Origin of the sequence: Escherichia sp. MOD1-EC7003 (assembly GCF_002965065.1) — a bacterium.
Taxonomy (GTDB): Bacteria; Pseudomonadota; Gammaproteobacteria; order Enterobacterales; family Enterobacteriaceae; genus Escherichia.
Map to the genome: position 1 here is coordinate 1 of NZ_PTRE01000098.1, position 42692 is coordinate 42692.

General features: G+C 50.9%; 37 protein-coding genes and 2 pseudogenes. 17 read left to right on the plus strand and 22 right to left on the minus strand.

The annotated features are described in order from the left end of the window. Positions 1-437: 437 nt before the first annotated feature. A complete protein-coding gene (gene pbpG / locus A7090_RS17705; RefSeq protein WP_105275007.1) occupies positions 438-1352 on the minus strand; it encodes a D-alanyl-D-alanine endopeptidase in 915 nt (304 codons plus the stop codon). Positions 1353-1525: 173 nt separating this feature from the next. Next, positions 1526-2113, minus strand: coding sequence for a Yip1 family protein (locus tag A7090_RS17710; RefSeq protein ID WP_105275008.1), 588 nt, complete (start codon positions 2111-2113; stop codon positions 1526-1528). Positions 2114-2282: 169 nt separating this feature from the next. Here A7090_RS17710 and A7090_RS17715 point away from each other — a divergent pair, with 169 nt between their 5' ends. Further along, positions 2283-2861: a DedA family protein gene (locus A7090_RS17715; RefSeq protein WP_105275009.1), complete on the plus strand. Its 579-nt coding sequence runs from the start codon at positions 2283-2285 to the stop codon at positions 2859-2861. Between the two features lie 126 nt (positions 2862-2987). On the opposite strand, the gene A7090_RS17720 is transcribed toward A7090_RS17715, so the two are convergent. Both A7090_RS17720 and mdtQ read right to left on the minus strand, forming a co-directional pair. Then, positions 2988-3749, minus strand: coding sequence for an SDR family oxidoreductase (locus tag A7090_RS17720; protein ID WP_105275010.1), 762 nt, complete (start codon positions 3747-3749; stop codon positions 2988-2990). A gap of 52 nt (positions 3750-3801) precedes the next feature. After that, positions 3802-5238, minus strand: coding sequence for a multidrug resistance outer membrane protein MdtQ (gene mdtQ, locus A7090_RS17725; protein ID WP_105275011.1), 1437 nt, complete (start codon positions 5236-5238; stop codon positions 3802-3804). A 223-nt stretch (positions 5239-5461) separates the two neighbouring features. Here mdtQ and yohP point away from each other — a divergent pair, with 223 nt between their 5' ends. Next, on the plus strand, positions 5462-5545 hold the full coding sequence (yohP, locus tag A7090_RS17735; protein ID WP_000691708.1) for a small membrane protein YohP: 84 nt from the start codon (positions 5462-5464) through the stop codon (positions 5543-5545). A gap of 346 nt (positions 5546-5891) precedes the next feature. Here yohP and dusC read toward each other — a convergent pair whose 3' ends face one another. Beyond that, positions 5892-6839 carry a tRNA dihydrouridine(16) synthase DusC gene (gene dusC, locus A7090_RS17740; protein WP_105275012.1) on the minus strand — a complete coding sequence of 316 codons (948 nt, stop codon included), beginning with the start codon at positions 6837-6839 and terminating at the stop codon, positions 5892-5894. 238 nt (positions 6840-7077) lie between these two features. Here dusC and A7090_RS17745 point away from each other — a divergent pair, with 238 nt between their 5' ends. The 7 genes from A7090_RS17745 (at position 7078) to preA (ending at position 13966) form a co-directional block, all read left to right on the plus strand. Beyond that, positions 7078-7476, plus strand: a complete 399-nt coding sequence (locus A7090_RS17745; protein WP_105275013.1) for a CidA/LrgA family protein — start codon at positions 7078-7080, stop codon at positions 7474-7476. Next, positions 7473-8168 (plus strand): CidB/LrgB family autolysis modulator, encoded by a 696-nt coding sequence (locus tag A7090_RS17750; RefSeq protein ID WP_105275014.1) that lies wholly within the window; start codon positions 7473-7475, stop codon positions 8166-8168. The genes A7090_RS17745 and A7090_RS17750 overlap by 4 nt, the downstream gene beginning before the upstream one ends. A 129-nt stretch (positions 8169-8297) precedes the next feature. Then, the gene (gene cdd, locus A7090_RS17755; protein WP_105275015.1) at positions 8298-9182 is read left to right on the plus strand and encodes a cytidine deaminase; all 885 of its coding nucleotides are present in this window, start codon (positions 8298-8300) and stop codon (positions 9180-9182) included. 990 nt (positions 9183-10172) lie between these two features. Then, positions 10173-10892, plus strand: a complete 720-nt coding sequence (gene sanA / locus A7090_RS17760) for an outer membrane permeability protein SanA (protein ID WP_105275016.1) — start codon at positions 10173-10175, stop codon at positions 10890-10892. 2 nt (positions 10893-10894) lie between these two features. Next, the gene (locus A7090_RS17765) at positions 10895-11134 is read left to right on the plus strand and encodes a DUF2542 family protein (protein ID WP_105275017.1); all 240 of its coding nucleotides are present in this window, start codon (positions 10895-10897) and stop codon (positions 11132-11134) included. A 364-nt stretch (positions 11135-11498) separates the two neighbouring features. Continuing rightward, positions 11499-12737, plus strand: coding sequence for an NAD-dependent dihydropyrimidine dehydrogenase subunit PreT (gene preT, locus A7090_RS17770; protein ID WP_105275018.1), 1239 nt, complete (start codon positions 11499-11501; stop codon positions 12735-12737). Then, positions 12731-13966, plus strand: coding sequence for an NAD-dependent dihydropyrimidine dehydrogenase subunit PreA (gene preA / locus A7090_RS17775; RefSeq protein WP_105275019.1), 1236 nt, complete (start codon positions 12731-12733; stop codon positions 13964-13966). Before preT ends, preA begins: the two co-directional genes overlap by 7 nt. Before the next feature lie 112 nt (positions 13967-14078). Here preA and mglC read toward each other — a convergent pair whose 3' ends face one another. The 6 genes from mglC to folE all read right to left on the minus strand — a co-directional run bounded on the left by mglC (position 14079) and on the right by folE (position 20989). Beyond that, the gene (gene mglC, locus A7090_RS17780) at positions 14079-15089 is read right to left on the minus strand and encodes a galactose/methyl galactoside ABC transporter permease MglC (RefSeq protein WP_105275020.1); all 1011 of its coding nucleotides are present in this window, start codon (positions 15087-15089) and stop codon (positions 14079-14081) included. Between the two features lie 15 nt (positions 15090-15104). Next, positions 15105-16625: a galactose/methyl galactoside ABC transporter ATP-binding protein MglA gene (gene mglA / locus A7090_RS17785; protein ID WP_105275021.1), complete on the minus strand. Its 1521-nt coding sequence runs from the start codon at positions 16623-16625 to the stop codon at positions 15105-15107. A gap of 61 nt (positions 16626-16686) precedes the next feature. Then, on the minus strand, positions 16687-17685 hold the full coding sequence (mglB, locus tag A7090_RS17790; RefSeq protein WP_105275022.1) for a galactose/glucose ABC transporter substrate-binding protein MglB: 999 nt from the start codon (positions 17683-17685) through the stop codon (positions 16687-16689). Between the two features lie 279 nt (positions 17686-17964). After that, positions 17965-19005, minus strand: coding sequence for an HTH-type transcriptional regulator GalS (gene galS, locus A7090_RS17795; RefSeq protein ID WP_105275023.1), 1041 nt, complete (start codon positions 19003-19005; stop codon positions 17965-17967). Positions 19006-19146: 141 nt separating this feature from the next. Further along, positions 19147-20304: a DUF418 domain-containing protein YeiB gene (gene yeiB / locus A7090_RS17805; RefSeq protein ID WP_105275024.1), complete on the minus strand. Its 1158-nt coding sequence runs from the start codon at positions 20302-20304 to the stop codon at positions 19147-19149. Positions 20305-20320: 16 nt separating this feature from the next. After that, positions 20321-20989 carry a GTP cyclohydrolase I FolE gene (gene folE, locus A7090_RS17810; RefSeq protein WP_001139613.1) on the minus strand — a complete coding sequence of 223 codons (669 nt, stop codon included), beginning with the start codon at positions 20987-20989 and terminating at the stop codon, positions 20321-20323. Between the two features lie 257 nt (positions 20990-21246). Between folE and yeiG the strand changes: the two genes are divergently transcribed. Beyond that, positions 21247-22083: an S-formylglutathione hydrolase gene (gene yeiG / locus A7090_RS17825; protein ID WP_105275027.1), complete on the plus strand. Its 837-nt coding sequence runs from the start codon at positions 21247-21249 to the stop codon at positions 22081-22083. 31 nt (positions 22084-22114) lie between these two features. Here the strand turns inward: yeiG and cirA are convergent, their stop codons facing one another. The 3 genes from cirA to yieE all read right to left on the minus strand — a co-directional run bounded on the left by cirA (position 22115) and on the right by yieE (position 26934). After that, positions 22115-24094, minus strand: coding sequence for a catecholate siderophore receptor CirA (gene cirA, locus A7090_RS17830; protein WP_105275028.1), 1980 nt, complete (start codon positions 24092-24094; stop codon positions 22115-22117). Between the two features lie 292 nt (positions 24095-24386). Further along, positions 24387-25856: a lysine-specific permease gene (gene lysP / locus A7090_RS17840; protein WP_000253273.1), complete on the minus strand. Its 1470-nt coding sequence runs from the start codon at positions 25854-25856 to the stop codon at positions 24387-24389. Positions 25857-26061: 205 nt separating this feature from the next. After that, positions 26062-26934, minus strand: a complete 873-nt coding sequence (yieE, locus tag A7090_RS17850) for a DNA-binding transcriptional regulator YeiE (RefSeq protein WP_105275031.1) — start codon at positions 26932-26934, stop codon at positions 26062-26064. A gap of 98 nt (positions 26935-27032) precedes the next feature. Here yieE and A7090_RS17855 point away from each other — a divergent pair, with 98 nt between their 5' ends. The 3 genes from A7090_RS17855 to A7090_RS17865 all read left to right on the plus strand — a co-directional run bounded on the left by A7090_RS17855 (position 27033) and on the right by A7090_RS17865 (position 30104). After that, complete coding sequence (locus A7090_RS17855; protein ID WP_105275032.1) at positions 27033-28082, plus strand: YeiH family protein; 1050 nt, start codon at positions 27033-27035, stop codon at positions 28080-28082. 73 nt (positions 28083-28155) lie between these two features. Continuing rightward, the gene (gene nfo, locus A7090_RS17860) at positions 28156-29013 is read left to right on the plus strand and encodes a deoxyribonuclease IV (protein ID WP_105275033.1); all 858 of its coding nucleotides are present in this window, start codon (positions 28156-28158) and stop codon (positions 29011-29013) included. A 2-nt stretch (positions 29014-29015) separates the two neighbouring features. Continuing rightward, positions 29016-30104, plus strand: a complete 1089-nt coding sequence (locus tag A7090_RS17865; RefSeq protein WP_105275034.1) for a sugar kinase — start codon at positions 29016-29018, stop codon at positions 30102-30104. 54 nt (positions 30105-30158) lie between these two features. On the opposite strand, the gene A7090_RS17870 is transcribed toward A7090_RS17865, so the two are convergent. Beyond that, entirely contained in the window at positions 30159-31409 is a 1251-nt protein-coding gene (locus A7090_RS17870) for a NupC/NupG family nucleoside CNT transporter (RefSeq protein WP_000382942.1), read from the minus strand. A 99-nt stretch (positions 31410-31508) separates the two neighbouring features. Beyond that, positions 31509-32450: a ribosylpyrimidine nucleosidase gene (rihB, locus tag A7090_RS17875; protein WP_105275035.1), complete on the minus strand. Its 942-nt coding sequence runs from the start codon at positions 32448-32450 to the stop codon at positions 31509-31511. 128 nt (positions 32451-32578) lie between these two features. Between rihB and A7090_RS17880 the strand changes: the two genes are divergently transcribed. Next, complete coding sequence (locus A7090_RS17880; RefSeq protein WP_105275036.1) at positions 32579-33277, plus strand: transcriptional regulator YeiL; 699 nt, start codon at positions 32579-32581, stop codon at positions 33275-33277. 70 nt (positions 33278-33347) lie between these two features. Here A7090_RS17880 and A7090_RS17885 read toward each other — a convergent pair. The 5 genes and pseudogenes from A7090_RS17885 to fruB all read right to left on the minus strand — a co-directional run. Next, positions 33348-33554, minus strand: a pseudogene (locus tag A7090_RS17885) (nucleoside transporter C-terminal domain-containing protein); the annotation flags it as partial. A 109-nt stretch (positions 33555-33663) separates the two neighbouring features. Beyond that, positions 33664-34479 (minus strand): annotated as a pseudogene (psuG, locus tag A7090_RS17890) (pseudouridine-5'-phosphate glycosidase); the annotation flags it as partial. A gap of 121 nt (positions 34480-34600) precedes the next feature. Next, positions 34601-36292 carry a PTS fructose transporter subunit IIBC gene (gene fruA / locus A7090_RS17895; RefSeq protein ID WP_105275038.1) on the minus strand — a complete coding sequence of 564 codons (1692 nt, stop codon included), beginning with the start codon at positions 36290-36292 and terminating at the stop codon, positions 34601-34603. A gap of 16 nt (positions 36293-36308) precedes the next feature. Continuing rightward, positions 36309-37247, minus strand: coding sequence for a 1-phosphofructokinase (gene fruK / locus A7090_RS17900; protein ID WP_000091263.1), 939 nt, complete (start codon positions 37245-37247; stop codon positions 36309-36311). Continuing rightward, positions 37247-38377: a fused PTS fructose transporter subunit IIA/HPr protein gene (fruB, locus tag A7090_RS17905; protein ID WP_105275039.1), complete on the minus strand. Its 1131-nt coding sequence runs from the start codon at positions 38375-38377 to the stop codon at positions 37247-37249. The genes fruK and fruB overlap by 1 nt, the downstream gene beginning before the upstream one ends. A gap of 367 nt (positions 38378-38744) precedes the next feature. On the opposite strand from fruB, the gene setB reads away from it, so the two are divergent. Then, on the plus strand, positions 38745-39926 hold the full coding sequence (setB, locus tag A7090_RS17910; protein WP_105275040.1) for a sugar efflux transporter SetB: 1182 nt from the start codon (positions 38745-38747) through the stop codon (positions 39924-39926). Here the strand turns inward: setB and A7090_RS17915 are convergent. Next, positions 39923-40177, minus strand: a complete 255-nt coding sequence (locus tag A7090_RS17915; RefSeq protein ID WP_024198565.1) for a YkgJ family cysteine cluster protein — start codon at positions 40175-40177, stop codon at positions 39923-39925. The genes setB and A7090_RS17915 overlap by 4 nt on opposite strands. 154 nt (positions 40178-40331) lie before the next feature. On the opposite strand from A7090_RS17915, the gene yeiP reads away from it, so the two are divergent. Together yeiP and A7090_RS17925 are read left to right on the plus strand one after the other, a co-directional pair. Continuing rightward, entirely contained in the window at positions 40332-40904 is a 573-nt protein-coding gene (gene yeiP, locus A7090_RS17920; protein WP_001136827.1) for an elongation factor P-like protein YeiP, read from the plus strand. 222 nt (positions 40905-41126) lie between these two features. Further along, the gene (locus tag A7090_RS17925; RefSeq protein WP_105275041.1) at positions 41127-42593 is read left to right on the plus strand and encodes a mannitol dehydrogenase family protein; all 1467 of its coding nucleotides are present in this window, start codon (positions 41127-41129) and stop codon (positions 42591-42593) included. Positions 42594-42692 lie beyond the last annotated feature (99 nt).

Here is a 42692-nt window from a genome sequence, read left to right on the forward strand (position 1 = left end):
GCACCTGATGCCGGATGCGGCGTGAACGCCTTATCCGGCCTACGGACGCGTCACGTTTGTAGGCCTGATAAGATGCGCAAGCATCGCATCAGGCTCGGGCACCTGATGCCGGATGCGGCGTGAACGCCTTATCCGGCCTACGGACGCGTCACGTTTGTAGGCCTGATAAGATGCGCAAGCATCGCATCAGGCTCGGGCACCTGATGCCGGATGCGGCGTGAACGCCTTATCCGGCCTACGGGCGCGTCACGTTTGTAGGCCTGATAAGATGCGCAAGCATCGCATCAGGCACGGGCATCTGATGCCGGATGCGGCGTGAACGCCTTATCCGGCCTACGGACGCGTCACGCTTGTAGGCCTGATAAGATGCGCAAGCATCGCGTCAGGCTCGGGCACCTGATGCCGGATGCGGCGTGAACGCCTTATCCGGCCTACCCTTAATCGTTCGCCGCCATCTGTGCGGCTTTTTGCTTTTTATAGCTCAACGCTGCTGCCGGAACAGGCATCACTTTACCGGTCTCAATCCAGGTACGCAGGCGGCTGGCATCGGCAAAATGGGTATATTTGCCAAATGCGTCCATCACTACCAGCGCCACCGGTTTATTATTGATAACTGTACGCATCACCAGACAATGGCCCGCCGCATTGGTAAAGCCGGTTTTAGTTAACTGAATATTCCAGTTATCGCGATACACCAGATGGTTAGTATTGCGGAACGGCAACGTATACGTCGGATTAGAGAAGGTGGCCATATCTTCCCGGGTGGTACTTAACTGCCCGATCAACGGATATTGTTTGCTGGCGATTAGCAGTTTAGTTAAGTCACGGGCCGTTGAAACGTTATGCACCGAGAGTCCGGTCGGTTCAACGAAGCGCGTATTGTTCATTCCGAGCGATTTAGCTTTCGCATTCATCGCCTTAATAAAGGCTTTGTAGCCACCGGGATAATGGTGCGCCAGGCTTGCCGCCGCGCGGTTTTCTGAAGACATCAGCGCCAGCAACAGCATATCTTTACGACTGATTTCGCTGTTCAGTCGTACGCGCGAATAGACTCCTTTCATCTCCGGCGTCTGGCTGATATCCACTTTCAGTTTTTCATCCAGCGGCAGTCGTGCATCCAGCACAACCATCGCGGTCATTAATTTGCTTATAGACGCAATCGGACGCACCAGATCCGGGTGATTAGAATAGATAACTTTGTTGGTATTCAGATCAACAATCATCGCGCTACCGGAGGCAATTTCCGGCTGCGAAGCGGTGGTAGCGGCAGCCGTTTTCGCAACGGCCTGCGGTGCAAAAGGCACAGCCAGCATCAGGGCCAGGCTAAATAAAGAAACTCGAAATTTCGGCATGATGAGCATTCAGATAGTGGTTCACGCGCACGGGTTGCGCACCGCCGGAGTAAGGGTTTACTGAGGCTGGCAAAGCCATCATAACGAGCAAAAAGTGCGATCGTCAAAGGAGAATCGTGAGGAAATGCTGCATTGCTGACATTTACGCCAGCAATGCAACGTCAAAAAACTCTCTAAAACAGACGATACCCGTACCCCCACAAAATGACGGTAATAGCAAGCAGCACTTCCAGTACCAGCACGCCGATCGCCAGCGTCGAACTGGAGAAGCTAAGGCCTTCCTCTTTGTTGATATTCAGGAAGCTTGGAATACCGAGATAAAGCAGGTAGCCGGTGTAAAACAGCGCCACCGTGCCGACCAGCGCACACAACCAGACCAGCGGGTAAAGCGCCACCAGACCGCTTAAAAACAGCGGAGTTGCAACGTAGCCCGCAAAGACCATACAGTGCGCAAGTGACGGACGCTGCGGATAACTGCGCGCCATCCACCAGATGACCCGCCCCATTACCGCGACCCCAGCCAGCATAACGCCATAAAACAAGACAGCCAGCGCCAGTCCGGTAAACCAGGATAACTTCAGGATAGTGCCATCGCCAAAATTCCAGCCAATCTGTGTAGTGCCAATGAAGGCGCAAATCACCGGAATCGCCGCCATCAGCAAAACGTGGTGGGTGTAGTGATGAGAAATCGTTTCGTTTTCGCGATTAATCACCTGCATTTCACGATCGGGGTGGGAAAACAGTCCCCAGACATGGCTCATACCGCCCCCTTGTTGTGAGTTCATGAACCTGACAGTTCAAGTATAAGTCAGCCTGTGATTATTTTTTGTTCACCTATGTAATTTACACTGTCTGGTGAACATCCTTTTTCAGCGTGAATGATTCACAGGGTGTATGCTTACAGGCAACCAAAGGGAGACAGACTGCTCTATGGATCTCAATACACTCATCTCACAATATGGTTATGCCGCGCTGGTACTCGGCAGTCTGGCAGAGGGTGAAACCGTGACGTTGCTTGGAGGCGTTGCAGCACATCAGGGGTTATTAACGTTCCCGCTAGTAGTACTTTCTGTGGCGCTTGGCGGCATGATTGGCGACCAGGTGCTTTATCTGTGCGGGCGGCGGTTTGGTGGCAAGCTGTTACGCCGTTTCTCTAAACATCAGGATAAAATTGAGCGAGCGCAGACGCTGATCCAGTGCCATCCGTATTTGTTTGTTATTGGTACGCGCTTTATGTATGGCTTTCGGGTGATTGGCCCGACGCTGATTGGTGCCAGCCAGCTGCCGCCGAAAATCTTTCTGCCGCTGAATATTCTCGGCGCATTAGCCTGGGCGTTGATTTTTACCACTATCGGTTACGCTGGTGGTCAGGTGATTGCGCCATGGTTGCACAATCTCGAGCAACATTTGAAGTACTGGGTCTGGTTGATTCTGGTCGTGGTTCTGGTGGTAGGCGTGCGCTGGTGGTTAAAACGGCGCAGGAAGAAAAAGTCGGATCATCAGGCGTAAAACCATTGCCTCGGATAAGGCGTTCACGCCGCATCCAACATCAGGTACACCATGCCTGATGCGACGCTTGCACGTCTTATCATCTACAAAATATTACCTATTGAAGTCGCCACTCACCTCATTGCACTACTCCGGCTTAAACTGCGGATTCGCCAGCATAAAGCCGCCATCCACTATCAACGACTGCCCGGTGGTGTAATTTGCGCCCTCCGAGCATAGCCACACCACCAGGCTGGCAATCTCATGCGTTGCGCCAAAACGCCGCAGGGGAATCGAAGGCTCCGCGTCGGGCTTCACGTCGCCATCATCCATGCCGTTCATTGGCGTGGCGATTGCCCCAGGCGCGACTGCATTCACCAAAATCTTATGCCTGACCAGCTCCAGCGCCATCGCTTTGGTTAGCCCACCGAGCGCATGTTTAGCGGCGGTGTAGGCGCTGGCGTCCGGCAGCGGCGTATGCTCATGTACCGACGTAATGTTGATGATGCGACCGCCCTGCCCTTGTTTCACCATCTGACGAGCCGCAATTTGCGAGCATAAAAATGCGCCATCGACATCAATGGTAAAAATCTTGCGCCACTCATCAAAAGCCATATCAAGAAACGGCGCTTTGGTCATTGCGCCCGCATTATTCACCAGCACATCGATACGCCCCAGCCGTTGAATAAGTTTCTCCAGCGCCTGCGCACCTTCTGGTAGATTGCCGAGATCCAGTTGCACGATCTCCGCACGTACGCCGTGGCTAACCACCTTACGCGCGGTATCTTTTGCCCCTTCTTCATCTGAGTGCCAGGTAATGCCAATATCAAACCCCTGCTGCGCCAGTAATAACGCGCACTCTTTGCCGATCCCCGAATCGGAGGCGGTAATTATCGCGACCTGTGCCATCGAGTTCTCCACTTAACGCTCAACAAACGTTAAGTATAGAAGGCGCATATCATCAGCGTTTGTAACCCCCGCCCAGCGCACCGGTGAGTTGAATGGAGGCATCCAGCCACTGCCCTTGCAATAACAGGCCATTGGCCCGCTCACGCAGCGCCGGGATTCTGGCTTCGCTGACCCGGGAACCGGCAATGATGCCCGCGTTAAAGCGGGCCTGCGCAAGACCTACCACACGCAATGCATCGCGCTCAATCTGCGCCTGATGCTGGTTTTTCTCCGCTAATGTCTGAACCTGACTGGCTGCCCGCGCCACGTCATTCACCGCTTCAACCACCGCTTTGTTGTAGCTGGCGATAGACAAGTTGCTTTCGGCTTTCGCGATATCGAGGTTGGCATTAAGACGACCACTATCGAAAATAGGTAGCGTAAGGCCTGCCGTAACACCCATTTGCTGCGCGGAATGACGGAACAGATCGCTTAAGTGCAACGCATCCTGTTGCAGGAAGGCCATCAGGTTGATGTCAGGATAAAATGCCGCTTTTGCCGCATCAATAGTGCTTAACGATGACTCAACGTACCAGTGCGCCGCCTGCAAATCTGCCCGCCGCGCCAGTAAGGAGTACCCCAGTTCATCAGGAAGCTGGCTTGCCACTTTCGGCAACGCGACCGGTTTAAGCTTCAGTGACTTTGTCTGGTGATTTGTGAGAGCGCTTAACCGCGCCTCTATAATTTTCATTTTCCCCGCGACATCGTTGAGCTGCTGCCGGGTTTTGCTGGCATTAATATCGGTTTCCACACCTTCAACTGAAGAAGTAATCCCGTTCTGATATAGCTGGCGATCGGTCGCGATAATGGTGTTCTGCTCTTTTTCGATTTGCTGCAAAACAGTGTTTAACGCCGCCTGGGTTTGCCACTCCCAGTACAGGCGGGCTACGCTGCCAGCCAGCAATTGGCGGGTTTGCTCACGCTCTGCCGCTCGTGCTTTAACCGTACCCAGGCGAGCAGTAACCTCTGCCCGATTCTTTCCCCAGATATCAAGATGCCAGCCCGCCGTTAAGCCAAAAGTACCGTTGGTGTACCACGGGCCAGTCGTACCTGCGGCAGGATCGTTCAGAGCAAACGGTCCCATTAACCCTTCTGCCGACATTTTTTGCCGCTCCATATCCGCAGAAAAATCGATCTGCGGGCCATCCTGGGCTGCGACTGCCTTCGCCTGGGCTTCAGCCAGCTGAATGCGCTGTTCAGCCACCTGCATATCCGGTGCATTCTGTAATGCATTGTTAATTAACGAAGTGAGTTGATTATCGTGATACTCAAACCACCATTGGCTGTCTGGCCAACCATTTTTCAGCGCCGTGGGTAATGTAGTGTCAACTTGTGCTGCGGGCGTTTGCTGGCTTAACGCCTGGCGGGTTTCGTGCACAGGCGCACACCCGGCCAGCATCAGTAACAGCGGAAAACAGGCGATGGCAGGATAAAAGGAATCACGAGTCATGGGGGAATAATCAGGTAAGAAAAGGTGCGAGGAGATTACCGTGTGTTGCGATATATTTTTTAGTTTCGCGTGGCAATACATCAGTGGCAATAAAACGACATATCCAGAAAAATATACAGTAAGTGAATGATATCCTGCGATTTATCTTAATTATTTATGGATAACGGCAAACGGCTTCATTTTTTCCTATACTTATTCAGCACTCACAAATAAAGGACCGCCAATGAAAATTATACTCTGGGCTGTATTGATTATTTTCCTGATTGGGCTACTGGTGGTGACTGGCGTATTTAAGATGATATTTTAAAATTAATTAATGTCATCAGGTCCGAAAATAACGAGAATAGTTCAGTCTCTCATCCTGTTGCGCTCCTGTCATGTGCATTGCTTCATATAATCACTGGCGCAAGGAGCGCGCAGGGGGCGGCCAATCGCCGCCGCCCCCTGCACCCCCGGCTCTGGCGAACAAAATCGCCGCTGCGCGGTGCCCTCGGCTTATCCCTTACGGCTACCGGGTCGGGCGCGAGGTAACATCCCTGTAAAACGCGCCCTCAGCCTTCAGGGAACGCCTCGGCGATTTTGACGCCACCAAACAACCGTGCGGCCTATTGATAAAGAGCTAACACATTGTCAAAAAACATCACTATGGTTTCTTAGAGTTTCTCGATATCAATTGCCTGAATAGCCCTTGCAATATCAGGGGAATTATTCAACACCCGAACATGCTGAAATAATTCCGTTGCTTCATCATATTCTTTACGCAAATAACTCAACCACTGTTTAATCCGCGCGACGTGATATAACCCGGTATCGCCCTGCTTTTCCAGACGGGTATATTTTTGCAGCAAAGCAACCACCTCCGGCCACGGCATTCGCGGTTCGTTATATTTTACCACCCGGCTCAGGTTGGGAATATTGAGCGCCCCGCGACCAATCATCACTGCGTCGCAACCGCTGATCGCCATGCATTGTTGCGCGCTCTGCCAGTCCCAGATTTCACCGTTGGCAATCACCGGAATAGTCAGCCGCTGGCGAATCTCGCCAATCGCCTGCCAGTCAATATGCTCCGCGCGGTAACCCTGCTCTTTTGTCCGCCCATGCACCACCAGTTCCGTAGCGCCAGCCTGTTGAACCGCATCAGCGATTTCAAATTTCTTCTCACCGCTGTCCCAGCCCAGACGCACTTTCACACTGACGGGCAAATGCGCCGGTACAGCTTCGCGCATCGCTTTCGCGCCCTGGAAGATAAGTTCAGGATCTTTGAGTAACGTCGCCCCGCCGCCGCTACCGTTAACTGTTTTAGACGGGCAGCCGCAATTGAGATCCACGCCCCAGGAACCTAATTCCACCGCGCGGGCGGCGTTCTCTGCCAGCCATTGTGGAAACTGCCCCAACAGTTGCACACGCACCAGAGTACCGGATGGTGTCCGGCTGGCGTTTTCTAGCTCAGGGCAAATGCGATGAAAAACTTTTACCGGCAGCAGTTGATCCACCACGCGGACAAACTCAGTGATGCACAGATCGTAGTCGTTAACTTCGGTCAGCAATTCACGCACCAGAGAGTCAAGCACACCTTCCATCGGCGCCAGTAACACACGCATATCATCACCCGCAAAAAAATGAGGCGCTATGTTAGCGCCTCTGGTCAGCGGATTAAAGGTCTGCAGAGAGGGATTGCTGCAAACTGCAATCCCTTTCTATGCTTGATGTATGCCTGAGTTCGCTGCTCACAGCGTAATGCCGGGGAGCGAAAAAATAAGCACTGATTTCTTAATGTGATCGGTAGCACGTTTTACGAATTAATTGTATGATGAATCAATCTCATCTGGGGTGTTGATTATGAGTAAGACACTGAACATTATCTGGCAATATTTACGCGCTTTCGTCCTGATTTATGCCTGCCTGTATGCAGGCATTTTCATTGCTTCCCTGCTACCGGTAACTATTCCGGGCAGCATCATCGGGATGCTGATCCTGTTCGTCCTGCTGGCCTTGCAAATTCTTCCGGCGAAGTGGGTCAATCCGGGGTGCTACGTACTGATTCGCTATATGGCGCTATTGTTTGTGCCGATTGGCGTAGGCGTCATGCAATATTTTGATTTGCTCCGCGCACAGTTTGGTCCGGTAGTGGTTTCCTGTGTCATTAGTACGCTGGTGGTTTTTCTGGTGGTGAGCTGGAGTTCGCACCTGGTGCACGGTGAACGTAAAGTCGTAGGTCAGAAAGGATCAGAAGAATGATGGCGAATATCTGGTGGTCATTGCCGCTAACGTTGATTGTTTTTTTTGCCGCCCGCAAACTGGCGGCACGGTATAAGTTTCCCTTGCTTAACCCGTTGCTGGTAGCAATGGTGGTGATCATTCCTTTTTTAATGCTGACCGGCATCTCTTACGACAGCTACTTCAAAGGTAGTGAAGTGCTAAACGCTCTGCTGCAACCGGCAGTCGTCGCGCTGGCCTATCCTTTATATGAGCAGCTGCACCAGATCCGCGCGCGCTGGAAATCGATCATCACCATCTGTTTTATCGGCAGCGTGGTCGCAATGGTGACAGGAACGTCTGTGGCATTGCTGATGGGTGCTTCACCGGAAATCGCCGCGTCAATCCTGCCGAAATCAGTCACCACGCCTATTGCAATGGCGGTTGGCGGCAGTATTGGTGGTATTCCGGCAATCAGCGCAGTTTGCGTGATTTTCGTCGGCATCCTCGGCGCGGTGTTTGGCCATACATTGCTTAATGCGATGCGTATTCGTACCAAAGCTGCGCGCGGTCTGGCGATGGGGACAGCCTCACACGCCCTCGGTACGGCGCGCTGCGCCGAGCTGGATTATCAGGAAGGTGCATTTAGTTCGCTGGCGCTGGTGTTATGCGGAATTATTACTTCGCTGATCGCACCGTTCCTTTTCCCGATTATTCTGGCAGTAATGGGCTAAAATTTGCGATGAGTTGCGCATTTTTGATGTAAGTTTCACGCGTTGCATAATTAATGAGATTCAGATCACATATAAAGCCATAACGGGTTCGTAAACTGTTATCCCATTACATGATTATGAGGCAACGCCATGCATCCACGTTTTCAAACCGCTTTTGCCCAACTTACGGATAACTTGCAATCTGCACTGGAACCTATTCTGGCAGACAAGTACTTCCCTGCTTTGTTGACCGGGGAGCAAGTCTCATCGCTGAAGAGCGCAACGGGGCTGGACGAAGACGCGCTGGCATTCGCACTACTTCCGCTGGCGGCGGCCTGTGCGCGTACGCCATTGTCGAATTTTAATGTTGGCGCAATTGCGCGCGGTGTGAGCGGAACCTGGTATTTCGGTGCCAATATGGAATTTATTGGTGCGACAATGCAGCAAACCGTTCATGCTGAACAAAGCGCGATCAGCCACGCCTGGTTAAGTGGTGAAAAAGCGCTCGTAGCCATCACCGTTAACTACACGCCTTGTGGTCACTGCCGTCAGTTTATGAATGAACTGAACAGCGGTCTGGATCTGCGTATTCATCTGCCGGGCCGCGAGGCACACGCGCTTCGTGACTATCTGCCGGATGCCTTTGGGCCGAAAGATCTGGAGATTAAAACGCTGCTGATGGACGAGCAGGATCACGGCTATGCGCTGACTGGTGATGCGCTTTCTCAGGCGGCGATTGCAGCGGCAAACCGTTCACATATGCCTTACAGTAAGTCGCCAGGCGGTGTGGCGCTGGAATGTAAAGACGGTCGTATTTTCAGCGGCAGCTACGCTGAAAACGCCGCATTCAACCCGACTCTGCCACCGTTGCAGGGAGCATTAATTCTGTTGAATCTCAAGGGCTATGATTACCCGGATATCCAGCGCGCGGTTCTGGCAGAAAAAGCTGATGCACCGTTGATTCAGTGGGATGCAACCTCCGCAACGCTGAAAGCTCTTGGTTGTCACAATATCGACCGCGTTCTTCTCGCTTAAGTCTGATGCCGGATGCGGCGTGAACGCCTTATCCGGCCTACAAAAGCATGTAATTTCAATATATTGCAGAGATTGTGTAGGCCTGATAAGCGTAGCGCATCAGGCTATTTGGCGTTGTCCTTGCCGGATGCGGCGTGAACGCCTTATCCGGCCTACAAAATCATGCAAATTCAATATATTGCAGAAACGATGTAGGCCTGATAAGCGTAGCGCATCAGGCAATTTGGCGTTGTTCTTGCCGGATGCGGCGTGAACGCCTTATCCGGCCTACAAAATCATGCAAATTCAATATATTGCAGAAACGATGTAGGCCTGATAAGCGTAGCGCATCAGGCAATTTGGCGTTGTTCTTGCCGGATGCGGCGTGAACGCCTTATCCGGCCTACAAAATCATGTAATTTCAATATATTGCAGAGATTGTGTAGGCCTGATAAGCGTAGCGCATCAGGCTATTTGGCGTTGTCCTTGCCGGATGCGGCGTGAACGCCTTATCCGGCCTACAAAATCATGCAAATTCAATATATTGCAGAAACGATGTAGGCCTGATAAGCGTAGCGCATCAGGCAATTTTGCGTTGTCCTTGCCGGATGCGGCGTGAACGCCTTATCCGGCCTACAAAATCATGCAAATTCAATATATTGCAGAAACGATGTAGGCCTGATAAGCGTAGCGCATCAGGCAATTTTGCGTTGTTCATGCCGGATGCGGCGTGAACGCCTTATCCGGCCTACAAAACCATGCAAATTCAATATATTGCAGAGATTGTGTAGGCCTGATAAGCGTAGCGCATCAGGCAATTTGGCGTTGTTCTTGCCGGATGCGGCGTGAACGCCTTATCCGGCCTACAGGTCTGGCACACTGATAAGCGTCGCATCATGCTTGCCAACGTCTTTTGGTGTCGAAAATCCCGGCAAACAGTTTGCCGTTTCTTGCGCAAAACTAGCGGGTAAAGTAGCCTGATGGAAATTTTCCTTAGATCGAGTTCCCTGCATGTTAAAGCGTGTGTTCTACAGCCTGTTAGTCCTGATCGGCTTGCTGCTGTTGACTGTGCTCGGCCTCGATCGCTGGATGAGTTGGAAAACCGCGCCTTATATCTACGACGAATTGCAGGATCTCCCCTACCGCCAGGTCGGTGTGGTGCTTGGTACAGCAAAATATTATCGTACCGGCGTAATTAATCAGTATTATCGCTACCGCATTCAAGGAGCGATTAATGCCTATAACAGCGGTAAGGTGAATTACCTATTACTGAGCGGCGATAACGCATTGCAAAGTTATAATGAGCCGATGACCATGCGCAAAGATTTAATTGCCGCAGGCGTCGACCCATCAGATATTGTCCTCGATTACGCAGGCTTTCGTACGCTGGATTCCATCGTACGGACACGCAAAGTTTTCGATACTAATGATTTCATTATCATCACCCAACGTTTCCACTGTGAGCGAGCATTATTTATTGCGCTGCATATGGGGATTCAGGCCCAGTGTTATGCCGTACCGTCACCGAAAGATATGCTGTCAGTACGTATTCGCGAATTTGCAGCCCGTTTCGGTGCGCTGGCTGATCTTTATATTTTTAAGCGTGAACCGCGTTTTTTAGGGCCGCTGGTCCCCATTCCGGCAATGCATCAAGTGCCGGAAGATGCGCAGGGGTATCCCGCAGTCACGCCCGAACAGTTACTTGAATTACAAAAGAAGCAAGGAAAGTAGTTATGGATGTACAGCAGTTTTTTGTCGTTGCCGTTTTTTTCCTTATCCCGATATTTTGTTTTCGCGAAGCATGGAAAGGCTGGCGTGCAGGCGCGATTGATAAACGGGTTAAAAATGCGCCGGAACCGGTGTATGTCTGGCGAGCAAAAAATCCAGGACTTTTCTTCGCGTATATAGTGGCATATAGTGGCTTCGGAATTTTATCTATCGGCATGATTGTTTATCTTATTTTCTATCGTTAATATTTTCCCTTTTCTGTTAATCATTGAGAATAATTATTACTTCACTCAATAAGCTGCGGATATAACATTCTGAACCGCAGCTATTTGTGAATCCTTTCACAGTTTAAATCTCCCCACACGCTTAGCCTTAATATCAGCACGCAATATTTATACTCTAAATAATTCGAGTTGCAGGAAGGCGACAAGTGACTGGGGTGAGCGACAAATCCGCATGGAGCGGATTTGAACGCTGCCTGCAGCGGCCCCATAAGGGGTGAGGCCCATGGATGGGCCGAATAACCCGCAGACGCAGCACATGCAACTTGAAGTATGACGAGTATATTTAGCGTTCGCCTTAATTACTCATAGCATTAAGGAAGATCACATGTTGCAACAAAATTATCTGGATGAACTCACTCCGGCTTTTACGCCGTTACTGGCGATTAAAGAAGCCTCTCGCTGTTTATTATGTCACGATGCTCCCTGTAGTCAGGCTTGCCCGGCGCAGACCGATCCGGGGAAATTTATTCGCTCAATCTACTTTCGTAATTTTAAAGGCGCTGCCGAGACAATTCGCGAAAATAATGCCCTCGGTGCCGTTTGTGCCAGGGTATGCCCGACGGAGAAATTATGCCAAAGCGGTTGTACCCGTGCCGGTGTTGATGTTCCCATTGATATCGGGCGCTTACAGCGTTTTGTTACTGATTTTGAACAACAAACTGGAATGGAAATTTATCAGCCGGGTACTAAAACGCTCGGCAAAGTCGCCATTATTGGCGCAGGTCCTGCCGGATTGCAGGCCAGCGTGACGCTGACAAATCTGGGCTATGACGTCACGATTTATGAGAAAGAATCACAGCCTGGTGGCTGGTTGCGTAACGGCATTCCGCAATTTCGTTTACCGCAATCCGTGCTGGATGCAGAAATCGCCCGTATTGAAAAAATGGGCGTGACAATTAAGTGCAATAACGAAATCGGTAAAACACTCACCCTGGAGCAACTGAAAGCGGAAAACCGCGCGGTACTGGTCACCGTAGGGTTGTCGAGCGGTTCCGGGCTACCGCTGTTTGAGCATTGCGACGTCGAGATAGCCGTCGACTTCTTGCAACGCGCACGCCTGGCGCAAGGCGATATCAGCATTCCACAAAGCGCATTAATTATCGGCGGTGGCGATGTCGCGATGGACGTTGCCAGCACGCTGAAAGTTCTCGGCTGTCAGGCGGTAACTTGCGTAGCGCGTGAAGAGTTAGATGCGTTTCCGGCAAGCGAAAAAGAGTTTGCCAGCGCACGGGAGCTGGGCGTTTCGATCATCGATGGCTTCACGCCAGTGGCCGTGGAAGGCAATAAAGTCACGTTTAAGCATGTACGGTTACCGGGCGAACTGACGATGGCGGCAGATAAAATTATTCTCGCCGTCGGTCAGCATGCCAGACTGGATGCCTTTGCGGAGTTAGAGCCGCAGCGTAACACTATCAAAACACAAAATTACCAGACCCGCGATCCGCAAGTCTTTGCTGCTGGCGATATTGTTGAGGGTGACAAAATCGTGGTTTATGCCGTGAAAACCGGGAAAGAAGCCGCCGAGGCGATTCATCACTATTTAGAGGGAGCTTGCTCATGTTAACGAAAGATCTTTCTATTACCTTTTGCGGCGTGAAGTTTGTCAACCCGTTCTGCCTCTCTTCTTCGCCAGTAGGCAATTGCTATGAGATGTGCGCCAAAGCCTATGACACTGGCTGGGGCGGCGTGGTGTTCAAAACGATCGGTTTTTTTATCGCCAACGAAGTCTCGCCGCGTTTTGATCATCTGGTGAAAGAAGACACTGGCTTTATTGGCTTCAAAAATATGGAGCAGATTGCCGAGCATCCCCTGGAGGAGAATCTGGCCGCTCTGCGTCGGTTGAAAGAAGATTACCCGGACAAAGTATTGATCGCCTCGATCATGGGGGAAAATGAGCAACAGTGGGAAGATCTGGCGCGGCTGGTGCAAGAAGCTGGCGCCGATATGATCGAATGTAACTTCTCCTGCCCGCAAATGACGTCTCATGCGATGGGGAGCGATGTCGGGCAAAGCCCGGAACTGGTAGAAAAATATTGCCGGGCGGTGAAACGCGGCTCCACGCTACCGATGCTGGCTAAGATGACGCCGAATATCGGTGATATGTGCGAAGTGGCGCTGGCGGCGAAACGCGGCGGTGCAGATGGCATTGCGGCAATTAACACCGTTAAGTCCATCACCAATATCGATCTTAATCAGAAAATTGGCATGCCGATCGTTAACGGTAAATCGAGTATTTCCGGATATTCCGGTAAAGCGGTAAAACCGATCGCCCTGCGCTTTATTCAGCAAATGCGCACCCATCCAGAACTGCACGATTTTCCGATCAGCGGTATCGGCGGTATTGAAACCTGGGAAGATGCAGCTGAGTTTTTATTGCTCGGCGCAGCGACGTTGCAGGTGACCACCGGCATTATGCAGTACGGCTATCGCATTGTAGAAGATATGGCGAGCGGGTTGTCACATTATCTTGCCGATCAAGGGTTTGATTCGTTGCAGGAGATGGTAGGTCTGGCGAATCACAATATTGTCCCGGCAGAAGATTTAGACCGCAGTTATATTGTCTATCCCCATATCAATCTTGATAAATGTGTTGGCTGTGGACGCTGTTATATTTCCTGTTACGACGGCGGTCACCAGGCGATGGAATGGAGCGAAAAAAGCCGCACGCCGCATTGTAATACCGAAAAATGCGTTGGTTGTCTGCTTTGCGGTCACGTCTGCCCAGTGGGTTGTATTGATCTCGGTGAAGTGAAGTTTAAGAAAGGAGAGAACGAACACCCGGTAACGTTGTAAAACCAGAGATGCATCCGGCATCTGGCTCCTGTCGCCGGATGCGGCGTGAACGCCTTATCCGGCCTACAAAACCATATAAATCAGCATGTTATATGCATGGACCACATTCATATCACTTCTTGCGTGCGTATTTCAGTGAATCCAGCGCCACGGCGAAGATAATAATCGCCCCTTTGATGATGTACTGCCAGTACGGGTTTACGCCGATGTACGTCAGGCCATAGTTAATGACGGTAAAAATAATTACCCCGGTCACCACGCCAATCACCGTCCCTACACCACCGCTGAACGATACGCCGCCCACCACACACGCCGCGATAGCATCCAGCTCATACATAAAGCCGAGGTTATTGGTGGCAGAGCCGATACGTCCGGCTTCTAACATCCCGCCGAAGGCATAGAACACACCAGACAACGCGTAGATCATCAGCAGGTTCAGACCGACGTTGACACCCGATACTTTCGCCGCTTCCGGGTTACCACCAATGGCAAAAATGTTCTTACCAAAGCGGGTTTTGTTCCACAACACCCAAACGAACGCCACCGCAATCAGCGCGTAGAAGGTGATGTAAGAGAGACGGAAATTCCCCAGCGCGACAAAGCCCTGAGCAAAGGTAGAGAAGCCACTGTCAAAACCAGAAATTGGCGACGCCCCAACAAAGTCGTAATAGAGCGAGTTGATGCCGTAAACAATAATCATCGTGCCAAGCGTGGTAATGAATGGCGTCACGTTGAGATAAGCGATAATCAGGCCGTTGATCAAACCGATCACCGCGCCAATGGCACAGACAATCAGAATAACCAACGCAATCGGCATCGTCGCCATTTCCGGGAATACTTTGTTAGCGTTATCCATCGACTGCAACAAAGTGGCTGCCACCACAGCGGCCAGCCCTACCTGACGCCCCGCAGAAAGGTCGGTCCCTTGGGTAACAATTAATCCTGCCACACCAAGCGCGATAATAATACGCACCGATGACTGAGTGAGAATATTACTTAAGTTCAACAGACTTAAAAATGTTGGATCCTGGAAAATAATAATCGCCAGCAAAACTAAAAGAACGACGTAAATACCGCCCTCTTTCAGGTAAGTAAAAAAACTTTTCTTATTTAACGCACTCATGGGAAGCCCCTAATCTTAAAGGTGCAAAGACGCAAGACGCAGAATTTCGTTTTGCGTTGTTGTTTTTGTATCGACAATTCCAGAAACGAGACCATTGCTCATGACAAGAATACGGTCTGTTATCCCTAACAACTCAGGCATTTCGGAGGAGATAATAATAATCCCCTTACCTTTCTTCGCCAGTTCGGCAATTAACTGATAAATCTCAAACTTCGCCCCAACATCGATACCGCGCGTCGGTTCATCGAGCATTAATATTTCTGGTTGCGTTAACAGCCAGCGACCAATAATCACTTTTTGCTGATTACCACCTGAGAGCGAACCAATTTGTGTACGATGGCCAGGCGTTTTTACCCGCATCGAATCAATCACCCACTGGGTATCGCTTTTCATTCGTGAGTTATCCAGTAAACCCACTTTGTTTTTGTAGTTGCGAATATTGGAAATTAACGAGTTAAAACCGATATCAAGATAGGCATAAATTCCCGTTGAACGGCGCTCTTCAGTTACCAGTGCAAATCCGTGGTTTATGGCTTCGTTGGCATTATGGTTATTGATCTTTTTGCCGTGCAACGTAATGGTGCCAGCCGATTTCTCGCGAATACCAAATAACGTCTCAACAATATCGGTACGTTTCGCACCCACCAGACCGGCAATACCGAGGATCTCCCCTTTATGCAGATCAAACGAGACATCGCGAATCGACGGCTGGCGCAGTGACGTTAGATTACGCACCTCGAGGATGACTTCGCCCGGCGTGTTTTCTTTGTCAGGGAAACGCTGGTTAAGAGAACGCCCAACCATCATGGCGATGATCTTGTCCATCGTCAGCCCTGCCAGCGGTTCGGTTGCGATCCACTGCCCGTCGCGCAATACAGTGACTTCATCACATAACTGGAATATTTCTTCCATTTTATGCGAGATATAAACAATACCGCAGCCGCGCTCTTTTAATTTACGAATAATAGTGAACAGATGATTGACCTCTTTTTCGGTTAATGAAGAAGTCGGTTCATCCATAATCACAATTTTCGCGTTATAGGAAAACGCTTTGGCGATTTCGATCATCTGCATTTGCGAAACGGATAATGTGCCGACACGCGCACGCGGATCGATATCAATATCCAGTTCATCAAAAATCGCTTTGGTTTCGCGGTACATTTTGTCTTGATCGACAAACATGCCTTTGGTGGGATATCGCCCCAGCCACATGTTGTCCATCACCGAACGTTGCAATACCAGGTTTAACTCCTGGTGTACCATCGAAATACCATTTTCCAGTGCTTCTTTGGCAGAATGAAAATCGATCTCTTTACCCTGGAATAAAATGGTGCCGGAGTCTTTTTGATAAATGCCAAACAGGCATTTTAATAATGTTGATTTTCCTGCACCGTTTTCCCCCATTAATGCATGGATAGAATGTGGCCGGACTTTAAAATTAACGTTATCAAGTGCCTTGACACCAGGAAAAGACTTGTTGATACCGCTCATTTCCAACAAGTATTCCCCGGAAGACGGAGTCGTTGAGCTGACCATATCATTTTACCTTGTTGGCCAATACAATAAGGGCGCAGTAAACGACTGCGCCCAATCAGTCTTATTTCTTGCTGAATTCAGCCAGGTTGTCTTTATCTACGCCAACATAAGGTACGCGGACTACTTTGTTGTCGATTTTCCAGTTGGTGCCATCAGCCGCACCTTTGCCATCGGCCAGGTTTTTCGCCAGATCAAAGGTTGCTTTCGCCTGGTTGTTAGCATCATTCAATACCGTGCCCGCCAGTGCACCGGATTTTACCAGCGCCAGCGCTTCTGGCAGCGCATCGACGCCAAACACCGGAATGCTGGATTTGTTGTGGGCTTTCAGCGCTTCTACCGCCCCCATTGCCATCGCATCGTTGTTGGCGATAACCACTTCGATTTTGTTGGCGTTCGGACCAGACAGCCAGGCGTCCATCTTATCTTTCGCCTGAGCGGTATCCCACATAGCGGTATCTAACTGTAACTGTTCAGTTTTGATGCCTTTGCCGTTCAATTCTTTAATTACGTAAGTGGTGCGTGCTTCTGCATCCGGATGACCCGGTTCACCTTTCAGCAGTACGAATTGAATCTGACCGTCTTTGTTCAGATCCCACCCCTGATTCGCCGCCCAGTGTTTAGCAATCAAATCGCCCTGAATAATGCCGGATTCTTTGGAGTCGGTGCCAACGTAGTAGGCTTTCTCGTAGCTATCCAGCGCCTTACGAGACGGTTCTTTGTTAAAGAAAACCACCGGCACGTTTTGCCCACGCGCTTTCTCAATCACCGTACCCGCAGCTGCCGGGTCAACCAGGTTGATCGCCAGTGCCTTCACCCCTTTCGCCAACAGCACGTCAATCTGATCGTTCTGCTTGGACTGGTCATTCTGAGAATCATTCATCAACAGCTGAACATCTGGTGCGGCTTTCGCATCCTGCTCAATAGCCTTGCGCACAACAGACATAAAGTTATCGTCATACTTATAGATTGTTACACCAATGCGGGTATCAGCAGCGTGTGCAGTGGCACCGAATAACATGCTGGCCATCACAGCAGACAGGGTTAACACCTTCTTATTCATGATATCTCCGGTTTTTCTTATGCAGGGTAGTGCTTGAGATAAATGCTCGGCGGGGCAGTAGCGTTAATGAAATGTTGCTGAACGCCGAAGCTCACTTTTTAAAATTCGTTCTTCCATGCCCGGTAACGCTCCAGAAAACGGCTTTAATTGTTGTTATGACGCTATTACCTCGGTAAAAGTGATTATTAACTGTTACATACAGGTTACAGCGTTAAAACGGTGCAATCATAGCTATCGTATTGTTACGATACTGTGAAATCACTCACAGATTGAAAGCGGTTACATCGCCTGATTTGTTGAGTTAGTGATCGCCGCCGCATTCTGGCGCGTTGCGACAGAATGGCGACGCACCAACGTCGGCATAAAACAGTGGCTGGCGCGAGGATCAAGGTTACCTGCTGCCCCCTGCAAGGCCAGTTCGGTGGCTAATTTTGCCATCGAAGCAATGGGATAACGTACGGTCGTTAATTGCGGGTCAGTGTAACGAGCGATGGGAATATCATCGAAACCGATGATTGAGAGATGTAACGGAATCGCAATGCCATTATCTTTTAATGCTGTCAGTGCGCCAGCAGCCATATTGTCGTTATAAGCCAACACAGCGGTAAGTTGTAGATTGCGCCCCAGCAGTTCAACCATCGCCGCCTCACCACCTGACATGTCCGGCGTGCCGATGCCAATCCAGCTTTCCGGTGGAACAATATCCTGCTCTTTCAACGCACTCATCCAGCCTGCTTTACGCATGACGTCATCTTCAATGCCGTGGCTGGAAGAAAGATAACCAATACGTTGATGCCCGTTATTCAGCAACATGCGCGTCGCCATTCGGGCACCGCTGAGATTATCCAGGCAAACGCAACGATGGGCGTAACCCGGTACAACGCGGTTGATTAACACCATACCAGGAATGTTATCCATAAACTGTGCCAGTTCATCGTCACTTAACGCTTTTGAATGAACAATCAACGCGTTACAACGCTGGCGAATTAACACCTCAATGGCGTGACGCTCTTTTTCCGCTTCATGATAGCTATTGCCTATCAGCACGTATTTCTGGTGCTGCTGGGCAACGAGATCCACCGCTTTTACCAGTGCGCCGAAAAACGCATCAGAAACGTCCATCACCACCAGGCCAATGGTATCGCTCACCTGAGTTGCCAGCGCCTGGGCATTGGCATTTGGTCGATAATCCAGCTCGCTCACTGCTTTCATTACGGCTTCACGCGTGTCGGCACTGACCAGCGTGCTGTTATTGAGCACCCGGGAAACCGTTGCCACAGAGACGCCAGCCTGACGCGCTACATCACGAATGGTGATCATATCCACTACCTGTTATGAGATTGCAGTAAATGACAGCTTGCTGGCGGCTATTTTGTCAGCACTGAATACAGGACTTCGTGAATCGAGTCACAGCAATGGAAACGGTTACAGCCGTTTTGTTAACGAATGTGATCCTGATCGTTATCTTGATGTTTTAGATAATGCCGGTCCGGCGGCGCGCAAAGTTAACTGACGCCAGAGCCATTCCACCGGCCCCTGACGGAAGTAACGCAGCCAGATAACGGAGAAAAGCAGGTTTACCAACCATACCGGAATAACAAACGCCAGCAGCTCCAGGCGGTTAAACTGCATAAACAAACCCAGGTGGTAAAAAATCGTGGTACAAATCAGCGTTTGCATTAGATAGTTGGTTAGCGCCATCCGTCCGACGCAGGCGATCGCCAGCACCAGCTTAAAACGGCTTAATTGCGGCCAGAAGCCATAAAACAGCGACGCATAGCCAATCGCCTGAAACGGCGCACTCAATTCCCGCGGCATCTGAAGTAAGAAGGCGCACCAGCGATACGCCCAGTCCAGCCGCCACTGCAGGGCGATGGCAAGAAGGTTAATGATCATCCCAATCGCCACCAGCACAAAACCGGTACGACGATAGTGACGTAAGCTGAACTGCCCTTTCAGCCAGCCACTGCGCATCAGCGCCGCGCCAATTAACATCATCCCAGCCAGTTGCCAGCCATACTGTGCGCCCAGCGCCAGTAAACTGTTGCCTACGCCATCGGCGCGGTTACTGATCGCTTCAACGCCGCCGTGAAGTTTCCAGTATTTTTCATACAAAATAGCCGACGCATCCGGCGTCCAGGCGCGGCTGGTCTGGCCGTCGGAAATCACCCCCAACAACAGCAAAACGCCAAGCCCCACCAGATAAAGCATGACGCCAGTATTAAACAGGCTTTTTACTGATGGCGCATCGCGCACCAGTCGCCAGCAGATTAAGCCCACCAGCCCGTAAGCCAGCAGAATATCGCCGTCCCAGAACAACAATCCGTGAATAAAGCCCAACAAGACTAACAGCGTTAACCGCGACTGGATCCAGCGTCTGCCACGGGGCAGCAACATTTGCAGTCCCGCACCAAACAGCAGCGCAAAAAGTGTGAGGAATTTCACCTGGCCAATGAGATCAAGAAATGCCCAGGTCCATGCATCCTGCGGCGTAATAGCACCGTACCATGCAGGATTGAGATAAGCCGCCTTTGGTAGCCCAAAGGCGCTGATGTTTAATAACAGGATCCCCAGAATGGCGACGCCGCGAACAAAATCGAGCGTGACGTTGCGCTCCATGATTCCTGCCTTTTAATCAGTTGTGATGACGCACAGCACGCAGAAACTCGTGGCGCGTATTTTGACTGGATTTAAACAATCCACCAAGAGAGGTCGTTGTCGTGGCACTGGTTGCATCGCGGATGCCACGCGCTTTCACGCAGTAATGCACCGCGTCGATAGAGACAGCGACGTTATTGGTGCCCAGCAACGTTTGTAGCGCAATGAGAATTTGCTGAGTCAGTCGTTCCTGCACCTGCGGACGCTGGGCAAAAAACTGCACAATGCGGTTAATTTTTGACAATCCGATCACCGAATCTTTCGGGATATAGGCCACCGTCGCTTTGCCATCAATGGTAACAAAATGGTGTTCACAGGTGCTGGTCAGGGTGATATCGCGCACGGTAACCATTTCATCGACTTTCATTTTGTTTTCAATGAGGGTGATTTTCGGGAAGTTAGCGTAATCCAGACCGGAGAAAATTTCATCGACATACATTTTAGCGATGCGATGCGGCGTTTCCATCAAACTGTCATCAGCCAGGTCGAGATTCAGCAACTGCATGATTTCGGTCATATGACCAGCAATAAGGCTTTTGCGCGTTTCGTTGTCCATTTCATGCACGGGCGGGCGCAGCGGTGTTTCCAGTCCTCGCGCAACTAACGCTTCATGAACCAGGGCCGCTTCTTTACTGAGTGATGGCATTTATGTTTTCTCCTGCAGGTGTGACGCCTCTGCCCTGCGTGGGGGCAAAGTTATTAAGCTGATTTACAGCCTGATTATTGTGCGTGAGGCGGCGCACATAATCCAGTATTCACAGCGATAATTATTGTAATTGCCGCTGCCTTTCATCAGCAGATGTTAAAACATCGTTATGCATATACGGAAGTGAAAGTTACTCACAGCACATTGAATAAACGGTATGATGAAGAAATTGCAAACAACACAACAAGGAGCCACGCATGGAAATGCTCGAAGAGCACCGCTGCTTTGAAGGCTGGCAACAACGCTGGCGGCACGACTCCAGTACCTTAAATTGCCTGATGACGTTCAGCATTTTTCTTCCACCACCTCGTGATCACACCCCGCCGCCAGTGCTGTACTGGCTCTCCGGATTAACCTGCAATGACGAGAACTTCACGACTAAAGCGGGCGCCCAGCGCGTAGCGGCAGAACTGGGGATTGTGTTGGTGATGCCAGACACCAGCCCGCGCGGCGAACAGGTTGCCAACGACGACGGCTACGATTTAGGCCAGGGCGCGGGGTTTTATCTCAACGCCATACAAACACCGTGGGCGACGCATTACAGGATGTATGATTATCTGCGCGATGAATTACCGACTCTCATTCAGTCGCAATTTAACGTCAGCGATCGCTGCGCTATTAGCGGCCATTCGATGGGTGGTCATGGCGCATTAATTATGGCGCTGAAAAACCCGGGCAAATACACCAGTGTTTCTGCCTTTGCGCCGATAGTGAATCCGTGCAGCGTCCCGTGGGGAATCAAAGCATTTAGCGCCTACCTGGGCGAGGATAAAAATGCCTGGGAGGAATGGGACAGTTGCGCACTGATGTATGCCAGTAATGCGCAGGATACAATCCCGACGCTTATCGATCAGGGTGATAATGATCAGTTTCTTGCCGACCAGCTGCAACCCGCCGTTCTGGCAGAAGCCGCGCGTCAGAAAGCGTGGCCGATGACGCTACGTATTCAGCCGGGATATGATCACAGTTACTACTTCATCGCCTCTTTTATAGAGGATCACCTGCGCTTCCATGCGCAGTATTTACTGAAGTGAAAGTCTGCCCGGTTCGCCGGGCATCTTCTCATCAGAAGCGATAATCCACTGCCATAAAGTAACGACGTCCGTCTTCGTTATAGCTGTAGTCATCACGGCTGAGATCCTTGTCGCCCAGGTTCAGCACGCCCGCACGCAGTTTGACGTCTTTGGTCACCTGCCAGGCCGCGCCGGTATTCCAGATAGTATAACCGCCCGGTGTTTTAGCCGTCGCACTGTCGGCGCGTTTCTGCCCGGTATAGTGACCAGAAACATAGAATGACCAGTCTTCCAGTGCCAGCGGTTTCCAGTCCAGCGTACCGTTAGCGGTATGGAACGGCAGATCGGATAGCGGTTTGTTTTCGCCGTTACTGACATCACGACCATCGTTGTAGGTGTAATTGATCGACAGTTTCCATTCATCGTTGAACGGAATTTTCAGCTCGGTTTCCACACCCTGAATACGTGCTTTGTTAACGTTGTAGTAGCTGAATACCGGCACACCGTCCGCTGTAAAACCGACAAAATTTTGATAGCCCGGTGCCGCGTTGACGTCAGACGTACGGCTGATGCTGATACGATCTTTCACATCGTTACGGAAAACGGTAACGCTGGATTCAACCCCTTCCAGCCAACCTTCTTCACCCATGTAGTAAAGTCCCAGCTCCCAACTTTCGCTGGTTTCTGGTTTCAGATCCGGGCTACCCACAATCTTACATGCACCACGGCAGGAATTACTCGTCCAGTCAGGACTAAGTTGCAACAGAGAAGGGGCTTTAAAAGCCGTTGCCCAGCCCCCTTTCAGCGTTACGGTGTCGGTGGCGTTATAAACCAGGTAAGCACGCGGACTCCAGTGCTCACCGTAGGTTTCGTGATCGTCCATACGCACGCCGGTCGTCAGCGCCAGCGGCTCGAAAATCCGCCATTCATCTTCCACAAATAGCGCGTACTGGCTGGCAGAGGTTTTGGAACTGGTGCCGCCGGTCAGGTTTACCGCATCGCTAAGTTTGTCGTGACGCCATTCACCGCCAAACGTGAGAAACTGATTAATCGCCGTCAGCGGCAGCGTGTATTTGCCGTCGACCGTATTGCTTTCGGAAGTAATCGGGCTACTGTTGCCAGGGTTTTTGTTCTCGACTTTCTCACCGTAATATTTCAGTTCGCTGGTACCGTAATCCCAACGTCCATTATGGCTGACGGAGTAGTTCTGACGTTCCAGGCGGTTTTTGTCCAGCGAGTCGGAATCACGATCCTGACGATCAAAACCGTATCCGGCGGTAAAATCGTGATTTTGATTCGGTGTCCAGGCAAATTCGACATTGCCATCGCGGCTGGAGAATCCTTCAATACGCGGCGTTTCTCCGGTATCGGTGGTGGTTGAGTTTTGCGGGTCATCCTTTTCACGTTTTGCCAGGCTGCCGTAGGCTTTCATTCCCAGCACACCGTCAATTAATGGTCCACTGGTAAAGAATTGACCGTTATAGGTATCACCACGATCGCGATGTTCCTGAATGGTGGTATCAACAGTAACAGTACCCGACCATTTCTGACCGATTTTTTTGGTGATGATATTCACTACACCGCCGAGCGCATCGGAACCGTACAGCGACGACATCGGGCCACGGACCACTTCAATACGTTCGATGGAATCGACCGGGATCCAGTTCAGATCGAAGTCATTGTGGCGAAAGACGGCATTGCGGGAGTTAACGCGTTTACCATCGACAAGAATCAGGGTGTAGCTGCTGTCCAGGCCACGAATACTGACGCCCTTACGGTTATCCCCTTCGTTCGTCAGTTGTACGCCAGGCACTTCTTTGAGCACATCCTTTAGATTCTGTACTGGTTTTCGCTGCAAGTCTTCCTGGGTAATGACGCTGATACTGGCAGGTGCGTCTTTAAGGTTTTGTTCAACGGAAGATGCAGTGACAACCATCGTTTCGCCATCATCATCGACCGCTAACACAGGCCATGCACAAGAAATAGCGGACAAACACAGCCCGACCCGTACGAAAGGGTTCAACCTAAACATTCCATATCTCCATGAGGTAACTACGAAAATAAAATGGGTTATCGCTCACATCTTTTTCACGTCCCCTTGCGTACATCAGCATCGCGGTGGACTTATTTGTATGCAGGTGATCATCCCAGAAAGCCGGAACAGCCTCTGATTTGTCAGCCTTTTTTGATTGCGGCGTAACGATAATGCAAACGATAACAATTATTAATCCAAATGTTAAGGTTTATATCCGCATGATTTGTCACGGAAATGGAATTGAAAAAGCCCTCTCGGTTGAGAGGGCTTAACAAGGAAGGGAGGAAACTTATTTCTTATCGTTCTGCGGGAACTTCATTTCGCTGTAGCGTACGAAGTGAGTTCCTTTAATCAACTTGTATCCAAACCAGATAATCAGGAACAGCGGGATACCAATATACGTTGCCGCTACGCCGCCCCAGTCAATGGTGTCTTTCAGGAACGCTTCGTAGTTCTGGCCCAGGGTGATAATCAGACACAGAATGAATGCGAATATCGGTCCCAGCGGGAAGAAGCCTGAACGGTACGGCAGATCGTTAATGTCGTGTCCCTGCAATACGTAACCGCGACGGAAGCGATAGTGGCTAATCGCAATTCCCAGCCAGGCGATAAAACCTGTCATCCCGGAGGTATTCAGCAGCCACAGGTACACCGTCTGGTTGCCAAACATAGAGGTCAGGAAGCACAGACCGGCAATCACCGTCGTCGCATACAGCGCGTTACGCGGCACGCCACCACGCGACAGTTTAGCAAAAATGCGCGGCGCTTTACCGTCACACGCCAGGGTGTACAGCATACGAGTAGACGCATACATACCGGAGTTACCCGCTGACAGCACCGCCGTCAGAATAACGGCGTTCATCACCGCCGCCGCAGAAAGCAGACCCGCGTGCTGGAACACCAGAGTAAACGGACTGACGCTGATGTCTTTAACATCGTTACGCAGCAGGCTCGGATCGGTGTACGGGATAATCAGGCTGATAATCAGGATCGCGAACACATAGAAGAGCAGGATTCGCCAGAAGACCTGACGTACCGCGCGTGGAATGTTTTTCGCCGGATCTTCAGACTCGCCTGCTGCAATACCGATCAGCTCGGTTCCCTGGAAAGAGAAGCCGACAATCATTGCCACGCCGATCATCGCCGCAAAACCACCAGCAAACGGCGCTTCGCCGATTGTCCAGTTGCTCCAGCCCGCAGGCTGCGCGCCTTTGAAGATACCGATAATCATCAGCACGCCAACGATGATGAAGACAATAACCGTCGTGACTTTGATCAGTGAGAACCAGTATTCCGCTTCACCAAAGCCACGAACTGAGATGTAGTTCAGCAGGAAAATAACGCCGAGGAACAGCGCACTCCAGATCCAGCCCGGTGTATCCGGGAACCACCAGCTCATAACCAGCTGCGCAGCAACAAGGTCAACGGCGATAGTCACCGCCCAGTTGTACCAGTAGTTCCAGCCCAGCGCGAAGCCAAAGCCTTCTTCAACATAGTTCTGACCATAAGTGGCAAACGAACCGGAAACCGGCATATATGCTGCCAGTTCACCGAGACTGGTCATCAGGAAGTAAACCATCAGGCCAATCAGCATATATGAGAGCAATGCCCCGCCCGGACCTGCCTGAGAAATCGTTGCGCCAGAGGCAACAAAAAGACCCGTACCGATGGAACCGCCAATGGCAATCATCGTCAGGTGACGCGCCTTTAATTCACGGCGTAAGCCCGGCGCTTCTGTAGTTTTAGTTTCGGAAACCATACAAAAATGCTATCCATCTTAAAAATGAGGCGCGATTGTAGCAGACGATTGGCAATCCTTCTGGCAGAAATATACGGTTATAAGACACCTTCATGATCGCCTCGGGATTATAAGTAAAGCAGCCAATCTTTTTTCTGGCGAATGCATACCGCGGTCGCTGCGTCACGAAACCAACACAGCACCAGCATGTTCTTGTACAGCGCGGTTACATAGCGGGATCGCAATAGTCCAGAAAGCGCCGTAGCGCGTTGGAAAGGTGTTTTTGCCGATGATGTATACACCACAGCGTACGTATCAGGCGCGGCAGAGGGACAGCAACTTCACTTAATGTGCCTGCCTGCAATTGATCCTCAATGACCCGTCGCGACAGGCAGCTAATTCCCAACCCATGACGCACCGCATGTTTGATTGCCTCGGAGTTACCTAATTCCATCGCCATCTCAAACTTCGGTAAATGCGACAGTAACAGATAATCGACAATCTCCCGCGTGCCGGAACCGCGTTCACGCAGGATCCACGGCGCAGCTGCCAGCTGTTCTAAGGTGACCGGACCACGAGCCAACGGCGAGGTCGGCGCGGCGAAAACCACCAGTTCGTCTTCCAGCCATGGTTCAGAAATGATTTCAGTGCTGTGGCACGGCCCTTCAATAAAGCCAATATCAACGCGGAAATCCAGCACCGCTTGCATCACGTCCTGGCTGTTCCCAACGCTCAGTTCAATCGGCAACTGCGGATAATCATGGCGATAACGGGCGATGACTGCAGGCAGGATGTAGTTACCGATGGTACTACTGGCATAAATACGAATCGCACCGTTGTCTTCGCGAAACAGTTGTTCGATTTCAACCGCCTGTTCAAGCAGTGCCAACGCGCGTGGATAGAGCAGCCGCCCGTGTTCATTAACAACCAGTCGTTTCCCCACGCGATCAAACAGCTGCACGCCAAGCTGCCCTTCCAGGTCGGTCAAGGCTGCGCTCACTGCTGATTGCGACAACGCCAGCATCACCGACGCCTGGGTGGTTGATCCACTTTTCAATACTTCTGCAAAAACTTCCAACTGCCGGAGGGTGATGTGCATAGTCGCTTACCACTTATAAAGATTAATTATAAATATATAATCAATTTTATTTTTAAACCAGTTAGTCGTAACCTTATGCCCGGATAAAGGAGAGGGTTATGACGAATATCACCTTACAGAAACAACATCATACACTGTGGCATTTTATTCCGGGGTTAGCCCTGAGTGCAGTTATCACCGGGGTCGCCCTGTGGGGTGGTTCCATTCCCGCGGTTGCGGGTGCCGGGTTTAGTGCCCTCACCCTCGCAATCTTGTTGGGGATGGTTTTAGGCAACACTATCTATCCGCACATCTGGAAAAGCTGTGACGGTGGCGTGCTGTTTGCCAAGCAATATTTATTACGTCTGGGTATCATTCTGTATGGCTTCCGTCTGACGTTCTCGCAAATTGCCGATGTTGGTATCAGTGGGATCATCATTGACGTGCTGACGCTGTCCAGTACCTTCCTGTTGGCCTGCTTCCTCGGGCAGAAAGTGTTTGGCCTGGATAAGCACACCAGTTGGTTGATCGGTGCCGGTAGTAGTATTTGTGGTGCCGCTGCGGTACTGGCAACTGAACCAGTAGTAAAAGCGGAAGCCAGTAAAGTGACCGTGGCTGTCGCAACCGTGGTGATTTTTGGGACCATCGCGATTTTCCTCTACCCGGCGATGTATCCGCTGATGGCCCATTGGTTTAGCCCGGAAACGTTTGGTATTTATATTGGTTCCACCATGCACGAAGTGGCACAGGTTGTGGCGGCAGGTCATGCCATCAGCCCGGAAACTGAAAACGCGGCAGTTATCACCAAAATGCTGCGTGTGATGATGCTGGCGCCTTTCCTCATCCTGCTGGCGGCGCGTGTTAAACAGTTGTCTGGGGCGAATGGTGGCGAGAAAAGCAAAATCACCATTCCGTGGTTCGCAGTCCTGTTCATCGTAGTTGCCATCTTTAACTCGTTCCACCTGTTGCCGCAGAGCGTGGTGAACATGCTGGTAACGCTGGATACCTTCCTGCTGGCAATGGCGATGGCGGCGCTGGGTCTGACCACTCACGTCAGCGCCCTGAAAAAAGCCGGAGCGAAACCGCTGCTGATGGCACTGGTACTGTTTGCCTGGCTGATTGTTGGTGGTGGTGTAATAAACTATGTGATTCAAAGCGTCATCGCATAAACCACTACATCTTGCTCCTGTTAACCCGCTATCATTACCGTTTTCCTCCAGCGGGTTTAACAGGAGTCCACGCATGAAATACATTGGAGCGCACGTTAGTGCTGCTGGCGGTCTGGCAAATGCCGCAATTCGCGCCGCCGAAATCGACGCAACCGCATTTGCCTTGTTCACCAAAAACCAACGTCAGTGGCGTGCTGCACCGCTCACGACGCAAACCATCGATGAATTCAAAGCTGCCTGTGAAAAATATCACTACACATCGGCGCAAATTCTTCCCCACGACAGTTATCTGATTAACCTCGGACATCCGGTCGCTGAAGCTCTGGAAAAATCGCGCGATGCGTTTATAGATGAAATGCAGCGTTGCGAACAACTGGGGCTTTCTTTGCTCAACTTCCACCCTGGCAGCCATCTGATGCAGATTTCAGAAGAGGATTGCCTTGCGCGCATTGCGGAATCCATCAACATTGCACTGGATAAAACACAAGGTGTGACAGCGGTGATTGAAAATACCGCCGGCCAGGGCAGCAATTTAGGGTTTAAATTCGAACATCTCGCGGCGATTATCGACGACGTGGAAGATAAATCCCGCGTCGGCGTCTGCATTGATACCTGCCATGCTTTCGCTGCCGGATATGATTTGCGTACCCCTGCCGAATGCGAAAAAACGTTCGCTGATTTTGCCCGTATTGTCGGCTTTAAGTATCTGCGCGGGATGCACCTCAACGATGCGAAAAGCACCTTTGGCAGCCGCGTTGACCGCCATCATAGCCTCGGTGAAGGCAATATCGGTCATGATGCGTTCCGCTGGATCATGCAGGACGACCGTTTCGACGGCATTCCGCTGATCCTCGAAACCATCAACCCGGACATCTGGGCAGAAGAGATCGCCTGGCTAAAAGCACAACAACCTGAAAAAGCGGTAGCCTGAAGATGAATAACCGGGAAAAGGAGATCCTTGCAATTTTACGGCGTAACCCGCTAATTCAGCAGAATGAAATTGCGGACATGCTGCAAATCAGCCGTTCGCGCGTAGCGGCGCATATTATGGATCTAATGCGCAAAGGTCGGATTAAAGGCAAAGGTTACATTCTCACTGAGCAGGAATACTGCGTAGTGGTGGGGACAATCAATATGGATATTCGCGGGATGGCGGATATCCGTTACCCGCAAGCCGCTTCTCATCCCGGTACAATTCATTGCTCGGCGGGCGGCGTTGGACGCAATATCGCCCACAATCTGGCGCTGTTAGGCCGCGACGTCCATTTGCTTTCGGTGATTGGCGATGACTTTTATGGCGAAATGCTCCTGGAAGAAACGCGCCGTGCCGGAGTGAATGTCTCCGGCTGCGTTCGTTTACATGGTCAAAGCACCTCGACGTATCTGGCAATTGCCAATCAAGACGATCAAACCGTATTGGCGATTAATGATACCCATCTTCTGGAACAGTTAACGCCGCAATTGTTGAACGGGTCGCGCGATTTACTGGGTCATGCGGGCGTGGTGCTGGCAGATTGCAACCTGACTACCGAGGCGCTGGAGTGGGTCTTTACCCTCGCTGATGAAATCCCGGTGTTTGTCGATACCGTTTCAGAATTCAAAGCGGGAAAAATCAAACACTGGCTGGCGCATATTCACACCCTGAAACCCACTTTATTGGAGCTGGAAATTTTATGGGGACAGGCGATCAGCAGCGATGCTGACCGTAATGCCGCTGTGAATGCGTTGCATCAGCAAGGTGTTCAGCATCTGTTTGTTTATTTGCCGGATGAGTCTGTTTATTGCAGTAAAAAGGATGGCGAACAATTTCTGCTGACCACGCCAGCGCATACGACAGTAGACAGTTTTGGTGCTGACGATGGTTTTATGGCAGGCCTGGTGTATAGCTTTCTGGAAGGATACAGTTTCCGCGACAGCGCCCGTTTTGCGATGGCCTGCGCGGCAATTTCACGCGCCAGCGGCAGTTTAAACAACCCTACCCTGTCTGCCGATAACGCGCATTCCTTAATGCCGATAGTGTAACAATGTTGCCGGATGCGATGCTTGACGCGTCTTATCCGGCTCATAAATCGCACACTACGCTAAGCCAATAAAGAACCCGGCAATGGTGGCACTCATCAGGTTGGAAAGTGTCGCCGCGGCCAGCGCCCGTAAACCAAGCTGGGCGATTTCCGGTGCACGGTGTGGCGCTACCGCAGAAAACGCGCCAACCACCACCCCGATAGAACCGAAGTTAGCGAAGCCGCACAACGCGAAAGAAATAATCGCCACGGTTTTAGCATCCAGAGTGCCAGCCGTTTGCAGATAGGGCGAGAAATTGAGGTAAGCGACAAATTCATTTATTGCCAGTTTCTGCCCAATCAAACTCCCGGCAAGATTCGCATCACTCCAGTCAACACCCATCACCCACGCCAGCGGGGCCAGCAGGTAACCTAAAATTGACTCCAGCGAGGCATGCTCAAAACCAAACCAGCCACCAACGCCGCCGATGATACCGTTAATTAACGCAATGATGGCGACAAACGCCATCACCACTGTCGCCACACCTGCGGCGATTTTCAGCCCGGTCATTGCCCCTGTAGCAGCGGCTTCAATAATGCTTTTTGGCGGTGTTTCGGTGAAAGAGAGGTTATTAAAGGAAACCTGCGAAGATTCTGTAGCCGGGCTTAACAAGCGGGCAAATAAGATCCCGCCGGGGATCGCCATTAACGATGCCGCCAGAAGATATTCCACAGGCACGCCCAGTGCGGCGTAACCAATCATTGTCGATCCGGCAATTGAGGCCATCCCGCTACAAATCGCTGTAAATAATTCATTGCGATTCAGACGATCGATAAAGGGTTTCACGATCGCCGGAATTTCGTTTTGCCCGAGGAAAATGGTAGTGACCGCGACGAATGACTCGATCTTGCTGATATTTAATGCTTTCTGGAATATACCGCCAAGTATGCGAATTAAGATCCCCATCACACCAATGTAATAGAGGATACTCACCAGTGCAGTGACAAAGATAATTGCCGGTAATACCCTGAAACCAAAGATAAATCCTGCACCATCAAACAGGGTATCCATTTTCGGTCCGACCAGAGAACCGAAGATAAATGCGCTACCCGCGTCGCTGTACGCCATCACTTTATGCACGCCAAACGCGACTTTTTCTGCGACCCAACGCCCTGGCGGCAACCAAAGCATTATGCCGCCAATCACGACCTGTAATACCAACGCCGCACCGACAGTTCGCAGACTGATCTTCTTCTTGTTTACTGACAGCAAAAACGCAATTGCCAGCAGTACCACCATTCCCAGAACACTTCTCATGACATCCATAGTTATTATCTCTTCATGTCATTTTGGGCGACGGCTTTCTGCCCATCAGAAATAGTCGGGCTTGCATCTTGCGATACTGGCCCGACTAGCTATCAACATTTAATGGGTTTTGATGTAGCCGCGAACGCACTCTTCGACTAATCCCCAGAACCAGTCGGTATCAATGGTGATGCCGACTTTGGTATTAGCGGGCTTGCCGAGAACACCCAGTTCATCGCAGACGGTACGCCCATAGCAAGGACCGCTGTTGACGTCCACTTCGACGTACATTTCCTGGGTTTTAATGCCATCAGGGTTAATCAGATAACCGATGCAGGTGGCGTCATGCACCGGACCGCCAGCCAGACCGTAGTTTTCGAACTGCGTTTTGAGAGTGAAGTTCATGATGTCGCTGAACAGCTCCCCGGCAGGGCCGCCTGCCCTTTCCATCCGTGCAATCACATCCGGGGTGCAAACGGTCTGGTTAGTCAGATCGAGGCCCATCATCACCAACGGTACGCCGGAGGTGAACACCACACGTGCGGCTTCCGGGTCAGCAAAGATGTTGAACTCGGCAGACGGCGTAAAGTTACCTGTACCGTAAGCGCCGCCCATCAGTACAATTTCACGGATTTTCGGCAGGATTGCCGGCTGCATACGCATTGCCACCGCGATATTTGACAACGGCCCAACCGGCACCAGAGTGATATCGCCTTCGCTTGCCATCAGGGTATCAATGATATATTTCACCGCATGGGTACTTTCTGCCTGACGAGTCAGCGGCTCGAATACCGGGCCATCCAGTCCGGTTTCACCGTGAATATTATCGGCAACGATTTGTTGACGCATGATCGGCTGCGGCATACCCGCATAAACCGGGACATTAATCTCCAGTTTCTGGCAAACATTCAGGCCATTAATTAATGTTTTATTGAGGGTTTGATTACCGGCCACAATGGTGATACCTAATAAATCAATCGCCGGATGTTTCGCTGCCATCATTATTGCAATAGCATCATCATGACCCGGATCACAATCCAGAATAATTTTTCTCTTTTCCATTGTTTATTTCCTCTGTTTCCAGTTGCGTTATTTTTTCTACAGCAAAGAAAATTCTACCGAACAATGATTGAATCTTAACAACAGCGTACGTATGCTAAATATGAGAAATCTCATAGCGGATAAACATCGTGAAAGAAATCCACAATAATGATCTTAAGCAGCAATTGATGAGTGAATCTGCGTTTAAGGATTGCTTTTCAACGGATATTTCATCCGATACGCGGCTCTTTCATTTTTTAGCGCGTGACTACATTGTGCAAGAAGGGCAACAGCCGTCCTGGCTGTTTTACCTGACGCGAGGCCGCGCCAGACTTTATGCCACGCTTGCTAATGGTCGCGTGTCGCTGATTGATTTCTTTGCTGCGCCCTGTTTTATTGGCGAGATTGAGTTAATCGATAAAGACCATGAACCGCGAGCGGTACAGGCTATTGAAGAGTGTTGGTGTATTGCGCTCCCCATGAAACACTACCGCCCGCTGTTATTAAACGATACGCTATTTTTACGAAAACTCTGCGTCACCTTAAGCCATAAAAATTATCGCAACATTGTTTCTTTAACCCAAAACCAATCATTTCCGTTAGTGAATCGCCTGGCTACATTTATATTACTCTCACAAGAAGGTGATCTTTATCACGAAAAACATACTCAGGCGGCAGAATATTTAGGCGTTTCTTATCGACATCTTTTATATGTTCTCGCGCAATTCATTCATGACGGTTTGTTAATTAAAAACAAGAAAGGGTATCTAATTAAAAACAGAAAGCAGTTGTTGGGACTAGCGCTGGAGATGGACCCGGAGAATAAATTCTCCGGGATGATGCAGTAAAAATTATTTGCAATAGCGCAATTGCCGGATGCGACGCTTAATGCGTCTTATCCGGCCTACAAATCGAGCATTACGCCAGCCCGATAAAGAACCCGGCAATGGTCGCACTCATCAGGTTAGAAAGCGTCGCAGCTGCCAGCGCCCGTAAACCAAGCTGGGCGATTTCCGGCGCGCGTTTTGGCGAAATAGCCGAGAACGCCCCAACGACAACACCGATAGAACCAAAGTTAGCAAAACCACAAAGCGCAAAAGAGATAATCGCGACGGTTTTCACTTCTTCTCATTATATCCATAATGATTTTCCCTTCATGCCAGTAAACCCGGCGCCAGCGCCAGGTTTCGGTATGTTTGATGAGTACGGGCGACGGCCTTCTGCCCGTCAGAAATTAACCCGCAAGACGCTGGTATTCTTTGGCTATTTCGCTCGCCAGAATGGCATTATTGAACACCAACTGGATGTTGGATTTCAGGCTGTCACCACCAGTCAGTTCAGCAACGCGCGCCAGCAGGAACGGCGTACTTTCTTTGCCGATGACTCCCTGTTCTTCGGCTTCTGCCACCGCCTGATCAATCGCAGCGTTAATGGTCTGTTCCGGCATCGCAAACTGTTCCGGAATTGGGTTTGCCACCACCAGACCACCGTTCAAACCGCTTTGCCATTTCACCGCCATCGCACGGGCAATTTCGCTGGCGCTGTCGAGACGAATACTGACTTCAAATGGGCTGGTACGGCAGAAAAATGCTGGCAACGCTTTGGTCTGATAGCCAATTAGCGGCACACCGAAGGTTTCTAAATACTCAGTGGTTAAACCTAAATCGAGGATAGATTTCGCTCCGGCACAAACTACGGTGACATTGGTGTGCGCCAGTTCTTGCAAATCGGCAGAAATATCGAAGGTATGTTCCGCACCGCGATGAACACCACCAATTCCCCCTGTTGCAAATACTTTAATTCCGGCAAGCGCCGCAATAATCATCGTTGAAGCAACGGTGGTTGCACCATTTTTTCCGGCGGCAACAACAAAAGGTAAATCGCGACGGCTAACTTTGGTAACGTTATGCCCTTCACGGCCAAGTAATTCTATTTCTTCTTTGCTTAAGCCGACTTTCATCACGCCGCCAATAATGGCGATAGTGGCAGGTACGGCCCCCTGCTTACGAATGGTTTCTTCCACTGCAATTGCGGTCTGGGCATTTTGTGGGGTTTCTCTTGAAAGATAAAACCATTAAAATTCATGGAATTACATTCACAAACCGGTCATTCTCTTTGCGCTCATAAAATGACACAGGGCAGGAAATTTCTGCCCTGTAACACAGCGTTTATTACGCTGCTTTCGCTACTGCGTCCACTTCCGGACGTTTCAGGAAAGCATAGGCCAGACCCGCCACCAGCGTACCGGCAATAATTGCTACCAGGTAACCCAGTACCGGCGTAATAGCGCCGGGGATCAGCAGAACAAACAGACCACCGTGCGGTGCCATCAGTTTCGCACCAATCGCCATTGAGATTGCGCCAGTCAGCGCCCCGCCAACGATACAGCACGGCAGCACACGCATCGGATCACGGGCTGCAAACGGAATTGCACCTTCCGAAATAAAGCACAGACCAAGTACCAGAGCGGCTTTGCCCCCTTCCTGCTGCGCTTTGTCGAATTTGCGACGCGCCACCATTGTTGCCAGACCCATTGCCAGCGGTGGCACCATACCTGCTGCCATAATCGCCGCCATCGGGCCATAGGTTTGCGTACTCAGCAGACCCACACCGAACGCGTACGCCGCTTTGTTTACCGGACCACCCATGTCAGTACACATCATGCCGCCGAGGATCGCCCCCAGCAGCACCGCATTCGCAGTCCCCATGGTCTGCAACCAGTGGGTCAACCCTTCGAGAATGCCAGCAACCGGTTTACCGATCAGGTAGATCATCGCCAGGCCGACCACCAGACTGGAAATCAGCGGAATGATCAGGATTGGTTTCAGTGCCTCCATACTCTGTGGCAGTTTCAGTTGCGTACTGATTAACTTCGCAATGTAACCGGCCAGGAAGCCCGCAATGATACCGCCAATGAAGCCAGAACCGGTGCTGACCGCCAGCATACCGCCAATCAGACCTGGTGTGAGCCCCGGACGATCGGCAATGGAGAAGGCAATATAACCTGCCAGTACCGGCACCATCAGCGCAAAGGCTGAACTGCCACCAATTTGCATCAGCGCCGCTGCCAGCGTCCCCGGCTCTTTAAACGCTTCAATACCAAAAGCAAAGGAAAGCGCGATACACAGACCACCCGCAACGACCATCGGCAGCATGTAGGAGACGCCCGTCAGCAAGTGACGATATGCACCTGCACTCTCTTTCTTACCTTCAGTGGTAGCTGTTTGAGCTTTGCCCGCCGGTTCATACGGCGTTGCTTCAGCAACCGCTTTATCCAGTTCCTGCGCAGTTTTCTTCAACGCCAGACCAGTAGAGGTACGATACATCGGTTTACCGGCAAATTTCGCCAGATCAACTTCGATATCTGCCGCCACAATCACCAGATCCGCTGCGGCTACTTCTTCGGGGGTGATTGCATTACCCGCACCAACAGAACCACGGGTTTCAACTTTCACCCACCAGCCGCGTTTTTTCGCTTCGGTTTCAATAGCTTCAGCCGCCATAAAGGTGTGTGCTACGCCAGTTGGGCAAGCAGTCACCGCAACCACGCGTTTCGGACCGCTGGCGGTAACCGGTGCTGTCGCAGCGACCGGCGCAGTGTAAGGTTTCGCATGGCCTTTGGCTTCACTCAGAAACAGCTCAGGGTGTGCGACTGCCCGGGAAATATCGCCCAGCCAGACATTTTTACCGTTCAGAGCGCTGTCGTTCGGGATGGAATCACCGAGAACAATCGCCATTTCAGCGTCGTTCGGATTGTCGATGATTTCCAGTTTTGCTTTTCGCGCCGCCGCGCCCAGCAGGGTCTTCGCCATATAGGCGCGTGCCTGACCGAGATTAGCGTCAATAATCAGCAGCGTTTTCATTATGCCTCTCCTGCTGTCAGTTAAAAGGTTGTAAGTCGACGCGCGCCATCATTGCGGCCAACTGCGGACGATCGGTAATACCCACATTGCTTTGACTTACCGCCAGGGCTGCAACAGCTGTCGCCAGACGCAGTGTGTGTTCACTGGATTCACGCATCAGCAAGCCATAAATCAGGCCACCAACCATAGAATCCCCTGCGCCAACGGTGCTTACGACATCGACTGACGGTGGTTTGGCGATCCATTCGCCGGAGGCATTAACCCAAAGCGCACCTTCGGCACCCAGTGAAATAACGACATGCGCGATACCTTGTTCACGCAGCGCATGCGCAGCTTCAATTACATCTTTCATTTCAGGCAGTTTACGGCCTGCCCAGATTTCCAGCTCGCGGCGGTTAGGTTTCACCAGCCACGGTGCCGCTTTCAAACCTGCCACTAACGCTTCACGGCTACTATCAAAGATAATGCAAGGACACTGACTACGCAGGCGAGTCATCCAGTCGGTGAACGCTTCCGGGCTGACGCCTGATGGTAAACTTCCGCTAACGCAGACCATATCGAACTGACCAAGCCAGCTCAGAGAATCAGTCACAAAGCGTTCCCAGTCAGCGGGGGTAACCTCAAAGCCAGAGAAGTTGAAGTCGGTCACTTCGCCGTCTTTTTCCGTCAGCTTGACGTTGATGCGGGTGCGCCCCTGTACAACCTGGAAACGGTTGGCAATGCCCAGCTCGCTGAACAGTTGCTGAAAACCATCCTGATTATCTTTACCGAGGAAGCCACCAACGGTGACATCAATTCCCAGGTCTTTTAATACTTTAGCCACGTTGATGCCTTTACCCGCCGCATGCAGACCGGTGGTTTTCACCAGGTTCACTTCGCCGCGTTCAATTTCCGGGCAGAAACCGACAAGGTCATACGCCGGATTAAGGGTGATCGTAGCAACACGTCTGCTCATTATGCGCCCTCCCCAAGACCAGCAGCGATAGCGTCACCAATGGCTTTCAGCGCCTGTTCAGCATCTGCACCCTGGGCGGTAAAGCGTAGGCGATGACCTTTCTTAACGCCAAGTGCCACAACTTTCATCAGACTACGTCCGTTTGCCGGTTTGCCGCTACCATCAAGGTTTGTCACGGTAATATCACTGTTAAATTGTTTAATAGTATTGACCAGCATGGTACCTGGACGAGCATGCAGGCCGTGTTCATTGCGCACCACAAACTCCGCGCTTAACACGTCGTCGGTCGGCGCATCATCGCTGGTCAGCAGTGCCAGCAACGTTGCCGCATCCGCTTTCAGCAAGCGATCAGCTTTATTGTCGAGCAACAGATCGGCGAGTCGCTTAAGAACTGCGACAGGCTGGTCGTCATTCATCGCCACACTCACCAGCATGGCTGCCGTTTCGCCATCCACATCAAAAGCATTTGCCGCACGGCTTACCGCAATCGCGCTACGCAGATTGCCTTCGGCGCTATCGCTCAGCCAGATACCCTGTCCGAGATTCAGCGGTTGTTCATTGATGGCTTTGGTGACGAAGGTGGCGTCAACGGCACCCGCTTCTTTCAGACGCGCAGCGTTCAGCGCCTGAAGAGTCAGCAGATCGCTGGCGACGATATCCAGCGTCAGCATTTCGTTATCGAGCTTCAGCTGCTCACTCTGCTTTTCGCCCATCAGCAATGCGCGAAGCTCTTCTGCGGTTGTTGCTGACTTCAGTTGTTCAGCGACGGAATCATCGCTCAGTACGTGGGTCAACTGGCGTAGCAGGCCCAAATGTTCGTCCGAGCTGGCTGCAATACCGATCGCCACGTACGCTACCTGACCGTCACCCCAGGTGACGCCTTCCGGGAACTGAAATACCTGAACGCCGGTTTTCAGCACCTGATCGCGGGTGTCGGTCGTGCCGTGTGGAATAGCAATGCCATTGCCGAGGAACGTTGAGGTTTGCTGTTCGCGCGCCAGCATACCATTGACGTAGCCTTCAGCTACATTACCGGCCTGCACCAGCGCCGCAGCGACCTGGCGAATCGCCTCTTCTTTGTCTCCGGCCTTTTCGCCCGGATGGATGTCCTGTACGGATAACTGGAACATAGTTCTCCTCTCTTGCTGAATTGAAACGATTCAGCTTCTATGAGAAAAAAAGCGCCAACCTGGCTTAGGGTTAAAGACAAGATTGCGCTGAAACGTTTCAAGAAAGAATAATACTTCTTTTTCAGCACGCAAGGAAAGCCGTAAAGTTATGACCAAAAATTTGATGTGCTGCACAATTTTTTGTCATTATGCCTCATTGCTGATGGGAAAATCCGTTATCAGCAATTTCATTTCAGCAGCGTCAGCAGACAATCAGCAAGAGTGAAATGGCATTTTGATTATTCGTGGCGCTTTTGATTTCGCTGTCTATTTATTTTCTGACAAGCAGCGTAAACTCCGCGTCTTCCTCTTCCAGTGATCGACCAGCATGCATAACTCCCCCGCTGTCTCCAGCGCGAAATCGTTTGATCTGACCTCGACGGCGTTTTTAGTCGTTGCCTTTCTCACCGGTATTGCGGGCGCTCTGCAAACCCCGACACTCAGTATTTTTCTTACCGATGAAGTACATGCCCGTCCGGCGATGGTAGGATTCTTCTTTACTGGCAGCGCTGTAATCGGGATTCTGGTCAGTCAATTTCTCGCCGGACGCTCTGATAAGCGCGGCGATCGTAAATCGCTGATTGTCTTTTGCTGCCTGTTAGGTGTACTGGCCTGCACCCTTTTTGCCTGGAACCGCAACTACTTTGTTTTGCTGTTTGTCGGCGTCTTTCTTAGCAGTTTTGGCTCGACCGCTAACCCACAAATGTTTGCCCTTGCCCGTGAACATGCCGATAAAACCGGGCGTGAAGCGGTGATGTTCAGCTCTTTTTTACGCGCTCAGGTTTCACTGGCATGGGTCATTGGCCCGCCGCTGGCTTATGCCCTGGCGATGGGTTTCAGCTTTACGGTTATGTATCTCAGCGCAGCGGTAGCGTTTATTGTTTGCGGCGTGATGGTGTGGCTGTTTTTACCGTCGATGAAAAAAGAGCTTCCGCTGGCGACCGGCACGGTTGAAGCGCCGCGCCGTAACCGTCGCGATACGCTGCTGTTGTTTGTCATTTGTACGTTGATGTGGGGTTCAAATAGCCTGTATATCATCAACATGCCACTATTTATTATCAACGAACTGCATCTTCCTGAGAAACTGGCAGGTGTGATGATGGGGACCGCCGCCGGACTGGAAATCCCGACGATGTTGATTGCCGGATATTTTGCCAAACGTCTGGGTAAGCGGTTCTTAATGCGCGTTGCTGCCGTGGGTGGCGTATGTTTTTACGCCGGTATGCTGATGGCGCAATCACCAGCCATTCTGTTGGGCTTACAGCTGCTGAATGCTATTTTTATCGGCATTCTGGGTGGCATCGGGATGCTTTATTTTCAGGATTTGATGCCCGGTCAGGCAGGTTCTGCAACCAAGCTCTATACCAACACCTCGCGCGTGGGTTGGATCATTGCAGGCTCAGTAGCAGGAATCGTCGCCGAAATCTGGAATTATCACGCGGTGTTCTGGTTTGCGATGGTGATGATTATCGCCACCCTGTTTTGCTTGCTCCGCGTTAAAGATGTTTAAGGCGCGGTCAGCATTTCCAGGTCGATAAGCCATGTCATGGCCTGCTGACGCGAATTGCCGCACATCTCAGCGCTGGCTTGTAAGCCTGCACAGACTTTCGGTCGCAGTGGCGAGGTGAAAATTTTACAGCGTTGCTGTTCATCAAGCTGAATGCAAGGCGTATTGGCGGGCTTGCCCTCTGGCATACCGGGAATAGGGCTGGAGATTGAGGGGGCGGTGCAACACGCCCCGCAACCCGGACGGCATTCCATACGTTGTTCTCTTAAGGTTAACCACCGGATTGATGAGCGCGCACAGTACCACCTTTTTTGCACCAGCAAAAGTGCGAATACCACTTGCCCGAAAGGCCCGTCGCGAGTACTTTGTCGCGATATTTTTGACATTTTCGACTACAGGAATTTTTCGATGCCAAGAGCGAACGAAATTAAAAAAGGTATGGTACTGAATTACAACGGTAAACTGCTACTGGTTAAGGACATTGATATTCAGTCGCCTACTGCCCGCGGTGCTGCTACGCTGTACAAAATGCGTTTTTCTGATGTCCGTACCGGGCTGAAAGTAGAAGAGCGTTTCAAAGGTGATGATATCGTTGACACCGTGACGCTGACCCGCCGTTACGTTGACTTCTCCTATGTCGATGGCAACGAATATGTCTTTATGGATAAAGAAGACTATACCCCATATACCTTCACCAAAGATCAGATTGAAGAAGAGTTGCTGTTTATGCCAGAAGGCGGTATGCCGGACATGCAGGTGCTGACCTGGGACGGTCAACTGCTGGCGCTTGAACTGCCGCAGACCGTTGATCTGGAAATCGTTGAAACTGCGCCAGGTATCAAAGGTGCATCTGCCAGTGCCCGTAACAAACCGGCGACCTTGAGCACCGGCCTGGTGATTCAGGTACCAGAATACTTAAGCCCGGGAGAAAAAATTCGTATTCATATCGAAGAACGCCGTTATATGGGGCGCGCTGACTAACTTCAGTTGCACACAAAAAAGGGATAGCTCAGGCCGTCCCTTTTTTAATTTATTATACCAATCTTCTATTTTGCGCTTCCTGAACATCGTTCACCCGCAATATTCACCAGTTCATTGATCGACCTCACACTTCATCGCATTAACAATCCAGACCAATTTCAATTGTTGTCATATAACTTTACACTGTCGTTGTTAATTAATTGCTACCAAAACGTGACTTCTATGAATACAATCGCCTCTGTTACGCTCCCGCAGCATGTACACACTCCACGCTATGACCGCCAGCAATTACAATCACGTATCGTTCATTTTGGCTTTGGTGCTTTTCACCGCGCACATCAGGCGCTACTGACCGACCGGGTGCTGAATGCCCAGGGCGGCGACTGGGGGATCTGTGAAATCAGCTTGTTCAGCGGCGATCAACTGATGAGCCAGCTCCGCGCACAGAACCATTTATATACCGTGCTGGAGAAAGGTGTGGATGGCAATCAGGCGATTATTGTCGGTGCCGTTCACGAATGCCTGAATGCAAAACTGGATTCCTTAGCGGCAATTATTGAGAAGTTTTGCGAACCACAGGTGGCAATTGTTTCCCTGACGATTACCGAAAAAGGCTATTGTATTGACCCGGCCACCGGTGCACTCGACACCAGCAATCCGCGGATTATTCACGATCTACAAAACCCTGAAGAACCTCACTCCGCGCCTGGTATTCTCGTCGAAGCACTGAAACGCCGCCGTGAGCGCGCCCTTGCGCCGTTTACCGTGCTTTCCTGCGATAATATTCCCGATAATGGTCATGTGGTGAAAAACGCGCTGCTGGGGATGGCAGAAAAACGTTCGCCAGAACTCGCGGAATGGATAAAAGAACACGTCAGCTTTCCGGGAACCATGGTCGACCGCATTGTTCCGGCAACAACCGACGAGTCGCTGGCAGAAATTAGTCAACATCTGGGGGTGAATGATCCCTGTGCGATTAGCTGCGAACCGTTTATCCAGTGGGTGGTGGAAGATAACTTCGTCGCGGGGCGTCCTGCCTGGGAAGTCGCAGGGGTACAAATGGTGAATGATGTCCTGCCATGGGAAGAGATGAAACTGCGTATGCTTAATGGCAGCCACTCTTTTCTCGCTTATCTGGGTTACCTTTCAGGATTCGCCCACATCAGTGATTGTATGCAGGATCGCGCATTTCGCCTTGCCGCCAGAAAATTAATGCTGGATGAGCAAGCGCCGACACTACGGATTAAAGATGTCGATTTAACACAATATGCGGATAAGTTAATTGCACGTTTTGCTAACCCGGCGCTGAAACATAAGACCTGGCAAATCGCAATGGATGGTAGCCAGAAATTACCGCAACGCATGCTGGCAGGTATTCGCATACATCTGGTGCGCGGAACGGACTGGTCGTTGCTGGCATTAGGCGTTGCAGGCTGGATGCGTTACGTCAGCGGCGTTGATGATGCCGGAAATACCATTGATGTTCGCGATCCGCTTAGCGATAAAATTCGCGAACTTGTTGCGGGCAGCAGCAGTGAACAACGCGTCACCGCCCTGCTTTCCCTGCGTGAGGTTTTCGCTGATGATCTGCCAGATAACCCGCATTTTGTGCAGGCTATCGAACAAGCCTGGCAACAAATCGCACAATTCGGCGCGCATCAGGCGCTATTAAACACCCTCAAAATTTAACGATTTCTGCGGTTAAAGCGGATGAAGCCCGCCTTCGTCCTGAGGAATCCCCAGTAATGGGCGGGTAAAAAAAGACAGGCATAGAGTTTTGTGATCTAC

What these genes read in the sequence shown, in the direction of transcription:
- A7090_RS17715 (WP_105275009.1), top strand. Translation starts at nt 2,283, where the DNA reads ATGGATCTCAATACACTCATCTCACAATATGGTTATGCCGCGCTGGTA.
- cdd (WP_105275015.1), top strand. Translation starts at nt 8,298, where the DNA reads ATGCATCCACGTTTTCAAACCGCTTTTGCCCAACTTACGGATAACTTG.
- A7090_RS17870 (WP_000382942.1), bottom strand. Translation starts at nt 31,409, where the DNA reads ATGGATGTCATGAGAAGTGTTCTGGGAATGGTGGTACTGCTGGCAATT.
- A7090_RS17710 (WP_105275008.1), bottom strand. Translation starts at nt 2,113, where the DNA reads ATGAGCCATGTCTGGGGACTGTTTTCCCACCCCGATCGTGAAATGCAG.
- folE (WP_001139613.1), bottom strand. Translation starts at nt 20,989, where the DNA reads ATGCCATCACTCAGTAAAGAAGCGGCCCTGGTTCATGAAGCGTTAGTT.
- nfo (WP_105275033.1), top strand. Translation starts at nt 28,156, where the DNA reads ATGAAATACATTGGAGCGCACGTTAGTGCTGCTGGCGGTCTGGCAAAT.
- A7090_RS17765 (WP_105275017.1), top strand. Translation starts at nt 10,895, where the DNA reads ATGGATGTACAGCAGTTTTTTGTCGTTGCCGTTTTTTTCCTTATCCCG.
- A7090_RS17925 (WP_105275041.1), top strand. Translation starts at nt 41,127, where the DNA reads ATGAATACAATCGCCTCTGTTACGCTCCCGCAGCATGTACACACTCCA.
- A7090_RS17750 (WP_105275014.1), top strand. Translation starts at nt 7,473, where the DNA reads ATGATGGCGAATATCTGGTGGTCATTGCCGCTAACGTTGATTGTTTTT.
- dusC (WP_105275012.1), bottom strand. Translation starts at nt 6,839, where the DNA reads ATGCGTGTGTTACTGGCGCCGATGGAAGGTGTGCTTGACTCTCTGGTG.
- yeiP (WP_001136827.1), top strand. Translation starts at nt 40,332, where the DNA reads ATGCCAAGAGCGAACGAAATTAAAAAAGGTATGGTACTGAATTACAAC.
- preT (WP_105275018.1), top strand. Translation starts at nt 11,499, where the DNA reads ATGTTGCAACAAAATTATCTGGATGAACTCACTCCGGCTTTTACGCCG.
- A7090_RS17915 (WP_024198565.1), bottom strand. Translation starts at nt 40,177, where the DNA reads ATGGAATGCCGTCCGGGTTGCGGGGCGTGTTGCACCGCCCCCTCAATC.
- A7090_RS17855 (WP_105275032.1), top strand. Translation starts at nt 27,033, where the DNA reads ATGACGAATATCACCTTACAGAAACAACATCATACACTGTGGCATTTT.
- pbpG (WP_105275007.1), bottom strand. Translation starts at nt 1,352, where the DNA reads ATGCCGAAATTTCGAGTTTCTTTATTTAGCCTGGCCCTGATGCTGGCT.
- fruK (WP_000091263.1), bottom strand. Translation starts at nt 37,247, where the DNA reads ATGAGCAGACGTGTTGCTACGATCACCCTTAATCCGGCGTATGACCTT.
- setB (WP_105275040.1), top strand. Translation starts at nt 38,745, where the DNA reads ATGCATAACTCCCCCGCTGTCTCCAGCGCGAAATCGTTTGATCTGACC.
- A7090_RS17865 (WP_105275034.1), top strand. Translation starts at nt 29,016, where the DNA reads ATGAATAACCGGGAAAAGGAGATCCTTGCAATTTTACGGCGTAACCCG.
- A7090_RS17745 (WP_105275013.1), top strand. Translation starts at nt 7,078, where the DNA reads ATGAGTAAGACACTGAACATTATCTGGCAATATTTACGCGCTTTCGTC.
- mdtQ (WP_105275011.1), bottom strand. Translation starts at nt 5,238, where the DNA reads ATGACTCGTGATTCCTTTTATCCTGCCATCGCCTGTTTTCCGCTGTTA.
- yeiG (WP_105275027.1), top strand. Translation starts at nt 21,247, where the DNA reads ATGGAAATGCTCGAAGAGCACCGCTGCTTTGAAGGCTGGCAACAACGC.
- yohP (WP_000691708.1), top strand. Translation starts at nt 5,462, where the DNA reads ATGAAAATTATACTCTGGGCTGTATTGATTATTTTCCTGATTGGGCTA.
- mglB (WP_105275022.1), bottom strand. Translation starts at nt 17,685, where the DNA reads ATGAATAAGAAGGTGTTAACCCTGTCTGCTGTGATGGCCAGCATGTTA.
- fruB (WP_105275039.1), bottom strand. Translation starts at nt 38,377, where the DNA reads ATGTTCCAGTTATCCGTACAGGACATCCATCCGGGCGAAAAGGCCGGA.
- preA (WP_105275019.1), top strand. Translation starts at nt 12,731, where the DNA reads ATGTTAACGAAAGATCTTTCTATTACCTTTTGCGGCGTGAAGTTTGTC.
- mglC (WP_105275020.1), bottom strand. Translation starts at nt 15,089, where the DNA reads ATGAGTGCGTTAAATAAGAAAAGTTTTTTTACTTACCTGAAAGAGGGC.
- cirA (WP_105275028.1), bottom strand. Translation starts at nt 24,094, where the DNA reads ATGTTTAGGTTGAACCCTTTCGTACGGGTCGGGCTGTGTTTGTCCGCT.
- lysP (WP_000253273.1), bottom strand. Translation starts at nt 25,856, where the DNA reads ATGGTTTCCGAAACTAAAACTACAGAAGCGCCGGGCTTACGCCGTGAA.
- rihB (WP_105275035.1), bottom strand. Translation starts at nt 32,450, where the DNA reads ATGGAAAAGAGAAAAATTATTCTGGATTGTGATCCGGGTCATGATGAT.
- galS (WP_105275023.1), bottom strand. Translation starts at nt 19,005, where the DNA reads ATGATCACCATTCGTGATGTAGCGCGTCAGGCTGGCGTCTCTGTGGCA.
- yeiB (WP_105275024.1), bottom strand. Translation starts at nt 20,304, where the DNA reads ATGGAGCGCAACGTCACGCTCGATTTTGTTCGCGGCGTCGCCATTCTG.
- mglA (WP_105275021.1), bottom strand. Translation starts at nt 16,625, where the DNA reads ATGGTCAGCTCAACGACTCCGTCTTCCGGGGAATACTTGTTGGAAATG.
- fruA (WP_105275038.1), bottom strand. Translation starts at nt 36,292, where the DNA reads ATGAAAACGCTGCTGATTATTGACGCTAATCTCGGTCAGGCACGCGCC.
- A7090_RS17720 (WP_105275010.1), bottom strand. Translation starts at nt 3,749, where the DNA reads ATGGCACAGGTCGCGATAATTACCGCCTCCGATTCGGGGATCGGCAAA.
- sanA (WP_105275016.1), top strand. Translation starts at nt 10,173, where the DNA reads ATGTTAAAGCGTGTGTTCTACAGCCTGTTAGTCCTGATCGGCTTGCTG.
- yieE (WP_105275031.1), bottom strand. Translation starts at nt 26,934, where the DNA reads ATGCACATCACCCTCCGGCAGTTGGAAGTTTTTGCAGAAGTATTGAAA.